52 protein-coding genes and 2 riboswitches (2 of these 54 cut by a window edge) are annotated in these 56301 nt (G+C 75.1%); of the genes, 20 read left to right on the top strand and 32 right to left on the bottom strand.

All coding sequences use genetic code 11. The features are described from left to right. Window positions 1–630, top strand: partial view of a carbohydrate ABC transporter permease gene (locus tag AB0H75_RS31565; protein ID WP_367802655.1) — the 3' portion only. The gene continues 258 nt to the left of window position 1, outside the view; the window shows 630 of its 888 coding nt (coding positions 259–888); its start codon lies off the left edge, out of view; it ends in the stop codon at window positions 628–630. Then, window positions 627–1463, top strand: a complete 837-nt coding sequence (locus tag AB0H75_RS31560) for a carbohydrate ABC transporter permease (RefSeq protein ID WP_367802653.1) — start codon at window positions 627–629, stop codon at window positions 1461–1463. The genes AB0H75_RS31565 and AB0H75_RS31560 overlap by 4 nt, the downstream gene beginning before the upstream one ends. Before the next feature lie 40 nt (window positions 1464–1503). Here AB0H75_RS31560 and AB0H75_RS31555 read toward each other — a convergent pair whose 3' ends face one another. Both AB0H75_RS31555 and AB0H75_RS31550 read right to left on the bottom strand, forming a co-directional pair. Next, on the bottom strand, window positions 1504–2373 hold the full coding sequence (locus AB0H75_RS31555; RefSeq protein WP_367802651.1) for an LLM class F420-dependent oxidoreductase: 870 nt from the start codon (window positions 2371–2373) through the stop codon (window positions 1504–1506). A 64-nt stretch (window positions 2374–2437) separates the two neighbouring features. Further along, window positions 2438–3931 carry an alpha/beta hydrolase family protein gene (locus tag AB0H75_RS31550; RefSeq protein WP_367802649.1) on the bottom strand — a complete coding sequence of 498 codons (1494 nt, stop codon included), beginning with the start codon at window positions 3929–3931 and terminating at the stop codon, window positions 2438–2440. 80 nt (window positions 3932–4011) lie between these two features. On the opposite strand from AB0H75_RS31550, the gene AB0H75_RS31545 reads away from it, so the two are divergent. After that, a complete protein-coding gene (locus tag AB0H75_RS31545; protein WP_367802647.1) occupies window positions 4012–4578 on the top strand; it encodes an ArsR/SmtB family transcription factor in 567 nt (188 codons plus the stop codon). Window positions 4579–4593: 15 nt separating this feature from the next. On the opposite strand, the gene AB0H75_RS31540 is transcribed toward AB0H75_RS31545, so the two are convergent. Further along, window positions 4594–5322: a hypothetical protein gene (locus tag AB0H75_RS31540; RefSeq protein ID WP_367802645.1), complete on the bottom strand. Its 729-nt coding sequence runs from the start codon at window positions 5320–5322 to the stop codon at window positions 4594–4596. Window positions 5323–5452: 130 nt separating this feature from the next. After that, a complete protein-coding gene (locus AB0H75_RS31535) occupies window positions 5453–5857 on the bottom strand; it encodes a DUF4440 domain-containing protein (RefSeq protein WP_367802643.1) in 405 nt (134 codons plus the stop codon). Between the two features lie 101 nt (window positions 5858–5958). Between AB0H75_RS31535 and AB0H75_RS31530 the strand changes: the two genes are divergently transcribed. Beyond that, a complete protein-coding gene (locus tag AB0H75_RS31530; RefSeq protein ID WP_367802641.1) occupies window positions 5959–6582 on the top strand; it encodes a TetR/AcrR family transcriptional regulator in 624 nt (207 codons plus the stop codon). Beyond that, window positions 6567–7319 (top strand): DUF4184 family protein, encoded by a 753-nt coding sequence (locus AB0H75_RS31525; protein WP_367802639.1) that lies wholly within the window; start codon window positions 6567–6569, stop codon window positions 7317–7319. Before AB0H75_RS31530 ends, AB0H75_RS31525 begins: the two co-directional genes overlap by 16 nt. Here the strand turns inward: AB0H75_RS31525 and cobF are convergent. Next, window positions 7302–8048 (bottom strand): precorrin-6A synthase (deacetylating), encoded by a 747-nt coding sequence (gene cobF / locus AB0H75_RS31520; RefSeq protein ID WP_367802637.1) that lies wholly within the window; start codon window positions 8046–8048, stop codon window positions 7302–7304. The two genes, AB0H75_RS31525 and cobF, sit on opposite strands and share 18 nt — an antisense overlap. A gap of 78 nt (window positions 8049–8126) precedes the next feature. On the opposite strand from cobF, the gene AB0H75_RS31515 reads away from it, so the two are divergent. The 4 genes from AB0H75_RS31515 to AB0H75_RS31500 are packed head-to-tail and all read left to right on the top strand — an operon-like array spanning window position 8127 to window position 11267. Continuing rightward, window positions 8127–8513: a pyridoxamine 5'-phosphate oxidase family protein gene (locus tag AB0H75_RS31515; protein WP_367802636.1), complete on the top strand. Its 387-nt coding sequence runs from the start codon at window positions 8127–8129 to the stop codon at window positions 8511–8513. Continuing rightward, window positions 8510–9718: a precorrin-6y C5,15-methyltransferase (decarboxylating) subunit CbiE gene (cbiE, locus tag AB0H75_RS31510; RefSeq protein WP_367802634.1), complete on the top strand. Its 1209-nt coding sequence runs from the start codon at window positions 8510–8512 to the stop codon at window positions 9716–9718. Before AB0H75_RS31515 ends, cbiE begins: the two co-directional genes overlap by 4 nt. After that, window positions 9715–10470 (top strand): precorrin-4 C(11)-methyltransferase, encoded by a 756-nt coding sequence (gene cobM, locus AB0H75_RS31505; protein ID WP_367802632.1) that lies wholly within the window; start codon window positions 9715–9717, stop codon window positions 10468–10470. Before cbiE ends, cobM begins: the two co-directional genes overlap by 4 nt. Next, window positions 10455–11267 (top strand): cobalt-precorrin-6A reductase, encoded by an 813-nt coding sequence (locus AB0H75_RS31500; protein ID WP_367802630.1) that lies wholly within the window; start codon window positions 10455–10457, stop codon window positions 11265–11267. The genes cobM and AB0H75_RS31500 overlap by 16 nt, the downstream gene beginning before the upstream one ends. On the opposite strand, the gene AB0H75_RS31495 is transcribed toward AB0H75_RS31500, so the two are convergent. Genes AB0H75_RS31495 through cobG form a run of 3 tightly spaced genes read right to left on the bottom strand, consistent with a single transcriptional unit; the run spans window position 11258 to window position 14711 of the window. Next, window positions 11258–12736, bottom strand: a complete 1479-nt coding sequence (locus tag AB0H75_RS31495; protein WP_367802628.1) for a precorrin-2 C(20)-methyltransferase — start codon at window positions 12734–12736, stop codon at window positions 11258–11260. The two genes, AB0H75_RS31500 and AB0H75_RS31495, sit on opposite strands and share 10 nt — an antisense overlap. 5 nt (window positions 12737–12741) lie before the next feature. Continuing rightward, window positions 12742–13362: a precorrin-8X methylmutase gene (locus AB0H75_RS31490; RefSeq protein WP_367802626.1), complete on the bottom strand. Its 621-nt coding sequence runs from the start codon at window positions 13360–13362 to the stop codon at window positions 12742–12744. Further along, entirely contained in the window at window positions 13359–14711 is a 1353-nt protein-coding gene (gene cobG, locus AB0H75_RS31485) for a precorrin-3B synthase (protein WP_367802625.1), read from the bottom strand. Before cobG ends, AB0H75_RS31490 begins: the two co-directional genes overlap by 4 nt. Before the next feature lie 38 nt (window positions 14712–14749). Next, a riboswitch (cobalamin riboswitch) is annotated at window positions 14750–14909 on the top strand. A 53-nt stretch (window positions 14910–14962) separates the two neighbouring features. Between cobG and cobN the strand changes: the two genes are divergently transcribed. Then, entirely contained in the window at window positions 14963–18676 is a 3714-nt protein-coding gene (cobN, locus tag AB0H75_RS31480) for a cobaltochelatase subunit CobN (protein WP_367802623.1), read from the top strand. On the opposite strand, the gene AB0H75_RS31475 is transcribed toward cobN, so the two are convergent. The 7 genes from AB0H75_RS31475 to AB0H75_RS31445 form a co-directional block, all read right to left on the bottom strand. Beyond that, window positions 18631–20046, bottom strand: a complete 1416-nt coding sequence (locus AB0H75_RS31475; protein ID WP_367802621.1) for a cobyrinate a,c-diamide synthase — start codon at window positions 20044–20046, stop codon at window positions 18631–18633. The genes cobN and AB0H75_RS31475 overlap by 46 nt on opposite strands. After that, window positions 20040–20642 (bottom strand): cob(I)yrinic acid a,c-diamide adenosyltransferase, encoded by a 603-nt coding sequence (cobO, locus tag AB0H75_RS31470; RefSeq protein WP_367802619.1) that lies wholly within the window; start codon window positions 20640–20642, stop codon window positions 20040–20042. Before cobO ends, AB0H75_RS31475 begins: the two co-directional genes overlap by 7 nt. Before the next feature lie 2 nt (window positions 20643–20644). After that, window positions 20645–22852 (bottom strand): VWA domain-containing protein, encoded by a 2208-nt coding sequence (locus AB0H75_RS31465; protein ID WP_367802617.1) that lies wholly within the window; start codon window positions 22850–22852, stop codon window positions 20645–20647. Window positions 22853–22855: 3 nt separating this feature from the next. Then, window positions 22856–23398, bottom strand: a complete 543-nt coding sequence (locus tag AB0H75_RS31460; RefSeq protein WP_367802615.1) for a histidine phosphatase family protein — start codon at window positions 23396–23398, stop codon at window positions 22856–22858. Window positions 23399–23402: 4 nt separating this feature from the next. Continuing rightward, window positions 23403–24224 (bottom strand): CbtA family protein, encoded by an 822-nt coding sequence (locus AB0H75_RS31455; RefSeq protein WP_367802613.1) that lies wholly within the window; start codon window positions 24222–24224, stop codon window positions 23403–23405. Between the two features lie 8 nt (window positions 24225–24232). Beyond that, a complete protein-coding gene (locus tag AB0H75_RS31450) occupies window positions 24233–24424 on the bottom strand; it encodes a CbtB-domain containing protein (protein ID WP_367802611.1) in 192 nt (63 codons plus the stop codon). Between the two features lie 31 nt (window positions 24425–24455). Beyond that, a riboswitch (cobalamin riboswitch) is annotated at window positions 24456–24585 on the bottom strand. A 116-nt stretch (window positions 24586–24701) separates the two neighbouring features. Beyond that, a complete protein-coding gene (locus AB0H75_RS31445; protein WP_367802609.1) occupies window positions 24702–25304 on the bottom strand; it encodes a superoxide dismutase in 603 nt (200 codons plus the stop codon). Window positions 25305–25506: 202 nt separating this feature from the next. Here AB0H75_RS31445 and AB0H75_RS31440 point away from each other — a divergent pair, with 202 nt between their 5' ends. Together AB0H75_RS31440 and AB0H75_RS31435 are read left to right on the top strand one after the other, a co-directional pair. Next, the gene (locus tag AB0H75_RS31440; RefSeq protein WP_367802607.1) at window positions 25507–25929 is read left to right on the top strand and encodes an ATP-binding protein; all 423 of its coding nucleotides are present in this window, start codon (window positions 25507–25509) and stop codon (window positions 25927–25929) included. Between the two features lie 133 nt (window positions 25930–26062). Beyond that, window positions 26063–26482 (top strand): STAS domain-containing protein, encoded by a 420-nt coding sequence (locus AB0H75_RS31435; RefSeq protein ID WP_367802605.1) that lies wholly within the window; start codon window positions 26063–26065, stop codon window positions 26480–26482. A gap of 65 nt (window positions 26483–26547) precedes the next feature. Here AB0H75_RS31435 and AB0H75_RS31430 read toward each other — a convergent pair whose 3' ends face one another. The 10 genes from AB0H75_RS31430 to AB0H75_RS31385 all read right to left on the bottom strand — a co-directional run bounded on the left by AB0H75_RS31430 (window position 26548) and on the right by AB0H75_RS31385 (window position 40412). Further along, window positions 26548–28050 carry a phosphoesterase gene (locus AB0H75_RS31430; protein ID WP_367802604.1) on the bottom strand — a complete coding sequence of 501 codons (1503 nt, stop codon included), beginning with the start codon at window positions 28048–28050 and terminating at the stop codon, window positions 26548–26550. A gap of 115 nt (window positions 28051–28165) precedes the next feature. After that, window positions 28166–29011, bottom strand: coding sequence for a hypothetical protein (locus tag AB0H75_RS31425; RefSeq protein ID WP_367802603.1), 846 nt, complete (start codon window positions 29009–29011; stop codon window positions 28166–28168). Further along, entirely contained in the window at window positions 28947–29477 is a 531-nt protein-coding gene (locus AB0H75_RS31420) for a hypothetical protein (protein ID WP_367802601.1), read from the bottom strand. The genes AB0H75_RS31425 and AB0H75_RS31420 overlap by 65 nt, the downstream gene beginning before the upstream one ends. Further along, complete coding sequence (locus AB0H75_RS31415; protein ID WP_367802599.1) at window positions 29474–30016, bottom strand: hypothetical protein; 543 nt, start codon at window positions 30014–30016, stop codon at window positions 29474–29476. The genes AB0H75_RS31420 and AB0H75_RS31415 overlap by 4 nt, the downstream gene beginning before the upstream one ends. A gap of 59 nt (window positions 30017–30075) precedes the next feature. Further along, on the bottom strand, window positions 30076–30747 hold the full coding sequence (locus AB0H75_RS31410) for an NADPH-dependent F420 reductase (protein WP_367802597.1): 672 nt from the start codon (window positions 30745–30747) through the stop codon (window positions 30076–30078). 12 nt (window positions 30748–30759) lie between these two features. Then, window positions 30760–31200: an acyl-CoA thioesterase gene (locus tag AB0H75_RS31405; RefSeq protein ID WP_367802595.1), complete on the bottom strand. Its 441-nt coding sequence runs from the start codon at window positions 31198–31200 to the stop codon at window positions 30760–30762. After that, window positions 31197–36629 carry an SDR family NAD(P)-dependent oxidoreductase gene (locus AB0H75_RS31400; RefSeq protein ID WP_367802593.1) on the bottom strand — a complete coding sequence of 1811 codons (5433 nt, stop codon included), beginning with the start codon at window positions 36627–36629 and terminating at the stop codon, window positions 31197–31199. Before AB0H75_RS31400 ends, AB0H75_RS31405 begins: the two co-directional genes overlap by 4 nt. A 5-nt stretch (window positions 36630–36634) precedes the next feature. Beyond that, entirely contained in the window at window positions 36635–37555 is a 921-nt protein-coding gene (locus tag AB0H75_RS31395) for an enediyne biosynthesis protein UnbU (RefSeq protein WP_367802591.1), read from the bottom strand. Beyond that, window positions 37552–39513 carry an FG-GAP repeat domain-containing protein gene (locus tag AB0H75_RS31390; protein WP_367802589.1) on the bottom strand — a complete coding sequence of 654 codons (1962 nt, stop codon included), beginning with the start codon at window positions 39511–39513 and terminating at the stop codon, window positions 37552–37554. The genes AB0H75_RS31395 and AB0H75_RS31390 overlap by 4 nt, the downstream gene beginning before the upstream one ends. Further along, a complete protein-coding gene (locus AB0H75_RS31385; protein ID WP_367802587.1) occupies window positions 39510–40412 on the bottom strand; it encodes a DUF1702 family protein in 903 nt (300 codons plus the stop codon). Before AB0H75_RS31385 ends, AB0H75_RS31390 begins: the two co-directional genes overlap by 4 nt. 490 nt (window positions 40413–40902) lie before the next feature. Here AB0H75_RS31385 and AB0H75_RS31380 point away from each other — a divergent pair, with 490 nt between their 5' ends. Beyond that, window positions 40903–41313: an SRPBCC domain-containing protein gene (locus AB0H75_RS31380; protein ID WP_367802585.1), complete on the top strand. Its 411-nt coding sequence runs from the start codon at window positions 40903–40905 to the stop codon at window positions 41311–41313. A gap of 63 nt (window positions 41314–41376) precedes the next feature. Here AB0H75_RS31380 and AB0H75_RS31375 read toward each other — a convergent pair whose 3' ends face one another. Together AB0H75_RS31375 and AB0H75_RS31370 are read right to left on the bottom strand one after the other, a co-directional pair. Continuing rightward, window positions 41377–42633 (bottom strand): AarF/UbiB family protein, encoded by a 1257-nt coding sequence (locus AB0H75_RS31375; RefSeq protein WP_367802583.1) that lies wholly within the window; start codon window positions 42631–42633, stop codon window positions 41377–41379. Window positions 42634–42779: 146 nt separating this feature from the next. Next, window positions 42780–43403, bottom strand: coding sequence for a hypothetical protein (locus AB0H75_RS31370; RefSeq protein ID WP_367802581.1), 624 nt, complete (start codon window positions 43401–43403; stop codon window positions 42780–42782). A 128-nt stretch (window positions 43404–43531) separates the two neighbouring features. Between AB0H75_RS31370 and AB0H75_RS31365 the strand changes: the two genes are divergently transcribed. The 4 genes from AB0H75_RS31365 to AB0H75_RS31350 all read left to right on the top strand — a co-directional run bounded on the left by AB0H75_RS31365 (window position 43532) and on the right by AB0H75_RS31350 (window position 47074). Continuing rightward, window positions 43532–44746: a cytochrome P450 gene (locus AB0H75_RS31365; RefSeq protein WP_367802579.1), complete on the top strand. Its 1215-nt coding sequence runs from the start codon at window positions 43532–43534 to the stop codon at window positions 44744–44746. Window positions 44747–44783: 37 nt separating this feature from the next. Then, window positions 44784–45164, top strand: coding sequence for a VOC family protein (locus tag AB0H75_RS31360; RefSeq protein WP_367802577.1), 381 nt, complete (start codon window positions 44784–44786; stop codon window positions 45162–45164). Between the two features lie 269 nt (window positions 45165–45433). Then, entirely contained in the window at window positions 45434–46366 is a 933-nt protein-coding gene (locus AB0H75_RS31355) for a hypothetical protein (RefSeq protein ID WP_367802575.1), read from the top strand. A gap of 69 nt (window positions 46367–46435) precedes the next feature. After that, complete coding sequence (locus AB0H75_RS31350) at window positions 46436–47074, top strand: TetR/AcrR family transcriptional regulator (protein WP_367802573.1); 639 nt, start codon at window positions 46436–46438, stop codon at window positions 47072–47074. 95 nt (window positions 47075–47169) lie between these two features. Here the strand turns inward: AB0H75_RS31350 and AB0H75_RS31345 are convergent, their stop codons facing one another. From AB0H75_RS31345 to AB0H75_RS31335, 3 genes are all read right to left on the bottom strand, one after another. Further along, window positions 47170–47865: a winged helix-turn-helix transcriptional regulator gene (locus AB0H75_RS31345; protein ID WP_367802571.1), complete on the bottom strand. Its 696-nt coding sequence runs from the start codon at window positions 47863–47865 to the stop codon at window positions 47170–47172. Between the two features lie 95 nt (window positions 47866–47960). Beyond that, on the bottom strand, window positions 47961–49256 hold the full coding sequence (locus tag AB0H75_RS31340; RefSeq protein ID WP_367802569.1) for an AarF/UbiB family protein: 1296 nt from the start codon (window positions 49254–49256) through the stop codon (window positions 47961–47963). Continuing rightward, window positions 49253–49675, bottom strand: a complete 423-nt coding sequence (locus AB0H75_RS31335) for an SRPBCC domain-containing protein (protein ID WP_367802567.1) — start codon at window positions 49673–49675, stop codon at window positions 49253–49255. The genes AB0H75_RS31340 and AB0H75_RS31335 overlap by 4 nt, the downstream gene beginning before the upstream one ends. A gap of 223 nt (window positions 49676–49898) precedes the next feature. On the opposite strand from AB0H75_RS31335, the gene AB0H75_RS31330 reads away from it, so the two are divergent. Further along, entirely contained in the window at window positions 49899–52388 is a 2490-nt protein-coding gene (locus AB0H75_RS31330) for an AarF/UbiB family protein (protein WP_367802565.1), read from the top strand. 32 nt (window positions 52389–52420) lie between these two features. Here AB0H75_RS31330 and AB0H75_RS31325 read toward each other — a convergent pair whose 3' ends face one another. Together AB0H75_RS31325 and AB0H75_RS31320 are read right to left on the bottom strand one after the other, a co-directional pair. Next, window positions 52421–53266 carry a hypothetical protein gene (locus AB0H75_RS31325; RefSeq protein ID WP_367802563.1) on the bottom strand — a complete coding sequence of 282 codons (846 nt, stop codon included), beginning with the start codon at window positions 53264–53266 and terminating at the stop codon, window positions 52421–52423. Then, a complete protein-coding gene (locus tag AB0H75_RS31320; protein ID WP_367802561.1) occupies window positions 53263–54444 on the bottom strand; it encodes a KR domain-containing protein in 1182 nt (393 codons plus the stop codon). Before AB0H75_RS31320 ends, AB0H75_RS31325 begins: the two co-directional genes overlap by 4 nt. 362 nt (window positions 54445–54806) lie before the next feature. Between AB0H75_RS31320 and AB0H75_RS31315 the strand changes: the two genes are divergently transcribed. Together AB0H75_RS31315 and AB0H75_RS31310 are read left to right on the top strand one after the other, a co-directional pair. Further along, window positions 54807–56078 carry a HEAT repeat domain-containing protein gene (locus AB0H75_RS31315; protein WP_367802559.1) on the top strand — a complete coding sequence of 424 codons (1272 nt, stop codon included), beginning with the start codon at window positions 54807–54809 and terminating at the stop codon, window positions 56076–56078. 44 nt (window positions 56079–56122) lie between these two features. Then, on the top strand, window positions 56123–56301 hold the beginning of the coding sequence (locus AB0H75_RS31310) for a DUF6073 family protein (protein WP_367802557.1). Its footprint extends 466 nt past the window's final position; 179 of the gene's 645 nt are visible here — the first part of the coding sequence; the start codon lies at window positions 56123–56125; its stop codon lies beyond the right edge, outside the window.

Raw genomic sequence — 56301 nt, 5'->3', positions numbered from 1 at the left:
TCCGTCCCGATCCTCATCGTCCTGCCGCTGCTGGTGGCGCTGCTGATGAACGGCCGCTTCGCCGGGCGCAACGTCTACCGGGCCGTCTACTTCGCGCCCTACGTGCTCGGCGTGGCCGTGGTCGGCCTGCTCTGGCGTTTCCTGCTCGACGGCAACATCGGCCTGGTCAACGACTATCTGGGACTGGAGGTGCAATGGACCACGGACGTCCCGCCCGCCTGGATCGCCCTGGTCGGCGTGACGGTGTGGTGGACCCTCGGGCTGAACTCGGTCATCTTCCTGGCCGGGCTCCAGGACATCCCGCGCGAGCTGCACGAGGCGGCGATGGTGGACGGGGCGGGCGCCGGCCGGCGCTTCCTGTCGGTCACGCTGCCGGGCCTGCGGCCGGTGCTGGTGTTCGTGGTCAACGCCACCATCCTGGCCTCGGCCAACATGTTCGGCCAGTCCTATCTGATGACCGCCGGCGCGCCGGCCGACCAGACCAAGACCGCGATCTACCTGATCGCCGAGACCGGCCTGCGCCAGTTCGACATGGGGACGGCCTCGGCCATGAGCTTCATCCTGGCGGTGTTCCTCATGGGCGTCAGCGTCCTGGTGTTCGGCGCCTTCCGCGGCAGGCGTAGCCGATGACCCGGGACGTTCGCGGCCTCAGGCGGGCGCTGCTCCACCTCGTCCTCGCGGTGATCGCCGCGCTGTACCTGAGCCCGCTGCTGTACATGCTGGTCACCTCGTTCAAGACGCGCGAGGCCGCCCAGGCGACCACCCCGCAGTGGGTGCCCGACCCGTTCACCCTGGACGCCTACCGCGAGGTCCTGTCCAGCCCGGACAGCCCGGTCCTCGCCTGGTTCCTCAACAGCGTGCTGGCCGCCACCGGGCACGCCGTGCTGGTGCTGGTCACCGCGGCGCCCGCGGCCTACGCGCTGGCGCGGCTGCGCTTCCGGCTCCGCACGCCGATCTTCTCCGCGGTCGTGGCGACCCTCTTCGTGCCTCCGGTGGTGCTGCTGGTCCCCAACTTCCTCATCGTCAACGAGCTGGCCTGGGTCGACAGCCTGCCGGCCGTCATCGTCCCGGCGGCGGCGGGCGCCTTCGGCGTCTTCTTCCTGCGCCAGTTCTTCCTCACCCTGCCCGGGGAGCTGGAGGAGGCGGCCGAGCTGGACGGCTGCAACCGCTGGCAGATCTTCGTCTCGATCGCGCTGCCGCTGTCGAAGCCGGCGCTGGCGACCCTGTTCCTGCTGTCGTTCCTGGCCAACTGGAACGACTTCCTCTGGCCGATCTACGTGCTGCTGAGCCCGGAGGCGCTCACGCTGCCCGCCGGGCTGGGCACCCTCCAGGGGGCCAACAACATCCGCTACGACCTGCTCATGGCCGGGGCGGTGATCGCCAGCCTCCCGGTGATCCTGCTGTACCTCGTCGCGCAGCGGTGGGTGATCGAGGGCATCTCGCGCTCGGGCATCCGCGGCTGAGGCGGGCGGGCCGGCGTGAAGCGTGGCCTCTGGTCACGCTTCACGCCGTGGACGACGTGACGGCGGCGAGCACGCGCCACTCGTGCCTCGGCAGGGCGTCGGCGTCGGCCGTGAGCACCTGCACGCAGACGTGGTCGGCGCCGGCCGCGCGGTGCTCCTCCAGGCGGCGCCGGATCGCCTCCTCGTCGCCCCACGCGATCACGCCGTCGAACAGGTGGTCGCTCACCGACTCCAGGTCCTCGGCGGAGTAGCCGAGGCGCAGCAGGTTGTTGGCGTAGTTCGGCAGCGCCAGGTAGCGGCGCAGCCAGCCGTCGCCGATGGCGCGCGCCTCGTCCCTGCCCGAGCAGAGGATCACCGTCTGCTCGGGGAGCAGCAGCGGGCCGTCGCCCAGGGCCTCCCGCGCCTGCCGGGTGTGGTCGGGCGTGGTCAGGTAGGGGTGCGCGCCGCGCGCCCGCCTCGCCGCGAGGTCCAGCATCTTCGGGCCGAGCGCGGCCAGGACCCGGCTGTCCGCGGGCACGGGCGGGTCGGCCGCGTCGAGCCGGTCGAGGAAGGCGGCCATCGCCGCCAGCGGCCTGCGGTAGCGGCCCGGCTCCTGCCGGTCGACCGCGACCGCGTGGCTGACGCCGATGCCCATGAGGAAGCGGTGGCCGTGCGCGGGGGAGAGGGCGGCGAAGGAGGCGGCGACGTCGGCGGGCTCGTGCATCCAGAGGTTGAGGATGCCGGTGGCCACGACGATGCGCCGGGTGGCCGCCAGCAGGTTGCCGACGGCGTCGAAGACCGGCCCGCCGGAGTCCGGCATCCACAGCGCGCGATAGCCCAGCTCCTCCAGCTCGGCCGCGGCCTCCGCGGCCTCGCCCGGGTCGCCGTACCGCAGGTGGTGGCTCCACACGCCCACACCGGAAAGATCCATGACGTTCTCCCCCTTCGTCTGGCAGTGACGTGCCCAATCGGGCGCCGGTCATCCTCCTGTCCTGTTAGGGGAGCAGCAGCCCCCAGTACAGCGCCCACGGCGCGAACACCGTGCCGCCCGCGAGCAGCAGCCCGAGCCTGGCTCTCTCGCCCCGGGCGGCGCCCCGCCGCCAGCGGCCCGCCGTGGCCGCCGCGACGACGGTGGCCGCGACCGTCACGACCGCGACGGCCTGGAGCGCGAGCCACGCGACCGGCCGGCCGGCCAGCAGCGGCCCGGGCGCGGCCAGCTTCCCGCCCGTCATGATCACGTAGAACAGGTACGAGAACCCGCCCAGCAGCGCGACCAGCCCGCCCGCGCTGACCAGCCGGGCGGCCCGCACCGGCACCGGCCCGGCCCCGGCGCGCCTGATCCGCCGGACCAGGGCCACCACGGGGTACGTCCCGAACGCGACCAGGAGCAGCACCAGCGCCGCGAGCTGCGCCCCCGCCGACTCCCACCACGCGGTGGGCGGCACGTCCACGGAGTCGTCGGCCTGCGCCGGCGCGGGCCCCGAGGTCTCGGCCACGGGGGCGTGTCCCGAGGTCGCCCGGCCCACCCAGGTGCCGACCAGCTCCGCGTAGCCGGGGGCCAGCTCGGGCAGCCGGGTGACCCCGCCGTCGGGCGTCAGGTGGGCGGCGTGGTCGGCCCCGGCGAAGAACCGGAACGTGTAGCGGCGGTTGCCGCCCTTCTCCAGGGCCGCGGCGAGGATCGGCGGCGTCTCCCTGGGCGGCGTGAGCAGGTCGTGCACGCCCCAGATGCCGAGTACGGGCTGCCGCACCCGGGCGAGGACCGGCAGCGGGTCGTGGTAGGGCTCGGGGAACAGCCCGCCGTCGGCGATCACCCGGTACAGGGTGGGCTCGGCCCGGTCCACCAGCGACCCGCGCACGCCCGCCTTGCGCAGGCCCGCCGCGACCGCCCACGCCTGCTGGCGCAGCGGGTACAGCGCGTTGGCGCCGACGAGCACGACGAAGGAGACGTGCGCGGAGCGGGAGGCGGCCAGCGGCGCCACCCAGCCGCCCTCGCTGAGCCCCCAGACGCCGACCTTGGCGGGATCGACGCCCGGCCGGCGCCGGAGGGTCTCCACGGCGGCCAGCGCGTCGTCGGCGAGCTGCGCGTACGAGCGCTCGAACATCGAGTAGCCCACGGAGCGCTTGTCGTAGACGAGCACGGACAGGCCCTGCCGGGCGAAGGCGACGGCCTCGCCGAGCAGCTTCTCCCTGGGCGTCCCGGTGCCGGCCCCGTGGACCAGCACGACCCCGGCCCGCCCGGCCGCGGCCCCGGCCGGGCTGATCACGCTGCCGTGCAGCAGCAGGTTCCCGCCGCCGCGGAAGCTGACCTCGGCCGAGGTCAGGTCACCGGGCAGGGCGGGGGGAGCGGCGGCGGGAGTGGCGAAGGAAACGGCGACGGGAACGACGGCGGGAACGGGAGGAGCGGTCGCGGGAGCGGCGGCGGCGGCCGGGCCGGCGAGCGGCGCGAGCAGGGCCAGCGCGGCGGCCGTGGCCGCGAGGATTCGCTTCATGTCCGCCGACAGTAGTCTGCAGAGACTTCTCGGCAAAGGTTTGTCTGCAGATATCGTTCTGAAGGACTAGCCTGATCCTCATGAAGGATGAGCGGCAGCCGTTCGTGCTCGACGACCCCGACCGCCTCAAGGCGCTGGCCCACCCGATGCGCCGCCGCATGCTGACCCACCTCAACGTGCACGGCCCGGCGACCTCCACCACCCTCGGCGAGCTGCTCGGCGCGAAGACCGGCACCACCAGCTACCACCTGCGCCAGCTGGAGAAGTACGGCTTCATCGAGGAGATCCCCGAGCGCTCGACGGGCCGCGAGCGCTGGTGGCGCCGCGCCGCGATCCCTCGCGACCTGCGCCTGCCGACCCCCGACCAGGTGGCGCCCGAGGACCGGGCGGTGCTGGAGGAGTTCCACCGGATCGGCTACGAGGAGGACCGCGCGCTGTTCGAGCGCTTCCCCGCCGCCTACCGGGCCGACCCCGCGTGGGCGCGGGGCTCGCGCGGGCTGGCCCGCATGACCAAGGAGGGCCTGGCCGCCTTCTACGAGGAGTACATCGCCCTGCTCCTGCGCCACAGCCACCAGGCCGACGAGGCCCCGCCGGACGCCCGCCCGGTCTACGTCCGCCTCTTCACCCTGCCCGCGGACGACGGCTGAGCGGCCCGGCGGCGCCTACCGGGCGGGGGCCTTCCCCGGCTTCTCCGGTTTCCCCGGCTGGTCGGGCACCTGCTGGGCGGCCGCGTAGGCGCCGTCGCGGACCTCGTTGAGCCAGCTCGCCGGCGGCAGCCCCGGTATGGGGTGCCGCAGCGGGTTGAACCTCATCGGGCGGTCCTCGTCCGGCGCCGCCGGGGCGGTCAGGTGGACCTGGCCGAGCAGCTCCCACGGCCCCGAGGGGGCGGCGGCGAGCAGTTCGAGCACGAGGGGGCCGTCCTCGGCGGCCCGCGCGAGGGCGCCGAACGTGGCGGGCAGCCGGTCGGGCGTGTGCAGCAGCGCGCCCAGCAGCAGCCGCCGCTCGCCCGCCCGGTAGGGGAACAGGGAGGTGTAGAGACCCGTCCACCGGGTCGCGGGCCGCAGCAGGCGGCGCCCGAGCACGGTGCGGCCGGTGGTGGCCAGCAGCAGGTCGGCGCTGGTGCCCTCCTGCTGCCAGCGGAACGCGATGCCGAGGATGTCCGGCAGCGGCCAGGGCACGCCCACGGAGCGGGACAGGCGGGCCACGCCCCGCAGCTCCGCCGGCCGGTCGAGGAACGGGGTGCCCCACGGCCGTGGTGTGCCGTGCAGGCGCAGGCGCGCGTCGAGCACCAGCCCGGACGGGTGCAGCGGCCGCCCCTGCCGCAGGTGTGCCGCCGCGCCGAAGGTGGCGGCCAGCCCCGAGCGTACGAGGGAGGTCCACGGCTGTTCCATACTGCTCCTCGCCGGTCGGGTGGTCGTGCCTCGGCACGGTGGGAGCTACCCAGGGCGGGGACGGAAATCACCCGCCCGGGGCCCGGGCCTCGGCCCGCTCCAGTCCGGCGGGCGCCCGCCGGGAGGCTCGTCAGGAGGGCGGCGTCCTGATCGTGGTGCCCTGGGCGGAGACGAGCCGCCACGTGTCGCCGTCGCCGGCGGCGGCGTAGACGTGGGTGTAGCGGCTCGCGGCGCTGAACGCGGCTCCGTCGGGGCCGGTGAAGTTCATCCCGGTACGCCCGACCACGATGCCCACCGTGCCGATGACCCGGACGATCGCCTCGTCCGGGAACGAGCGGATCCGCGGGAACCGCAGGGAGCCCGAGGTCACCAGGCCGAGCAGGAGCTCCTTGCCGGCCAGGGCGCCGTCCTCGACCCCGACCAGGACGAAGTCGTCGGCCAGCAGTTCCTTCAGGACGGTGGCGTCGCCCGACACCAGGGCGTCGAAGAAGCTCTGGTCGTGCGCCAGCAGGGTGGTCCGATCCGTGTCGTTCATGGCCCCGACCGTAAGCGTTGACACCGGCGGCAAGGTCAAGCCCGCCTCCCGCCCGGCGAGCCGGGTCGCCGCCTCCACGGCAATCGGACTATAGTCCGCATATGTCCGACGACGTTTCCGTGACCCCTCTCGAACTGCTCCGCACGCCGCCCCCCAAGGAACGCGCGGACGCCGCCAGGAACCGCTCGGCCATCCTCGACGCGGCCACCCGCCTCTTCGCCGAGCACGGCATCGACGAGGTGTCGATGGACCAGGTGGCGGCGGCCGCGGGCGTCGGCAAGGGCACCCTGTTCCGCCGCTTCGGCGACAAGGCCGGGCTGGCCGCCGCCCTGCTCGACGAGCGCGAGCGGGCCCTGCAGGAGGCCGTCCTGCACGGGCCGCCGCCCCTCGGCCCCGGCGCGCCGGACGCCGAGCGCCTCACCGCGTTCGCCGGCGCCTACCTGGACTACGTGCTGCGGCACCTGCCCCTGGTCCGCATGTCGGAGACCGCCACCCCCGGCGCCAGGTACCGCATCGGCGCCTACCGCTTCTGGCACCGCCACGTGGCGATCCTGCTGCGTGGTGCGCCCGACCCCGAGCACGCCGCCCACGCCCTGCTCGCCCCGCTCGCCGCCGAGCACCTGACGGCGGTCCTGCCGGAGCTGGGCGAGCGGCGCGTCCGCGCCGGGATCGACCGCCTCTGGCGGCAGGTGATCGCCGATAATGGCGTGTGCCCTTCACCCTGAGCCACGTCGTGGCGATCCTGCCGGCGCGGCGGTGGTTACCGCCGTCCGCGCTGGCCGCCGGAGCCGTGCTGCCCGACGCGCCCTACTACCTGCCGCTGCCGTTCTCGTCGGCGAGCACGCACGCCTGGTGGGGGCCGCTGCTGCTCGGCCTGCCCGCGGGCGTGGTGCTGCTGGCGGCCTTCCACTGGCTGCTCCGGGCGCCGCTGGCCGCGCTGGCACCGGCTGGGCTGCGCGCCCGGCTGCCGGACGCGGCGCGGCCCGCGCCCTGGGCGGTGGGGGCCGCGCTGCTCGCCGGGATGGCCACGCACCTGCTCTGGGACGCCTTCACCCAGGCGGGCGGGTTCGCGGTGACGCACTGGCAGGCCCTGCGGCAGCCGGTGATCGGCCCGCACCGGGTGTTCAACGTGCTGATGTACCTCAGCTCGGCGGGCGGCCTGGCGGTCCTGGCCGGATGGCTCGTGCGCTGGTACCGGCGGGCCCCCGTCCGGCCGGGGCGGACGCCAGGGGTGACGGGCCGGGCGCGCGCCGCGGTGCTGGCCGCCGCCGCGACGGCCGCGGCCGTGGGCGCCGCCGCCGGAGCGGCCTCCGACCGCGCCGCGGTCAGCGACTACGACCTGGTGCGGAGCACGATCCTGGGCGGCGCCGACGGGGCCGCGCTGGCGCTCGCCTGCTACGTGCTCGCCTGGCACGGGTGGGCCGCGCTGGCGGCCCGCCGGGCCTCACGGGAGGCGGCGTAGCAGGTACGTGTCCATGATCCAGCCCTTGCGGGCGCGGGCCTCCTCGCGCAGCTCGCGGATGCGGTCGCCGACCTCCGCGACCGGCCCCGACACCAGGATCTCGTCCGGCGTCCCGAGGTAGGCGCCCCAGTAGATGTGGAAGTCGTCGAGCCCGGCGAAGGAGCAGTGGGCGTCGAGCATGACCACCACGTCGTCGGCCGTGGGGCCGTGCTCGGCCAGCCGGCGGCCGGTGGTGAGGTGCGTGGGGCGGCCCACCTGGGTGAGGCCGACGCGGTGGCGGGCGGTCAGCGCGGCCACGCTGCTGATGCCGGGGATCACCTCGACGTCGAAGGCGACGTTCCCGCGCCGGCGGATCTCGTCCAGGACGGCGAGCGTGCTGTCGTAGACGGCCGGGTCGCCCCACACCAGGAACGCGCCGGTCTCGTCCGCGCCCAGCTCGTCGCGGACGAGCGCCTCGCAGGCGAGCGCGCGGCGCGAGCGCCAGTCCTCGACGGCGGCGGTGTAGGCGGGGGAGGTGCGGTCGCGCTCGGGGTCGCGGGCCTCGGCGATCCGGTACGGCTCCCGGCCGTGCTCGGCGATCAGGTCGAGGCGGAGCTGGACCAGCTCGTGCTTGACCTCGCCCTTGTCCACGATGAAGAACACGTCCGTGGCGGCGATGGCCTTGACCGCCTGGAGGGTGAGATGGTCGGGATCGCCGGCGCCGATGCCGATGACGAGAAGCCGCTTCACCCGCCAAAGTCTGCCAGATAGGCAGATATACGATATCCCTCGCAAAAATCCCCTCGCACCATCGCCAAGAGGAGGACCGTGAACCTGGCCGAGCAGGGCGACGCCTTCGCCGCCTTCTGGCAGGAGCGGCATCTGTGCACGCTCGCCACCGCCCGCCCCGGCGGCCCGCCGCACGTCGTGCCGGTGGGCGCGACGCTGGACCTGGCCGCCGGCCTCGCCAGAGTGATCACCTCGGGCACGTCGCACAAGGCCGGGCTCATCGGCCCGGCGGGCGCGCTGGTCGCCCTCTGCCAGGTGGACGGCCGCCGCTGGTCCACGCTGGAGGGACACGCGGTGCTGCGTACCGGCCCCGAGGAGGTGGCCGAGGCGGAGCGCCGCTACGCCGCCCGGTACAAGCCGCCCCGGGCCAACCCGTCCCGCGTGGTCGTGGAGATCCGGGTGACGCGCGTCCTGGGCAACGTGTGATCACGGTCGTCGGCATCGGCGCGGACGGCTGGGACGGGCTGGCCCCGGCCTCGCGGCGGGCGGTCGAGGCGGCCGGCGTGCTCATGGGCGGCCCCCGGCAGCTCGGCCTCGTCCCCGCCCCGGACGCCGAGCGGGTGGCCTGGCCGTCCCCGCTGCTGCCCGCGCTGCCCGCGCTCATCGACCGCTACGCCGGCCGCGAGGTGTGCGTGCTGGCCAGCGGCGACCCGATGTTCTACGGCATCGGCTCGACGCTGGTGCGGCTGCTCGGCGCCGAGCGCGTCCGGGTGCTGCCGCACGTGTCGTCGCTGTCGCTGGCCTGCGCCCGGCTCGGCTGGCCGGTCGAGCAGGTGGACGTCGTCAGCCTGGTGGGCCGCCCGCCCGCCGCCCTGGCCGCCGCGCTCGCGCCCGGCCGCCGCGTCGTCGTGCTCGGCGCGGGGCCCGGCTCCCCGTCCGAGGTCGCCGGCCTGCTCGTCCGGCACGGGTACGGCCCCAGCCCGATGGCGGTGCTGTCGGACCTGGGCGGCCCGCGGGAGGCCGAGCACCGGGGCACGGCGGGCGGCTGGCCGGCCGCCGAGGCGTCCCCGCTGCACGTGATCGCCGTCGAGTGCGCCCTCGCCCCGGACGCCGAGCCGCTGAGCCGGGTGCCCGGGCTGCCCGACGGCGCGTACGAGCACGACGGGCAGCTCACCAAGCGGGAGGTCCGCGCCGTCAGCCTGTCGCGCCTCGCCCCGGTGCCCGGCGAGCTGCTGTGGGACGTGGGCGCGGGCGCGGGCAGCATCGCCGTCGAGTGGATGCGCGCCCACCCGTCGTGCGCGGCCGTCGCGATCGAGAGCAGGCCCGACCGGGCCGCCGCCGTCCGGCGCAACGCCGAACGCCTCGGCGTGCCGGCGCTGCGCGTGGTGGAGGGCAGGGCCCCGGAGGCGCTGGACGGGCTGCCCGCGCCGGACGCGGTGTTCGTCGGCGGCGGCGCGACCGCGCCCGGCCTGCTGGAACGCTGCTGGTCGGCGCTGCGCCCCGGCGGCCGGCTGGTCGTGAACGCGGTCACGCTGGAGTCCGAGGCCGTCCTCGCCCGCTGGTACGCCAGGCTCGGCGGCGACCTGGTGCGCCTGGGCGTCCAGCGGGCCTCGCCGGTCGGCGGGTTCACCGGCTGGCGGGCGGCGATGCCGGTGACCGTGTGGTCGATCACGAGGAAGGACCGACCGTGACCGTGTACTTCGTCGGGGCCGGCCCCGGCGCCGCCGACCTGATCACGCTGCGCGGCCTGCGGCGGCTGGAGTCGTCGCCGGTCTGCCTGTACGCGGGCTCGCTGGTGCCGCGCGAGCTGCTCGACGCCTGCCCGCCCGGGGCCAGGCTGGTGGACACCGCCGGCCTGACGCTCGACGAGATCGTCGCCGAGCTGGCCGCCGCCCACCGCGCCGGCCTCGACGTGACGCGGCTGCACTCCGGCGACCCGTCCGTCTTCAGCGCCGTGGCCGAGCAGATGCGCAGGCTGGACGCGCTCGGGGTGCCGTACGAGGTGGTGCCAGGGGTCCCGGCGTTCGCGGCGGCGGCGGCCTCGCTCGGCCGGGAGCTGACCGTGCCCGGCGTCGGCCAGACGGTCATCCTCACGCGGACCTCCGCCCGCGCCACGCCCATGCCGGACGGCGAGGACCTGGGCACGCTCGGCGCGAGCCGCGCCACGATGGTGCTGCACCTGGCCGTGCAGCGGATCGAGGCCGTGGTGGCCGAGCTGCTGCCCTCCTACGGCCCGGACTGCCCGGTGGCCGTGGTGGCGCGGGCCAGCCGGGCCGACGAGGTGATCCTGCGCGGGACGCTGGCCGACATCGCCGGGCGGGTCCGCGAGGCCGGGATCCGGCGGACCGCCGTCATCGTCGTCGGGCGGGTGCTGACGGCGACGCAGTTCCCCGACAGCCACCTCTACAGCGCGGCCAGGGACCGGGCGTGCGACGGGTCCTGATCCTGGGCGGCACCGCCGAGGCGCGCGCCCTGGCCGCCGAGCTGGCCGCCGACCCCGGGCTGCGCGTCGTGTCGTCGCTGGCGGGACGGGTCAGCAACCCGCGGCTGCCGGTGGGCGAGGTGCGCGAGGGCGGGTTCGGCGGGGCCGAGGGGCTGGCCGCCTGGCTGGTGCAGGAACGCGTCGACCTGCTCGTGGACGCGACGCACCCGTTCGCCGAGCGGATGACGGCCGCCGCGGCGGCGGCCTCGGCGGCGACCGGGGTGCCGCTGCTGGCGCTGCGGCGCCCGGGCTGGCGGGAGGGCCCGGGTGACTCCTGGCTACGGGTCGGCTCCCTCCACGCCGCGGCCGAACTGCTGTCCACCGGCCGCTGGCGGACCGGCGGGCCGGCGCCTGGCCACGCCGGCGGTCCCGGCCCGGGACGGGACGGCGGGGCGGCCGGCGGGCCGGTGCGGGTCTTCCTCACCACCGGGCGGCGGAGCCTGCCGGTCTTCGCGCCGGTGCCCGGCGTGTGGCTGCTGGCCAGGTCCGTGGACCCGCCCGAGCCGCCCGTCCCCGCCAACGCGCACGTCCTGCTCGACCGCGGGCCGTACACCGTGGAGGGCGAGCGCGCCCTCATCCGCGAGCACCGCCTGGACGTGCTGGTCACCAAGGACAGCGGCGGCCACATGACCACGGCCAAGCTCGTCGCGGCCCGCGAGGCCGGCCTGCCGGTGATCATGGTGGACCGGCCGCCGCTGCCTGCGGGCGTCCTGGCGGTGGACGGCGTGGCGGCGGCGGTGGCCTGGGTTCAGGGGTAGCGGCGCGGGGTGTAGACGGTGCCGCCCTCAGTGACGCGGGTCGTGGAGGAGCCGACGATCAGCAGGCAGCGCATGTCCACCCGGTCCGGGTCCAGCTCGCCGAGCGTGGTGACGGTGACGCTCTCCTCCGGGCCGCCGACGTCGCGGCCGATCACCACGGGAGTGCCCGGCGCGCGGTGCTCCAGCAGCAGGTCCCGGGCGGCGGCGACCTGCCACGTACGGCTGCGCGAGGCCGGGTTGTAGATCGCCAGCACCAGGTCCGCCCGCGCGGCGGCGGTCAGCCGGCCGGCCACCACCTCCCACGGCTTGAGCAGGTCCGACAGCGACAGCACGCAGTAGTCGTGGCCGAGCGGCGCGCCCGCCCTGGCGGCCACCGCCTGGGCGGCGGTCAGCCCGGGGACGACCCGCACCGGCACGTCGGGGAAGTCGGCGGCGGCTTCGAGCACGGCGCTGGCCATCGCGAACACCCCCGGATCGCCGGACGACACCACCGCCACGCGGGCCCCGCCGCGGGCCAGCTCCAGCGCGTGCCTGGCCCGCTCGGCCTCGACCCGGTTGTCGGTGCGGTGGCGGCGCTGGCGCGGGTTGGGGGCCACGCGGTCCACGTACGGGCCGTACCCGACCAGGTCCGTGGCGGCGGCCAGCGCCTCCTGCGCCTCCGGCGTCAGCCACGGCCGCCCGGCCGGGCCCAGCCCGACCACGGCCACCTCGCCCCGCCCCTCCGGCGCCGGGCGCTCCGGGACGAAGGTGCGCTCGGCCGGGCTGGCGAGCAGGGCCAGCGAGAAGTACGGCACCCCGTCCGGGTCCACGTCCTTGAGCGGCGCGACCCGCTCGGCGCCCATGGTGGCGCGCTCGACGTACCAGGCGTCATCGAGCCGTCCTGCCTCGGCCAGCGCGTCGCGGACCTTCTCGAAGGTGCGGCCCAGCTTGAGCACGGCCGCGGAGTCGGTGTCGCGCAGCCGCTCGGCCAGCGCCGGCGCGGGCAGCGTGCCGGGCAGCACCGTCAGCACCTCGTCCCGCTCGACGAGCGGGCGGCCCAGCACGGCGGAGGCGGCGCTGACCGAGGTGACGCCGGGCACCACCTCGGTGGGGTAGCGGTGCGCGAGGCGCTTGTGCAGGTGCATGTAGGAGCCGTAGAACAGCGGGTCGCCCTCGGACAGCACCACCACCGTGCGGCCCGCGTCCAGGTGGGCGGCCAGGCGCTCGGCGCAGTCGGCGTAGAAGTCGTCGAGCGCGCCCTGGTAGCCGCCAGGATGGCCGGTGGTCTCGGTGGTCAGCGGGTAGAGCAGCAGCTCCTCGACCTGGCCCTCGCGCAGGTACGGCAGCGCGATCGAGCGGGCGATGCTGCGGCCGTGCCGGGCGGCGTGGTAGGCGATCACGTCGGCCTCGCCGATCAGCCGGGCGGTCTTGACCGTGACCAGCTCGGGGTCACCGGGGCCGAGGCCGACCCCGTACAGGCGTCCCGTCATCGTCGTCACTCCGTCTCGCTCGCGATGGCGTTGACCGCCGCCGCCGTCATCGCACTGCCGCCGCGACGGCCGTGCACCACCAGGTACTCCAGGTCGCTGTCCGCCAGCGCCTGCTTGGACTCGGCCGCGCCGATGAAGCCCACCGGGACGCCGAGCACGGCCGCCGGGCGGCCCGCGCCCTCGGCGACCAGCTCCAGCAGCCGGAACAGCGCGGTCGGCGCGTTGCCGATCGCCACCACCGCGCCCTCCAGGCGGTCGCGCCACAGCTCCAGCGCGGCGGCGCTGCGGGTGGTGCCGAGGCGTTCGGCCAGCTCCGGCACGCGCGGGTCGCCCAGCGTGCACAGCACCTCGTTGCGGGCGGGCAGCCGGCGCCTGGTCACGCCCGAGGCGACCATCATGGCGTCGCACAACACGGGCGCGCCGCCGCGCAGCGCCTCCCTGGCCCGCACGACCACCCCGGGCGACCAGGCCAGGTCGGCGACGAGATCGGTCATGCCGCAGGCGTGGATCATGCGTACCGCCACCTGGGCCACCTCGGGCGGCAGGCCCGCGAGGTCGGCCTCGGCGCGGATGGTCGCGAACGAGCGCCGGTAGATCTCGGCGCCGTCGCGGATGTAGTCGGTCACTCCTGGCGTTCCTCGTATCCGTTCGTGGTGGCGATCATCTGGACGACCGGGCCGCGCGGCAGGCCGCAGCGCCGTTCGCAGCCCGCCCAGTGGACGGGCGTCGCGGGGGCGCGCTCCAGGCCCGCCACCCAGCGCATGGCGTCCGCCCGCACGTCGGCGAGGGCCTTCGCGCAGCCGGGACGGCCGGTGCAGGCGGTGACGCCGGCCCAGGGGGAGGCCGGGTCGGTGACGAGGCCGGCGGCGGCGAGCGCCTTCTCGGCCCGGTCCGCGTCGGCGGGGGAGAGGTCCAGCAGCACGACGGTCCGCCAGGGCGTCAGCCGCACGGCGTGGCCGGTGTCCGCGAGGGCCAGGGCCTGGGCGGGCGTCAACCGGCCGAGCGGCACGACGGCCTCGACCGCCAGCCGCCCGTCCCGCTGCGCGACCCGCCCCCCGGGCGACCGCCCCGTGCCGCCGCCCGTCCCGCCGCTCGTGCTGCCCCCCGCGCTGCCGCCTGTGCCGCTGCCCGTGCCGCTCCCAGGAGCTGTCGGGTGGGGATCAGGGCCGGGTGAGTGGGGGGCCGGGGGCTGCTGCCGGGTGGGGGCGCCGGTGCGGAGGCGGGCGGCGATCCTGGCCGGGCCGTCGTCCAGCTCGCGGATGCGCCAGGCGCGCGGGCCGGCGGCGGGGCGCTCGTCGAGGAACGCCTCGGCGGCGGCGATCATGAGCGGGACCGCCGCGCCCGGCCCGGCGGCCAGCCCGGTGTCCGTCCCGGCGAGCAGCAGCCGCCCGTCCTGAGGGCCGCTCAGCAGCCCGTCCTGGGACTCGGCCGACAGCCCGTCCTGGGGCCCGCCTCGCAGGCCGTCCCGCAGCCCGCCGTCCTGGGAGCCGGTCGCGACGTACGTGACGTCCGCGCCGAGTCCCGCGACGTCCCCCGTGCCGTCGTCCAGGGCGAACAGGAAGCGCCCCGGCAGGGCGGCCAGCCGTGGCCGGGCGCACAGGGCCCGGTCGAGGGCGTCGGCCATCGCCGACACGTCCGGCAGCCCCTCCGCCCCGCGCCCGCCCAGCGGCGAGGCCACGATGTTGCGGACCCGTTCGTGCGCGGGCGACGGCAGCAGCCCGGCCGCGGCGATCCGCCCCGCGAAGACCTCCGGCGAGCGCAGGCCCCGCACCTGGACGTTCGCCCGCGACGTCAGCTCGATCACCCCCGCCCCCAGCTCGGCCGCGCCGGCGGCGAGCACGTGGAGCTGCGCGGCCGACACCGCGCCGCCGGGCAGGCGCACGCGGGCCAGCGGGCCGTCGGCGGCCTCGTGCACCTGCAGCGCCCCCGGACAGGCATCGGGACGCGTACGTCCGGGAAATTCACCTACGGGCACGAAGGGATCGTAACGCCACTTCTGGGACGGGTCGCTCCTGCCGTAAGCTTCGCCATAGGCGATGGCAAAGGGAGGAAGCCGGTGCGAAACCGGCGCGGTCCCGCCACTGTGACCGGGGAGCGAACCCCACCACGAGGCCACTGCCCGGCGACGGGCGGGAAGGCCGGGGTGAGCGTCGATCCGGGAGCCAGGAGACTCCTGCCGTCGCGTCACCCGCGACCGGGGCGAGGACCCCGAGGGAGGAATGCGCCGTGCCTGGCGACAGCCGTACCGTCCTGCTGCTCTCCACGTCCGACACCGACCTGCTGAGCGCGCGCGCCAGCGGCGCGGCCTACCGGCTGGGCAACCCCGCCCGGCTGACGGCCGACGACGTCCCTGACCTGGTGGCGGGGAGCGACCTCGTCGTGGTGCGCCTGCTCGGCGGGCGCCGGGCCTGGGAGGAAGGGCTCGACGCGCTGCTGGCCGGGCCGCGCCCGGTGGTAGTACTGGGCGGCGAGCAGGCGCCCGACGCCGAGCTGATGGAGCTGTCCACGGTGAGCGGCGGGGTGTGCGCCGAGGCGCACGCGTACCTGGCGCACGGCGGGCCGGCCAACCTGGCGCAGCTGCACGCGTTCCTGTCGGACACGGTCCTGCTGACCGGCCACGGGTTCGAGCCGCCCGCCCCGGCACCGACCTGGGGAAGGCTGGAGCGCGCGGCCCGGTCCACCGGCGGTCCGGTGGTCGGGGTGCTCTACTACCGGGCGCACCACATGGCGGGCAACACCGCGTTCGTCGAGGCGCTGTGCGCCGCCGTCGAGGACGCGGGCGGGCAGGCGCTGCCGGTCTTCTGCTCGTCCCTGCGCGCGGCCGAGCCGGAGCTGCTGGACACGCTGCGCACGGCGGACGTGCTCGTCGTCACCGTGCTGGCGGCCGGCGGCTCGCGCCCCGCGACCGCCGGCGCGGGCGGCGACGACGAGGCATGGGACGTCGGCGCGCTGGCCGAGCTGGACGTGCCGATCCTCCAGGGTCTCTGCCTGACCACCTCCCGCCGGGCGTGGGAGGAGAACGACGACGGCCTGTCGCCGCTGGACGCCGCCTCGCAGGTGGCGATCCCGGAGTTCGACGGGCGCGTCATCACGGTGCCGTTCTCGTTCAAGGAGATCGACCAGGACGGGCTGACCGTCTACGTCGCCGACCCGGAACGGGCCGCCCGGGTGGCGGGCATCGCCGTGCGCCACGGCCTGCTGCGGCACACGCCGCCCGCCGAGCGGCGGCTGGTGGTGATGTTGTCGGCGTACCCGACCAAGCACGCGCGGGTCGGCAACGCCGTCGGGCTGGACACGCCCGCGAGCACCGTCCGGCTGCTGGCCCGGCTCGCCGAGGCCGGCTACGACCTGGGCGACGGCTTCCCCGGCGTGGCCGAGCAGGACGGCGACGCGCTCATCCACGCGCTGATCGCCGCCGGCGGCCAGGACCAGGACTGGCTGACCGAGGAGCACCTGGCGGGCAACCCGATCCGCATCTCCGCCGACGCCTACGAGCAGTGGTACCGCACCCTGCCCGCGGAGCTGCGCGAGCGGGTGGAGCGGCACTGGGGACCGCCGCCGGGCGAGCTGTTCGTCCACGAGAGCGGCGGCGGGAAGGACGGCGGCGGGAAGGACGGCGGCGGGAAGGACGGCGGCGGGAAGGACATCGTGCTGGCCGCGCTGCGGGCCGGGAACCTGGTGGTGATGGTGCAGCCGCCGCGCGGCTTCGGCGAGAACCCCATCGCCATCTACCACGACCCCGACCTGCCGCCCAGCCACCACTACCTGGCCGCCTACCGCTGGCTGTCGGCCGGCTTCGGCGCCCACGCGATGGTGCACGTCGGCAAGCACGGCAACCTGGAGTGGCTGCCCGGCAAGTCGGCGGGCCTGTCGGCCGCGTGCGGCACCGACGCCGCCATCGGCGACCTGCCGCTGATCTACCCGTTCCTCGTCAACGACCCGGGAGAGGGCACGCAGGCCAAGCGGCGCGCGCACGCCGTGCTGGTGGACCACCTCGTGCCGCCGATGGCGCGCGCCGACACCTACGGCGACATCGCCCGGCTGGAGCAGCTCCTGGACGAGCACGCCACGATCGCCGCCATGGACCCGGCCAAGCTGCCCGCGATCAGGGCGCAGATCTGGACGCTGATCCAGGCCGCCCGGCTCGACCACGACCTCGGGCTGACCGACCGGCCGCACGACAGCGAGTTCGACGACCTCATCCTGCACGTGGACGGCTGGCTGTGCGAGGTGAAGGACGCCCAGATCCGCGACGGGCTGCACGTCCTCGGCCAGGCGCCGACCGGGCAGGTACGGGTGGACCTGGTGCTGGCCATGCTGCGCGCCCGCCAGATGTGGTCCGGCCGGGAGACGCTGCCCGGCCTGCGCGAGGCCCTCGGCCTGGCGGAGGACGGCACGGCGGGGCTAGGGGACGTGGACCGCGCGGAGGCGACCGCCCGCGCCCTGGTCGAGGCGATGGAGGAACGCGGCTGGGCCCCGGAGGAAGCCCCCCGCGTCGCCCGCGCGGTGCTGGGCGCCGAGCCGGCGGAGGCGCCCGCCGCCCGCGTGCCGGCGGAGGCGCCCGCCGTCGTCTCCGTTCCGGAGGAGCGGGTGGCGCTCGTGGCGCGGGTGCTCGCCTTCGCCGCCACCGAGATGGTGCCGCGCCTGGCCCGCACCACCGACGAGCTGGACCACGTCCTGCACGCCCTGGACGGCGGCTACGTCCCCGCCGGGCCCAGCGGCTCGCCGCTGCGCGGCCTGGTCAACGTCCTGCCGACCGGCCGCAACTTCTACTCCGTGGACCCCCGCGCGGTGCCCAGCCGCCTGGCCTGGGAGACCGGCCAGGCCATGGCCGAGTCCCTGCTGGAGCGCTACCGCGCCGACACCGGCGAGTGGCCGCGCTCGGTCGGGCTGTCGGTGTGGGGCACCAGCGCCATGCGCACGGCGGGCGACGACGTCGCCGAGGTCCTGGCCCTGCTCGGCGTCCGCCCCGAGTGGGACGAGGCGTCGCGCCGCGTCACCCGGCTGGAGCCGATCCCGCTCGCCGAGCTGGGCCGCCCGCGCATCGACGTGACGGTCCGCATCAGCGGGTTCTTCCGCGACGCGTTCCCGCACGTGGTGAGCATGCTCGACGACGCCGTCCGGCTGGCCGCCTCCCTGGACGAGCCCGAGGCCGACAACTACGTCCGCGCCCACGTGGCCGCGACCGGCGGCGACGAGCGCCGGGCGACGATGCGGATCTTCGGCTCCGCGCCCGGCGCGTACGGGGCCGGGCTGCTGCCGCTCATCGACAGCCGCAACTGGCGCGACGACGCCGACCTGGCCGAGGTGTACGCCGTCTGGGGCGGCTACGCCTACGGCCGCGACCTCGACGGCGTCGCCGCCCGCCCCCAGATGGAGGACGCCTACCGCCGCATCGCCGTCGCCGCCAAGAACATCGACACCCGCGAGCACGACATCGCCGACTCCGACGACTACTTCCAGTACCACGGCGGCATGATCGCCACCGTGCGGGCGCTCACCGGCAGGGCCCCGGCCGCCTACGTCGGCGACAGCACCCGCCCGGACGCCGTCCGCACCCGCACCCTGTCGGAGGAGACCTCGCGCATCTTCCGCGCGCGGGTGGTCAACCCGCGCTGGCTGGCCGCCATGCGCAGGCACGGCTACAAGGGCGCGTTCGAGCTGGCCGCCACCGTCGACTACCTGTTCGGCTACGACGCCACCACCGGGGTGGTCGCCGACTGGATGTACGACAAGCTGACCGAGACCTACGTGCTCGACCCGGAGAACCAGGAGTTCATGGCCCGCGCCAACCCCTGGGCGCTGCACGGCATCGCCGAACGCCTCCTGGAGGCCGCCGAGCGCGGCATGTGGCAGCACCCGGACCCCGAGGTCCTGCGCGGCCTCCAGGAGGTCTACCTCAAGACCGAGGGCGATCTGGAGGACGACACCAGCCGCTGAGCCAGGTGCGGCGCGCCAGCCCAGTGCAGGTGCAGGTAGGAGGCCGTGACCCGGGCGTCGCCGTACCCGTCGGCGCCGCCCGGCCAGCGGAACAGCGGCCCGCCGCCGGTGCGCTCGACGGCGGTGCGGTGGAACTCGTGCCCCCGGTAGCGCTCGCCCGCCCTGGTGAGCGGCGAGGACGCCAGCGCGACCGCCTCCCGGTAGCCGAGCGTCAGCCGGGACGTCATGCGCGCCCGCCCCGGCACCCGCCCGCACATCGGCCGCCCGTCCAGCTCCTCGCACAGGTACAGCAGGCCGGCGCACTCGGCCGCGATCGGCCCGGGGAAGGCGGCGACCTGCTCGCGCAGGGGCTCGTTGGCGGCCAGCTCGGCGGCGTACACCTCGGGGAAGCCGCCGCCGATCACGAGCGCGCCGGTGCCGTCCGGCAGCCGCTCGTCGCGCAGCGGGTCGAGGACGGCGACCTCGGCGCCCGCCGCCCGCAGCAGCTCGACGTGCTCGGCGTAGCCGAAGGTGAACGCCACCCCGCCGGCCACCGCCACCACCGGCCGCCCGCCCGCGCCACCGGCCGGCGGCCCCCAGGCGGGCCCGGTTGGCGGCTCCCAGGCGGGCCCGGTTGGCGGCTCCCAGGCGGGCTCGGGCGGCTCCCAGGCGGGCCCGGCCAGCGGGGGAGCCGAGCGCGCCAGCCGCAGCAGCGCGTCCAGGTCGCACGAGCGGGCCACCAGCGCGGCCAGCCGGTCCACCGACGCCAGGGCCTCGGCCTTCCGCTCGGCGGCGGGCACCAGCCCCAGGTGCCGGGACGGCGTGGACACGGCGTCGTCGCGGCGGACCGCGCCCAGCACCGGCACCCCGGCGTCGGCCAGCGCGGAGCGGCACAGCTCCTCGTGCCGGTCGGAGCCCACCCGGTTGAGCACCACCCCGCCCACCCGCACGGCCGGGTCGAAGGTGGCGAACCCGTGCGCCACCGCCGCCACCGACCTGCTCTGCCCGCCCGCGTCCACGACGAGCACCACGGGCGCGTCCAGCAGCGTCGCGACGTGGGCGGTCGAGGCGAAACCGGTGTCCCCCCTGCCGTCGAACAGGCCCATCACGCCCTCGACCACCGCCACGTCGCACCCGGCCGCGCCGTGCAGGAACAGCGGGGCAACCAGCTCCTCGCCGACGAGCCACGGGTCCAGGTTGCGGCCGGGCTGCCCGGTGGCCAGCGCGTGGTAGCCCGGGTCGATGTAGTCGGGCCCCACCTTGTGCGGCGACACCCTGAGCCCGCGCCCGCGCAGCGCCGCCATCAGGCCCGTGGCGACCGTCGTCTTGCCGCTGCCCGACGCGGGGGCGGCGATGACGAGCCGGGGGACGGCGAGCCGGGCGGCTACCACTCGATGCCCTTCTGTCCCTTCTGCCCGGTGTCCATGGGATGGCGGACCTTACCCATCTCCGTCACCAGGTCGGCGGCCGCGACCAGCCGCTCGGGCGCGTCCCGCCCGGTGATCACGACGTGCTGGTTGCCCGGCCGCGCCGTCAGCGCCGCGAGCACGTCGTCCAGGTCCAGCCACCCCCACTTCAGCGGGTAGGTGAACTCGTCCAGCACGTAGAACCGGTACGTCCCGGCCGCCAGGTCGCGCTTGATCTGCGCCCAGCCCTCGCGGGCGTCGGCCGCGTGGTCCTCCTCGGTGCCGGGCCGCCGGATCCACGACCAGCCCTCGCCCATCTTGTGCCAGGCCACCGTGCCGCCCTCGCCGCTGTCGCCGAGCACCCTGAGCGCCCGCTCCTCGCCGATGCGCCACTTGGCCGACTTCACGAACTGGAACACCCCGATCGGCCAGCCCTGGTTCCAGGCCCGCAGCGCCATCCCGAACGCGGCCGTGGACTTGCCCTTGCCGGGCCCGGTGTGGACGATCAGCAGCGGCCGGGTCCGCCGCTGGCGCGTGGTGAGGCCGTCGTCGGGCACCACGGCCGGTTTGCCCTGAGGCATGATCAGACCGCCTTCCTGTGGTCACGGACGGCCGCTCCGAGGTCGGCCAGGGAGTCGAGGGGGAGCAGGCGGGCACGCAGCCGGTACGCCAGCCGGACGGCCAGGCCGAGCCGGACCGGCCCGCTCTCGCAGTCCACGACCACCGACGCGGTGCCCGCCAGCAGCGCGGCGGCCCGGTTCACGTCGCCGCCCGCCGTGGCCCGCCCGTCGGTCACCAGCACCAGCAGCGGACGCCTGGCCGGATCGCGCAGCCGCTCCACGCGCAGCACCTCCGCCGCGCGGACCAGCCCCGCCGCCAGCGGCGTGCGCCCGCCGGTGGGCAGGGCGCGCAGCCGGGCCGCGCCCGCCTCCACCGACGACGTGGGCGGCAGCGCCACATGGGCGTCCGCGCCCCGGAAGGTGATCAGGCCGATCTTGTCGCGCCGCTGGTAGGCGTCGAGCAGCAGGCTCAGCACGGCGGTCTTGACGGCGGTCATCCGCCTGCGGGCCGCCATCGAGCCGCTGGCGTCCACCACGAACAGCACCAGGTTGCCCTCCCGGCCCTCGCGCACCGTCTCGCGCAGGTCGTCGCCGCGCAGCACCAGCCCGGGGCCGCGGCGGCCGCGTTCGCGCTGGTGCGGGGCCGCGGCCAGCAGCGTCGCCGGCACGTTCAGATCGCGCGCGGGGCCGTCCGGGCGGCGCGCGCCGGCGCCGCGGCCGCGGCGGGCCCGCGAGCGCGACCGCCTGCCCGACGCGCCCTCGCCGACGCCCGGCACCTCCAGCAACGGCACCCGGTACGGCGCCGCCACCCCCGCCACCCGCGAACCGGCCGCTCCCGCGCCTTCCGCCTCCCGCGAGCCGGCTCCGTCGCCTGCTCCCGCGCCTTGCGCCCCCTGCGAGCCGGCTCCCGCGCCCTCCGCCCACCGCGAAGCGGCGCCGGCCGCCCTGCCGTCCTCCGGCTGCCCGCCGTCGGCGGGCGTCCCGGCGAACGGGGCGGCGCCGGAGGCCGTCGTGCCCGGCCACGGTCCGCCTTCGTACGGGCGGTCCCGCCCGGGGGACTCCGCGCCCGGGGGCGGCGTCCCCGCAGGTCCGCCCGAGCCGGGGCCGCCTGGGCCGGAGTCGGAACCGCCGGAGCCGCCGGGGTTGGAGCCGTCGGGATTGAGGCCATCGGGACCGGGGCCACCGGGGCCGGGGCCGTCGGGGTCCGGGTCGTCGTCCTGGGACGTGCGTTCCAGCAGGTCCTCAAGCAGCCGCTCGTCCAGCCCCGGCGCGTCGAACGGGTCGCGCCGCCTGCGGTGCGGCAGCGACAGCCGGGCCGCGGCACGCACGTCCTCGGTGGTCACCGCGTCGCCGCCCCGCCAGGCGGCGTGGGCGATCGCCGCGTTCGCCGTCACCAGGTCCGCGCGCAGGCCGTCCACCTCGAACGCCGCGCACACCGTCGCGATCTGCCGCAGCCGCGCGTCCGGCAGCCGTACCTGCGGGACCTGGGCCCGGGCGGCGGCGATGCGGGCCGCCAGCGCGGATTCCTCCGCCGCCCACCGGCTCGCGAACGCCGCCGCGTCCGCTTCGAAGGCCAGCCGCCGCCGCACCACCTCGGCCCGCTGCGCCGGGTCCCGGGACGCCCGGACCTCGACCGTCAGGCCGAACCGGTCCAGGAGCTGCGGGCGCAGCTCGCCCTCCTCCGGGTTCATGGTGCCCACCAGCAGGAAGCGGGCGGCGTGACGTACCGACACCGACTCGCGCTCGACGTAGCACGTGCCCAGCGCGGCCGCGTCGAGCAGCAGGTCCACCAGGTGGTCGTGGAGCAGGTTCACCTCGTCCACGTACAGCACGCCGCGGTGGGCGGCGGCCAGCAGGCCCGGCTCGAACGCCTTCACGCCCTCCGTCAGCGCCCGCTCCACGTCGAGCGAGCCGGCCAGCCGGTCCTCCGACGCGCCCACGGGCAGCTCCACCAGGGCCGCAGGGCGGTCCACCGCCGCGGCGCCGGGCTCGTGCGGCCCGTCCGGGCACCGCGGGTCGGGCGCGGCGGGGTCGCAGGCGAACCGGCAGCCGGACACCACGGACACCGCAGGCAGCTGGGCCGCCAGCGCCCGCACGATCGTGGACTTCGCCGTGCCCTTCTCGCCGCGCACGAGCACCCCGCCCACCCGGGGCGAGACCGCGTTCAGCACCAGCGCCAGCTTCAGGTCGTCGAGGCCGACGACGGCGCTGAACGGATAGGTGACGCTCAAAACTCAGACCTTCCGGTTGACATGGGCCACCCGCCAGCCGTCCCGCGTGACGGCCAGCTCGGTGGTGGACAGGGGAGCCAGGTCGAAACGGGCGGCGCCCCCGGGGTCCAGCCCCAGGGCGTGGCCGAGCGCCGCTCTGATGGTCCCGGCGTCGCAGACGGCGACCTGGTCCGGCGCGTCCCGTAGGGAGTCGAGCCAGCCCGCCACCCTGGCGGCGTGGGCCGCGCGGGACTCGCCGCCGTGCGGGGCGGCGTGCGGGTCGGCCAGCCAGCTCGCCAGGGCCTCCGGCTCCTCCCGCGCGACCCGCTCGTACGGCAGCCCGCGCCACCGGCCGCAGTCCGCCTCCCGCAGGGCGGGAGCCTCGCGCGGCTCCAGCCCCAGGGCGACGGCGGTCCGCCGGGCGGCCCTGACGGGCGCCACCCACGCCGGGGACGCGGCCGGGCCCAGCGCGGCCGCCCTGGCCAGGCTCGCCGCGTCGGCGTCCTCGTCGCCGGGGAAGCACGCGGCCCGCATGCCCGGCGTCGTGGCGTGCCGGACGAACAGCACCCGCTCAGCCCGGCACGGCGACCCGCGCCGGAGCCGCCGCGCGCCGCGCCGCCCGGTCGCTCACCCAGCCGAACAGCACGCCGAACGCCGCCCAGAAGACGAGCTGCGTGCCGAGCGAGGCGAGCCTGAACTGCCACAGCAGCGTGGCGGGGAAGCCGTCGGGCACCTCGTTCACCGCCGGCAGCAGCCACCACGCGGCGGCCACCGGCACGAGGAAGGCGGCCACCGCCGCCGTCCAGCGCGCCCAGGCGTCCCCGGTGGTGACCCGGCGGGCCGTGCCCACGGCGATCGCCGTCGCCGCCAGCCCGACGAGGATCATCACCACGTAGAGCAGGGTGCGGCCGTTGATGGTCTCCGGGTCGCCCACCGCCGGTGGGTTGGCCGGATATTTCACGAAAGGCACGAGGATGACCGCGGCGAACGCCGTCCCGGCGGCGGCCAGCGCCAGCCGCCCGTCGGACCGCGGGCCGACCCGCCCGCGCAGGCCCGCGAACACCAGCGCGAACACCCCGCCCACGGCGAGGCCGTAGAGCCCGGTGGCCAGGAAAAGCCCGGCCTTCTGCACCGGCCTGCCGATCGCGGCCTCCTCACCGTGGTCGTGCCCGGCCTGCCCGGCCTGCCCGGTGTGGTCGTGTGCCGGTTGCCCGGCGTGGTCGTGCGCGGGCCGGCCGGCGGCCTGCTCGGGCGCCGCGGCCCGGGCGGCCGCCTCCTCCAGGGCGATCGCGTCGTCCACGCGAGGCTCCCCGAAGGCGAAGGCGAAGGCGCCCGCGACCAGCCCGGCCAGCAGGCCCAGGAGCAGGCCCCTGGCCAGGAGAGTGCGTACCACCCCGCCCCCTAGTGGCAGGGCACGCCGAGCAGGTGCCGCCCGTCGTGCATCAGCTCGTGCAGGAACGCGCCCGTCTGGGAGATGGCGCCGTTGTCCATCAGGACCAGGTACGCCACGAGCAACAGCACAGGCACGGCCAGCAGCAGCCAGGGGCGCAGGCGCGGAAAGGGAATGGACGACGGGCTGGACAACCCGCTCATAGAGCCTCCTCAGGGTGACGCGTCCCATGTCGCGAGGTCACGGTCGCCAAGCGACCTGGCTCCCGGGATCAACGTCCCGGATACAGTGGCGCGTCCGCACCGGCATCTCACCGGATTTCCCTTGGACAACCGTGAAATCTACCGGAATGTATCCGTTCCTCCCGTTCCCGTCAATGCACCCCTCCGCCGGGCGGGACGGGAGCGGGGAGGTGGCGGCGCCCGCCTGGCCCCGCGGACCAAGCTGCGGCCGGGCGGGCGCCGCCGGCGTGGGGGTGCGTCAGACGCCGCGGGCGGCGTCGTAACGGGCGATCACATCGGTCCAGTCGATCAGGCCCCACAGTTTCTCCACGTAGTCCGGGCGGACGTTGCGGTACTGCAGGTAGTAGGCGTGCTCCCAGGCGTCGAAGACGAGCAGCGGGGTGGTGTTCATACCGACGTTGCCGTGGTGGTCGTAGACCTGCTCGACGACCAGGCGGCGGCCCAGCGGCTCCCACGCCAGCACGCCCCAGCCGGAGCCCTGCACGGTGCTGGTGGCGGTGGTGAGCTGCTTCCTGAAAGCCTCGAAGGAGCCGAAGTGCTCGTCGATGGCCGCGCCCAGGTCGCCGTCGGGGCGGTCGCCGCCGTCGGGGGACAGGTTCTGCCAGAAGATCGTGTGCAGCACGTGGCCCGACAGGTTGAACGCGAACGTCTTCTCCAGCCCGACCAGCCCGCCGAACTCGCCCTTGTCCCGCGCCTCGGCCAGCCGCTCCAGGGTGTCGTTGGCGCCCTTGACGTAGGCGGCGTGGTGCTTGGCGTGGTGCAGCTCCAGGATCTCGCCGGTGATGGCGGGTTCGAGCGCGGCGTAGTCGTACGGCATGTCAGGAAGGGTGTACTGGCCCATGATGTCCGTCCTCCGAACTCATAATTGCATATGACTTGCAACAACAATAGACCTGCAATTAGCGGAAGAGGCGCGCATCGGCCGTATGGGCCGGGCGGAGGGTGTTCGGGGCTTTCGTCATGGAGGGTGACCGCCGTTCGGCGCCGCCGGCAGGGACTTTCGGCTCTGCCGGGGCGGGGCCTGCGGGGGTCAGGGTGAGGTCATGGAAGACGACCCCCCGCCCGCGGTGCTGCTGGCCATGACGTTCACGCTCGACGAGGTGCCCGCGGTGCGGCACCGTGTCGCGCGTACGGCGGCGAGCGCGGGGCTGTCGCGGCGGCGGGTGGACGACCTGGTGATGGCCGTCAACGAGGGCCTGGCCAACGCGGCCGGCCACGGCGGCGGGCTGGCGCAGGTGCGCCTGTGGCGGGCCGACGGCTACCTGCGCTGCCGCATCACCGACCAGGGGACGGGCATCCCCGACGCCGTGCTGGCCCACCGGAGCCCGCTCGGCCCGCCCGCCGGCGCCGGCTGGGGGTTGTGGATGATGCGCCGGCTGAGCGACGGCATGGCCATCAGGACGGGCCCCGAGGGCACGAGCGTCCGGCTGGACTTCGCCGTCCACGGGAGGCCGCCCGCCGGCTAGAGGGGCCGGGCCGCCGGGGCGGGCTTACTTTTACCTGAAGATCCTATGACGAACCCTCTTTCGTGTAACGCGCTTCCGGCGTACCGTGTAGCGTAACGGAGCAGCGTCCGGCCGATGTCCTCGGGGGGCACCCATGTTCGGCAGCGCCACCAGCGCATCTCACGGCACCGCCGAGGCCGCCATGACCCTTGCCAGGCTGGAGACCCGGCCCATGACCGGCGGCGTGCTCGTCACCGTCGCCGGCGAGATCGACTCCACCAACGCCGCCGGCGTCCACTCCTACATCGAGCACGACCGGCGGCCGCACGAGCCGCTGGTGCTCGACCTGAGCCGGCTGACGTTCATGGACAGCAGCGGCCTGCGCGTGCTGGTGCACCTGCACGAAGCCCTGAGCCGGGAGAACACCTCGCTGCACCTGGCCGAGGTGCACCACGTGCCCGCCCGGCTGCTCCGGATCACCGGCGTGTGGGGCGTGATCGCCGCCCATCCCACCGTGGAGCAGGCGGTCTCCGCCGCCCTCGGCACGGCGGAGGGCGAGAAGTCCGCCTTCTGAGCGGGGCGGGCGAGGAATCCGCCTTCTGAGCGGGGCGGGGCGAGCCGCCGGGCGGCCGGCGGCCGTCAGCGAACGCGGATGAAGACCGGGTTGGAGTAGAACCACAGGTCCTGCCAGGGGTTCTCCTTCCCGTCGGCCAGCGGCTCCATCTCGTCGGTGCTGGTGCCGCGTACCCGCAGGTAGCTGTCCTGGCCCACATCGCGCAAGGTGTGGCGGACGACCAGGTCCTTGCCCTGCTGACGCCAGTCGCCGGGGCCGAAGCGGGCCACGACCTTGGTGGTGGGGTTGGTGTCGGCGTCCAGGTTCGCGCTCACGCCGGTGACCTGGCCGACGATCAGGTCCACGCGCCGCACCTCGGGACGGTCGCCGTTGCCGTTCCGGCCGTCCAGCGGGCGGAACCGGATCTCCACCTCGACGTCCGTGCGGTTGCGGCCGCTGACCACGAGCGTCTCGCTCACCGTGGCGCGGCGGCCCTGGCTGCTCGCCGTGACGTCCAGGGCGGTGACCAGGTCGCCGGTGGTGACGAAGATGCGGCCGCCCCGCAGGGCGTCCATGATGTCGCCGTAGTCCTGGCGGGCCATCACGTAGGTCTTGCTGTACTCGCCGGGCCAGAAGTCCGAGCCGCCGCGGGTCCAGTGGACGTGCGAGTCGGAGGTGGCGGTGATCCACCAGTGCCGGCCCTCGCCGAGCAGCGAGTCCCACAGGCCGCCGACGCGGGCGGTCATCTGGTCGAAGCCGCCGTAGGTGGGGTGGTTGCCGTAGCCGCCGCGGGCGCCGCCGTTCAGCGGGCCGGCCTGGTGGCCGGGGGCGCCCTCGAAGCCGACGTACACGTCGGGGGCGGCGTTGTTGCCGTTGCGGAACTCGCGCGGGGTGTCCTGGCCCCACACGCCCAGCCCGGTCGCCGAGCGGGACGCGTGGTGGGCGATCACCAGCGGCTTGCGCCGCATGTCGCGGGCGGCCTTGAGGAACTCCACCATCTTGGCCTCGGTGTCGCGGCCGGGGTCGGCCGGGAAGGCGTCGTGCTTGGCGAAGCGGCTCTCCAGCTCGAACAGCTGCTGTGCCTCCCCGTCGTGGTGGGGGATCATCAGCGTGTGGTGGTCCAGCGCGGGCGCGTCGAACTCCATGCCCCAGAACTGCAGCACCTCGGGGACGAGCGCCCGCGAGCGCAGCAGGTCGGGGTAGGCCTGCTCCAGGTTGACCTTCGAGTGGGTGGGGCCGCCGTGGTCGGTGCACATGGCCCAGGTCAGGCCGAAGTGCTTGGCCATGATCGCGTTGGTGACGATCGGGTAGACCGCGTCGGCGCCCTTGTGGAAGGTCGGCGGGCTGGTCTTGGTGTCGAACTCGCCGCTGTACTCGGAGTGGACGTGGTGGTCGCCCGCCCGCCACCTGCGGCCGTCGCCGCCCCCGCTGCCGAACCTGCGCTCGTCGTCGGCCAGGGCCGGGGTGCCGCCCACCAGGGGAGCCGCCGCGGCCAGGGTGGCGCCGACGCCGGCGTACTTGACCAGCCGCCGGCGGGACAGCCGGGCCTGCTCGGCCTGTTCGGCCTGCTCGGCCTTGTTCTTGCTCACGTGAAGCCTCTCGTGCGTGGATCAGGGTGCCGCCACGCAAGCCTGGGAGAGAGCGCTGAACGGCACGTGAACGCCACCCGGGAGCAGCGCGAACAGTGCGCTGCCCGCCGGCCCGCTAGGACGGCAGCCGCATGATCCGCAGGAAGGCGGGCAGCAGCCACGGCCGGCGTCCCCGGACGACGACCTTGCCACCGAGCGCCGCTCGCGCCCGGCCGACCCGCCCGAACAACATCAGGTTGAGCGTCACCGGGTCGAAGGAGAGCCGGACGTCGGCCGGCCCGCCGGGCGGCTCCACCACCACGCGGCCGCCGTCGATCGCCAGCGTCCTGGTGGCCGTGTACGGGGAGCTGAACTCGACCGCGACCCGCCGCCGCGGCCAGGGGCCGTGCCCGTCGAGCAGCCGGCCGTAGCCGTAGTGCGTGACGCCGACGAGGAACAGCTCGAAGAACGGGGCGGCCTCCCGCGGGGGCACCCGCCAGCGCGCGCCCGCCGCCCTGGCCACGTCCCGGCCGTGGATCTGCAGCTCGTTGAGCAGGTGGGCGAGGATCCCCGCCACCGGCACCCGGGAGTCCCCCAGCCACGGGATCGCGGCGGCCGGGTCCGCGTCCTCGGTGGCCGCGAGCAGCCCGCCGAGGTCGGCGCGGATCCGCCCGGCGAGCACCCCGGGGTCCCGCTCGGCGAACCGGCACAGGACGGTCCGGTTGAAGTCCGCGACCGTGTCGATGACGGTCCTGCGTACCAGGGCGTCGAGGTCGTGGACCGGCGGCTCGGCGGCGCCGAACATGGAGGCGCACGCCTGGGCGAGGGTGGCCACGTGCGCCGCCGTGTCGGCCACCGACCAGTGCCTGGTCGCCGGGGCGGCCGGGTCGGCGGCGCGGATCAGCCCGGCGAACCGGTCACCCGTCGCCGCCAGCGCGGCCCGCGTCGCCCGCCAGTTGCCGTCCGTGATCGCTACGATCACCGCCGTCCCTCCTTCCCGCGCTGGTCAGCCTCCGCCGGACGGCCGTGACGAGCGGGGCCGCGGCGAAGGCGAGGAGGGCGAGCACGGCCAGGAACAGCGACATGGTGAAGATCCACTCGTTCGATCCGTCCGGCCCGTAGACCCGGTTGGGCAGGCCCACGTCCATCGCCTCGCTCCGCCGGCCCGCGCGCTGGCTCGTGCGGTCGCCGCCGGCGAGGGCGACCTCCGTACGGTGGACGAGCCCGTCGTGGGAGCGGAACTCGCCGATCCACGCGCAGCTCTCGTGGCCGGGGTGCCGCACGCACTCCAGGCGCTGGGCGGTGAACGTCCCGGGGCGGCCGTCGCCGCGGGCCAGCCGCACCGCCGGGCCCACCGCGGGTGTGACCCAGGACAACAGCAGCGCGGCGGCCAGCAGCAGCACGGCGGTCAGCAGCGGGGACGCGCGCCGGCCGCGCCGGCCGCTCATGCCGTCGCGGGCGCGCAGTCGCAGCGCATGGCGGCGCGCTCGGCCGGTCGCGGCCTGCGGTGCAGCACCATCGCGACCACCATCGGCACGAAGACCACGGCGTTGTAGAACAGGTGCAGCTCCACGCGGGGGATCAGGAGCTGGACGATGCTGGTCGGCACCGGCCGCCCGGCCAGATGCACCCCGGTCATCGCCTGGAGCAGCAGGAGCAGGTGCTCGATGTGGTGCCAGAACTGGATGGCGAGGGCGACGGTCCACCAGGTCCTGGCGCGGCCGGTGAAGCCCGGCCGCAGCAGGATCAGCCCGATCAGCATGACCAGGGCGTAGCCGTAGTGCATCCACTCCGAGGTGACCAGCCAGGGGAAGGGCAGGCCGAGCACGCCGCGGGCCTGGGCGACGGGCCAGCCGAGCGCGTAGATCTGGATCGCCTGGGCGACGTGCTCCGCCCAGTGACCGAGGACGATCACGAGAAACAGGCCGAGAGCCGCTTTGTGGTGCTGCTCGTTGAGCCGCGACCGGGTGAGGGCGGGGGCTGACATGGCGGGCTCCTGACATCAGGGGATGGGAGGGAGGAGGGGCCGGTCACAGGACCGGCCGGTCACGGGACCGCGGGGACGAGCTTCACGCCGATCGAGCCGGTGCCGAGGCAGAGCAGCAGCTCGGTGAGGCCCTCGACGCACCGGCTGTTGGCCAGGGGCCCGGCGTCGGCGGTGTCGAACCCGAGGATCTTGCAGAGCCTGGTGACGAGCAGCTTGGCGTCGGGGTCGTCGCCCGCGATGGGCACGGTCACCAGCCCGGGCGAGCGCATGTAGGCGGCGACCCACCGCGCCGACAGGCAGTTGAACGCCTTCACCACGGCGCAGCCCGGCAGCGCCGCCGCGATCCGCTCGGCCGCCGACCCGTGCGCCGGCCCCTGGGCCGACCCGTGCGCCGGCCCGTGCGCCGGCCCGTGCGCCGGTCCCTGCTCCGGGACGAGCGGCCCGCCGAAGCAGGGGTTGGAGACGTCCACGATGACCGACCGGGTGTGCCGGAGCTGGGGCGCCAGCTCGCGGCAGGTGGCGTCGATCGGGGTGGACAGGATGGTCAGATCGGACTCGGCGGCGACCCGGGCCACCGGCGCGACCCGCGCGGACGACAGGGCCGCGGCGAGCGCGGCCGCTCGCGCGGGCGTCCGGTTGGCCAGCAGCAGCGGCATCCGGTGCAGGTCGATGAGCCGGGCCAGGGCGGTGCCCATCCGGCCGCACCCGATGATCCCGATCCGCAGCTCCACGGGTCGCTCCTCCTACACTGCCGAGACGGGGGCGTAGCGGTCGAGCGCGCGCCTGAGCTGCTCGGGGATCTCGGCGGGCAGGAGGCCGCCGCCGGGGTCGCGGCGCATGCACGCGATCGTCTGCCGGCCGCGGGCCACCAGGCGGGCCGGGCCGGCGCCCAGCCGGTAGTAGCCGAAGTCCATGCTCACCCGGTTGTCCTCGATGCCGGCCAGCGACATGCGGATCGACACCTCGTCGAGCGCGTACAGCTCGGCGAAGAACTCGCACGAGCAGTCGGCCGTCACCAGGACCAGCTCGCCGGCGAGCGCCCGGACGACCTCCGGCGCCTGCTCGGCGAGGAACCGCTCCCGGCAGCGGCCCTGCCACTCGACGTAGTGCGTGAAGTACACGTTCCCCACCACGTTGGTGTCGGCGAAGGTCACGACGTGGCGGTGTTCGTAGAAGGGGGTCATCGCGTCTCCCGGGTGAGCACGGCGACGGCCATGGGGCGCGGCGGGCCGTCGGAGGTGTTCAGGGTGAGCAGGCCGGACAGGACGGTCAGACCGGACGGGCCGGTCAGCTTGATCCAGCCGTGCTCGTAGGCGGCCTCGACCTGGAGCGGCATCGCCGGCCCCGCTCCGGGCAGGCACCTGTGCGCGGCCCTCAGCCGGGAGATCAGCGCCGTGCGCGGCTCGCCGGTCAGGCGCGCGAGCTGCTCGGCCTGGCGGTTCCAGCCGGGCTCCGGCGGGATCGGCGACTCGTCCAGCTCCAGCCACTCGTCAGCGACGGCGGACGCCCCCGGGCACAGGTCCCCGACCATCCGCTCCAGGTAGGTGCCGGTGAGCAGCGGCGGTATGGCGTCCATGCGCAGCGGTCCGGTGTCGAGCAGCCGCAGCCCGGTCCAGCTGAACAGCGGCCGGCCGGACGCCGAGCGCGCCAGGACGTCATAGGTGTAGTCGGCGCCGTGGTGCGCCCGCTCCACCGCCTCGACGACCACCTCGGCCGTCCCGGCCGCGCCGCCGTGCACCTGGAACCGGTCGCAGCCCACCGGCAGGAGCCGCCGGTGCGGCACGCACGCCTGCAGGACGTGGATCGCCGCGTCGTGCAGCGCGGCGTCCCCCAGCGCTGGCGGGCCGAGGCCGGGATCGGGGCCGGTGGCCGACAGCACGGCCCGGCAGCCGGTGGGGAAGAGCGACTCGTAGCCGGTCAGCCGCTGGAAGGCCGGGCCGTGGAAGAACAGCGGCCCGTACAGGTCGGCCGGGGTGTGCTTGGGCGGGTCGCCGGGCGGGACGGAGACGTCCGGCGGGTCGGCCGGCGCCGCGGTGACCCGGCCGGAGAAGTGCGCGGCGGAGAAGTCGGTCTCCGCGCTGCGCAGGGTGACCTCCACGTCGCCGCCGGGGTGGCGCAGGGCGTGGACGCGTACCGTCCGCGTCCCGTCGGCCGGCACGATGACCGGGCGCTCGAACCGCGCGTCCGCGACCGCCCGGGGCGCGACGCCCAGGAGCTGGGCCGCCTGCGCCATGGCCTCCAGCGCGCAGACCGCCGGCAGCAGCCGCACGCCGTCCAGCCGGTGGTCGGCGAGGAAGGCGGCGGCCGGGTCCAGCTCGCACTCGGCCACCAGCTCGACCTCGGGGACGAACGCGCGCAGGCGGGGCAGCAGCGGGTGCCGGGGCCGGACCTCCGCCGCGCGGTCGAGCTGGGGCAGCCGGCCGCTGACGAGGATGGTCTCGCCGGCCGGGCGGGCCGCGATCGCCTCCAGCAGCAGCCGCGCGCCCTGCTCGGCGGGCAGCGTGCCGACGCCGGCGCCGGCCAGGCGATCGACCACGCCGAGCCGCGCCGCCATGCCCGCCCCGGACCAGGCGGTCCAGGCGAGCGTCGCGGTGACGCAGCCGGCGGGCAGCTCGGCGGCCAGGTCGCGGACCATCGCCTGCATCCGGCCGTTGGCCAGCGCGTAGTGGGTCTCGCCCGGCAGCCCGAACCGGCCGATCACCGAGCCGTACGCCAGCAGCAGGCGCAGCCGGCCGGTGTCCACGGCGGCGAGCACGTTGGCCAGGCCCGCGCACTTGACGCGGGCGTGCTCGGCGAAGTCCTCGTCGGTGAGCTCGGCGAAGCGGGCGGGCCGGTTGACGCCGCCGGCGTGCACGACGCCGGTGATCGGCCCCAGCTCGGCCAGCTCGGACAGCTCGGCCACCGCCCGCCGGACGGCGCCGGCGTCGGTCACGTCCGCGCTGCGGTAGCGCGCCACCACGCCGGCGGCGCGCAGCCGCTCCAGGCCCTCGGCCAGCTCGGGATCGGTGGCCGGGTCGGAGCGGCCGAGCAGCGCCAGCCGCACCCCGTACGCGCCGGCGAGGGTGAGCCCGGCCTCCAGCCCGATCCCCTTGCCGCCTCCGGTGATGAGCACCACCTGGTCCCGGTCGAGCGGCGCGGCGCCGTCCGCCGGCGGCACGGGCAGGTGCCGCACCTCGTACGTCCGGCCGTCGCGGTCCACCCCGAGCCAGCGGGCGTCCAGCTCCGGGTGCTCCTGGCGCAGCGCGCCGACGAACCCGGAGGCGCAGTCGGCCTCGTCGGTGACGACCAGGGGCCGCCCTTCGGCGACGGCGCGCCGGGCCGTCGCGACGAGGCGGTCCAGGTCGGCGTCCGCGGGCGCGGCGGGGACGCGTACGGACAGGGCGCCCTCCAGCTCGGGCGGCGGGACCGGCCGCCGCTGCTCGGCGAACAGCCGGAACCAGTCCGGCAGGTCCGGCGTGCGCTCCCGGGCCTGCGGGAACGCCGCGACGGCGGCGATCAGGTCGCCGACCGTCGCGTCGGCGATCGGGGGCAGCTCGGCGGGCAGCGCCCTGCCGCACGCCGCCGCCGACTCGACGGCGAGCTGGATGATCTGCAGGGAGTTCATGTGCAGGTCGGCCAGCAGGTGGTCGTCGTCGCCGATCGCCTCGGGCTCCAGCTCCAGGGCGGCCGCGACCAGGCCGCGGACGGCCCCGGCCAGGTCACCGCCGGAGAGGTCACCGCCGGCCCGGTCGCCGCCGGGGAGGTCGCCGCCGGGGAGGCCGTCCCCGGGCCCGGACGGCTCCGCGCCGCCCGGGGCGGCCGCCGCCGGGGGAGCCGCCCCGGAGGGGACCGTCTCGCACGGGTTGGCCAGGAACACCGGCTCCCGCTCCAGCTCGAAGGGCCGGTGGAAGCGGTGGCTGAACAGGCCGAGCAACGAGTCCGTCGCGCCCGCCGCGAACAGGGCGGCGGCGCTCTCCAGGAGCCCCCGCGCGTCCGGCGCGCCGGCGTCGACGGAGACCGCGGGCGGCGAGCCGCCGAGGTGGGCGGCGGCCAGGGCGGCGAGGGACCGGCCGGGGCCGACCTCGACGAGCAGGTCGCACTCGGCGGCCAGCAGGTCCAGCGCCTCGCGGAACCGGACGGGGCCGGTGATCTGCGCGGCCAGGTGGCGCCGCAGGTCGGTGTCCGCGCCCAGCTCCGCCCCGGTCACGGTGGAGAAGACCCGCCCGGCGGGCGCGGCGAACGCGGCCCTGCCCAGGCGGGCCGCGAACGGCGCCACGGCCTCCCGCACCGCGGGGGAGTGGAAGGCGTGGCTGACCCGCAGCCGCCTGGCCGGGACGCCGGCCGCGCCGGCCCGGCCCAGCACGGACTCCAGGGCGCCCGACGGGCCGGCGACGACCGTGGAGGCGCCGTTGTCCGCGGCCACGACCAGGTCGAGCCCGTCGATCAGGGCCGTGGCCCGCGCCACGGGGACGGCCAGGGAGACCATGCCGGTGCCCGCCGCGCCCGTCTCGCTCATGATCCGGCCGCGCTCGGTCACCAGGTCGAGCGCGCTCTCCTCGTCGATGGCCCCGGCCCAGGCGAGCGCGGCCAGCTCGCCGACGCTGTGGCCCACGGCCGCGACGGCCGTCACGCCGAGGCTGTCCAGCCACCGCAGGGCGGCCATCGAGGCCCGGAAGACGGCCGGCTGGACGACGGCGGTGTCCACGCTCTCGGCCCCGGCGGCGGTGTCCGCACTCTCGGCCCCGGCGGTGGCGCCCGCGCTTTCGGCCCTGCCGGCGGTGTCCGTGCTCTCGGTCCCGGCGGCGCCCGCGCTCTCCCGCCCGGCAGGGGTGCCCGCGCGTTCCGGCCCGGCGGGGAAGTACGCCCGGGCCTCGTCGAACAGCCGGCCCAGCGCGCCGGCCCCGCCGCGCGCCGGACCGCCCTGCCCGGTGAACAGCAGCCCGACCCGCCCGGCCCGGCCGGTGCCGCTGTGGATCCCGGACTCGGCGGCGTCGCGGCCGGCGAGGGCGACGGCCTGCCGGGCCCGGCGGGCGAGCTGGGCTGGGTCGCGGGCGGTGAAGGCCACCCGGCACGGCCCGGGCGGCTCGGCGCTCAGCGCGGCGGCCAGGTCGGTCATCTCGGCGAAGGACAGCGTGTCCGCCAGCCGGGCGACGCGCCGGAGCTTCCCGGCGAGCGCCTCGGCGTCGGCCGCCATCACCGCGAACACCTCCGCCTCCAGCGGCGCCCGCGCCATCCGCTCCTGCGCCGCCGACAGCCGGGCGCGGCGGGGCGCCGTCATCCCCTCCAGCACCAGGTGGGTGTTGATCCCGCCGAAGCCCATCGCGCTGACCGCGGCCCGCACGGGCGCGGCCGGCCACGGCAGCGGCCGCCCGGCGGTCACCAGGCCGTCGCCGAGCAGCTCGTGCGGGGTGTGCGAGCCGGTGGCCGGCGGGATGACCCGGTGGTGGACGGCCAGCGCCGCCTTGATCAGCCCGGCCACGCCGGCCGCCGCCTTGGTGTGCCCGATGTTGGCCTTGATGGAGCCCACGTACGCGGGCCGCCGGTGCGGCCCCCGGGCGGCCCGCATCGCCTGCAGCTCGGCGTGGTCGCCCACCGCCGTCCCGGTGCCGTGCCCCTCGAAGTAGCCGACCGTCTCCGCGCCGAACCCGGCCCGCTCGTACGCCCGCCGCAGCGCCAGCAGCTGCCCGCCGGCCTCGGGGCGGCTGATCCCGCCGCGGCCGTCCGAGGAGACCCCCCATCCGCGGATCACCGCGTAGGGCCGCCGGCCCGCGGCCAGGGCGTCGTCGAGGCGCATCAACGCGACCATGCCGCACCCCTCGCCCGGCCAGAACCCGGTGGGAGAGGCGTCGTAGACGCGCATGTCGTCGCGGGCCAGCGCGCCGGTCCTGGCGAACCCGACCAGCTCGAACGGGTCGAGGCTGAGGTCCACGCCCCCGGCCAGGGCCAGGTCGAGGTCGCCGGCGGCCAGCGCCGCGCAGGCGTGGATGACCGCGAGCAGCGACGAGGCGCACGCGCCGTCCACGGTGAAGCCCCCGCCGTGCAGGTCGAAGTGGTTGCAGATCCGCCCGGCGATGGTGTTGGACAGCGCCCCGGCCAGCGTCTCGTCGGTGGGCTCGGGGAACGGCTCCTTGAACAGCGTCTCGGACCGCTGGAGGACCTGCTCGCGGACGTCCCCCGGCAGGTCCTCGCCGGCCAGGGCCCGCTCCAGGACGCGGCGCACGTACGGCCACCGCAGCCGCATCGCGGTGGCCCTGGTGAACTCGCCGGTCAGCGTGTTGCCCATGACCACGCCCACCCGGTCGCGGTCCAGCCCGCGGGCGCCGGTGAAGCCCGCCGCCGCCAGGGTGTCGGCGGCCACGTCCAGGGCCAGCCAGTGCGCCGGGTCGGTGACGCGGTAGGTGGCTCCGGGAATGCGGTGCCTGGCCCGGTCGAACGACCAGCCCTCCAGGAGCGCGGCGTGGCGGACGTAGGTGGAGTCGGGGCCGTCGGCGCCGTAGTCGCCGAGGTTCAGCCGGGACGGGGGGATCGGGCGGAACGCCCTCCTGCGGGCCATGACCAGCTCCCACAGCCGCTCCGGCCCGGCGGCGTCGGGATAGCGGCAGCCCATGCCCACGATGGCGACGCCCTCTGCCATGGCGATCACCTGGAGGTGGGGACGGCCACCGAGGTGGCGGGGGCCGGGGTGTCGCTCTCGCGCGGCGCGGGCGCGCGGGCCGACAGCACCGCCAGCAGCAGCCCCCGCGCGGCGCACACGGCGACCAGGGCGAAGAACAGGCCGTACACGATGTGCAGGTGCACCAGCAGGCTGTACACCGCCGCGGTGGCGACGCCGAAGACGACCTGGTTGCGCGGCCGGACCGGCGTCGTGCCGGGGTCGGTGATCATGTAGTTGGTGAACAGGATGAACGCGACGCCGGTCATGACCACCAGGGCGCTCGTCGTCGCCGTGCCGTCGATCCAGGTGCGGACCAGCGCCTGGACGAAGAACCCGCCCACCCATCCGAGGATGAGCGGCAGCTTCTTCGTCAGCCCGGCGTTGAGCATGGTCCCGGCGACCAGGATGAAGGCGGGGATGATCCAGTCGATCGGCCCGGAGACCCACTCGGTGAAGTGGTAGGGCGGCGCGATGCCGACCCAGGGGAAGACCAGCAGCGTGATCGCGATCCCGGCGTTGGACGGGTTGAGGACGTGCCGGCTCCTTCCGGCGACCCGCACGCGGACGGCGTACTTGGTGCCGATCGCGACCGAGACGGCGAACAGCACCGGCCAGAGGCGGTCGTTGGCGTACAGGAGCATGGCGCAGGCCAGGCCGGTGATGTGCGCGGGCAGGAGGAAGTCGAACATGCCCTCGGTCCGGTACTTGGGCGCCCGTCCCTCGGCGCGCGCCTCGGCCGTCTCCAGCACCAGGTCGAGCAGGTAGGCGAAGGCCACGGCGGCGACCGGCGTGACGTAGGCCTGCTCGAACCCGAGCCAGAGGTGCCCGAGCACGTTGAACGCGGTGATGGACAGGGCGAATCTGCGGAGCGCGGCCGTTCTCGGGTTGCGCGGGGCCGAGGTCATGGTGTCTCCTCCGGGAGGGATGTGAGCGAGCCGTCGTCGCCGAGCCGCAGGCGGTGCCATCCGGGCGGGAGGGCGGTGCCGGCGGTGCGGACGCGGCCGCAGGTGTCCCGCCAGGTCACCTCGGCCGGCACGGACGCGGCGCCCGGCCGCAGCGCGAACAGCAGCTCGGGCGAGGCCACTCCGGCGTGCCCGTTGGCGGGGTAGACCTGGCCGGTTCGCAGGCCCTGGTAACCGGCCCCGAGCCGGACGGTCGCGCCGACGGCGGAGGACAGGGCACCGCCACTGCCGCTGCCGCGGTTACCGTTACCGGTGCCGGTGGTGGTGGTGCCGGTGCCCGTGGCGCAGCCGCCCGCCGGGCGCAGGAGCTGCAGGCCCAGGAACGGGGAGCGGCGCGCGCCGGTGTTGCGGTAGAAGTGGCTCTGCCGCCACTGGTTGGCGACGGCGAAGTCCAGCCGGCCGTCGTGGTCGACGTCGGCCGTGGCGATGCCGCGGGAGGCTCCCGGGTCCGCGACGCCGATGGCGCGGCTGATGTCGGTGTAGCGCCCGTCGGCGACGCGGGTGAAGAAGGGGTTGGTGTTATCCCCGGATATATCGGCATCCGGGCCGAACTTTGGCCACATTCCCGGATTGGCGAGGAGGTCGTCGTTGGTCATCGCCAGCTCCTGCAGGTCGGCCCAGCGGTTGACCTCGCCGCGCAGGAAGCCGGTGGCCTGGACGATCTCCGCGTTGCCGTCGCCGTCGAAGTCGCCGGCCTTGATGTCCCAGCCCCACCCGCTGCGGGACAGGCCGAGGCGCTCGCTCTCGTCGTCGTAGTAGGCGGTGCCGTGCCCGTCGAAGACGTGTTGCCGGGTGCTGATCCAGGCGAAGTTGCTCTCCAGGAGGCCGTACTCCTGGGTGATGTTGCTGACCAGGATGTCGGGCACGCCGTCGCCGTTCAGGTCGGTGAAGGCGGCTCCCATGCCCTTGAAGGAGTCCTTGCCCAGGACCTTGGACTTGGGGGTGGTGAGGTGCCGGGGCCCCTGCGTGACCTCGAAGGCCACCTTGCCGGGGCGGGACCGGTTGTGCAGCAGGCGGTCCGGCGCGAAGTCGTTGGCGACGTACAGCTCGGGCAGGCCGTCGCCGTCGAGGTCCTGGGCGGCGATCGCCAGCGTCCAGCCGTCCGCGACCTCCGGGCTGAAGGCGCCGGCGGCCTCGGCGAACGCGCCGCCGCCCCTGGCCAGCAGGACGCGGTTGGCGCCGCCGTTGACGGCGTTCGACATGGAGGCCTGCATCCGCAGCTCGGGCCGCGCCTGCGCCTTCGGGTCCAGCACCCGCGCGCCGTCGGGGAAGTAGTTGCCGACCACGACGTCGGTGCGGCCGTCGCCGTCCACGTCGGCCAGCGACAGGGCGTTGGTGTTCCACACCTGGTAGGGCCGCACCAGCTCCCGCGCGGTGAAGGCGAGCGGGCCGCCGCCTCCATCACGCAGGAACAACACGGGGGAGCGGCCCCAGTAGTAGACCAGGACGTCGGTCGTGCCGTTGTCGTCGTAGTCGGCGGGCACGCAGCCCATCGGCGCCATCGTCGCGTCGTACGGCAGGCCCGCGGGGACGAGCCGGACCGGCGGGTAGCGCTCCTGCGTGCCAGGGGCGGGCTGGAGGGTGACCGTGTCGGTGCGCGGATCGACCAGGCACACGTCGTCGGCGCGGGAGTTGCCGTCCAGGTCGGCGAGCGCGACCGCGGCGCCGACCGAGGAGATCCAGTGCCGGATGCCCTGGTAGGCGGGGGCGACCTCGCGGATGCGGCGGCCGCTCTGCGGGGTGCCGTCCGGGGCGTCGAGCGGCTGCCGGGCGAAGGCGAACGAGGCGGCGGCCCGCCGGGTCTCGGCGGCGGAGATGGGCGGCAGCGCGGCGGCCCAGCCGGTGGCGACCATCGTCAGCACGGCGCCGAGCTTGACCGCGCGGGTCGGCCACTTGCTCATCGGAGCACACCTCCCGCGTGCCGCGCGTAGAGCTCCCTGATCCCGGCCCGCCAGCGTTCGTAGTCGTGCGGCGAGTCCGGCCGGGGCACCCTGGCCAGGGCCCGGTCGGTCCACTCGGCGGCCTGCTCGGCGCCCACCCCGGTCAGCGCCTCGACGGCGCGGGCCGAGCCGGGCGGCACGTGCCCGCTGAGCACGTGCGCCTTGGCCGCGAAGGCGGCTCCCTGGGCCAGGTGCGCGCGGTGGTCCGCGCCGGCGGCGAGCAGGTCGTCGAGCTGCCCGGACACGCCGGTGTAGGCCGCGGCCAGGCCGATGCCCGCCCAGAGGTCGCTGCGGCGGTGCTCGGGGTAGCCGGCGATGATCCGGGCGATCGGCCCGGGAGCGGCGCCGGCGTGGAACCAGAGGGCGCGGCCCGTGCCCTGGTCCCTGATCGGCCGGACGGCGCCGCGCGCGCCGCGCTCGACCCAATGGTCGCGGAAGACCCGGAGGGGTTTGAAGTACGCCTGGTGGAACCCCCAGCCGTCCCAGGCCAGCCAGCGGAGCATGGGGTCGCCGAGTCCCGGCCACCGGGTGCGGCGCAGCCGCGCCAGCGCCCAGCCGGCGCCGACGTGGATCAGGTGGACGTAACGGCCGCCGGTGCCCTCCGACAGGGCCCGCAACCGGCGATTTCCGCTCATGGTCACGGTGTCCAGCAACGTGCAGCTCATGGCGGCGCCCTCGAATGCGAAGCCGTGCAGGCGGCGCGGTAAGTCACTGACGTCGGGGACGCCGCCGAGCGCGCGGTTATAACCTTCTCCGAATGCGGCGACTATCTCCGATAGATCGTTATTCGCCGGGCTGGAGTCCGGTACGAAACCGGTCAGGCTTTTTTCGGGCAGGCGAAATAGCCGGGTGAGCTCCATGGCTGATCCCCGTCGTGAGCAGGATGACCTTCAGGGAGACACTAAGCATTTTTCAAGCGGAGGGTCAAGGCTTACCGGATTGACGAAAGTGCGGTCAACCGAGAAAGCCGGTATTACATACGGGCGGCATGTGAATACTTGACTATCGCTGTCATACGCGCCTGGTCGGCAGGGGTCGTTTATGTGGAGCCGGTCGGCCCGGATAAGAGTCCGGCGAGTGGCGGTAAACGGATGTCCGCAATGGCGGAGCCGTCCGGGCCGGCCGCCCGGGGCGCCGGAATATCATTCCGTCTTTTTCGGATGACCATTCGTTGAAAACCTGTCCGACAAAAAGCCGGGAATTGTCCCCCGGCGTGACGGGGCGGGGCGGCCGGGGCCGGCGCCGCGGCGATCATGGCTTTCCGTGGCGCCGCGCGGCAGGGCTACCGTTCCCGCCCGGCGGGGATGTCCTAGGATTTGGTCGGTCGCTCTCCGACGAACAAGGAGCCCCGTGCACGACGTCCGCCCTCCGTCCATCTCGGTCGACCAGTTCATCCCCGCGCCCCCGGCCAAGGTGTGGAGGTCCCTGACCGAGCCCGAGCTGCTCGCCCGCTGGTGGGCTCCCGGTGACATCCGCCCGGTCGTCGGTCACCGCTTCCACCTGCAGATGCCCGGCTGGGGCTCGGTGCCGTGCGAGGTGCTCGAAGCCGAGCCGTACGAACGGCTCGTCTACACCTTCAACACCACCTGGACGCTCACCTGGCGCCTGGTCGCCGAGGGCAGGGGCACCCGGCTGCTCCTGGAGCACTCGGGCTTCGACCTGGAGGACCAGCACGACCGCAACGCGTTCGAGCGCATGGGCCGGGGCTGGCGGAGCACCGTCCTGCCGCGGCTGGCGGACGTCGCCGCCGAGCTGACCTGAACGGCATCCGCCGGGCCGCCGCCCGAGCGGCGTTCACGAGCCGGGCCGCCGCCCGGGCGGTTTTCAGGAGCCGGGCCCGGCCGCGCCGCGCCGCATGAGGCCGCGCAGCACGAACGGCAGCGCCTCCATCTGGAAGTCCACGTCCGGGCAGGCCGCGCGCAGCGTGCCCTCCATCACGATCAGCGACAGGATCGGGAAGACGAAGTGCGGGTCGGCGTAGTAGCCGTGCTCGCGCTGGATGGCGAACAGCCGCACGGCGAAGCCCAGCAGGTCGAACTCCCCGATCCGCGCGCCGGTGCAGGAGCGCACCAGCTCCTCCATGTCGGCGCGGAACCCCTCGGCGCCGCGGCCGCCGCCGCCCAGCACCGTGGAGAGCACGATCTCGGCGCAGGCCGCCCCCTCCCCTCTGGTCATCCGGTAGAAGAAGGCCGCGAAGGCACGCCGCTCGGTGTCGGTGAGCTGCCGGAAGAAACCCGCGTCGACGATCACGACCGTGCCGTCCGGCATCGGGTGCAGGTTCCCCGGATGCAGGTCGCAATGGACGAAACCGTCCACGAACAGCATGTGGTAGATCGCGCGCAGGGCGTTCACCACGGCCTCGCGCCGGCCCGGGCCCCCGCCGGACCGCTCCAGGCCCGGCATGTACTCCATCACCAGCACGTCCTGGCGGCAGAACTCCTCCAGCACGCCCGGCACCCGGACGGCTCCCTGCCCGCGCAGGTCGTCCCGGAGCCTGCGCAGCGCCCTCGCCTCGCCGAGGAGGTCGAGCTGCGCCAGCAGGGCCGCGCCGAGCTGGGCGACCATGTCGGCGAGCGGCGCGCCGCGCAGCCCCGGCAGCCGCTGGAGCAGGCGGGCCGCGTGGCGCGACAGCGCCAGGTCCCTGGCGACCACCCCCGCGATCCGCGGCCTGCGGATCTTGATGGCGACGCGGCGGCCGTCGCGCAGCGTGGCCCGGTAGACGCAGGCCACCGCGCCCGCCGCGACCGGCGTGACCGGCCCCGAGATGCGCTCGGCGAGGGCGGCGGGGACGGACCGCGCGGCCTCCGGGAGTGGGAGGAGGGGCAGGCGGTCCCGGAGCCGGGCCAGCGCCGCGCAGGCGGCCGGCGGGACGAGGTCCACCCTGGTGCTCAGCAACTGCCCGATCTTGATGAACGCCGGCCCGAGCCGTTCACAGGCCCAGGCCATCCGGTCCCCGACCCGCGCCGGCAACGCGACCCCGCCCCGCGCCCCGCGCACGTCGGCGACCGCCCGCACCAGCGCCACCCCCACGACCACCCCGATCCACACCCCCCGCCCGACCAGCACCAACCCCCCACCCACCCCCACGCTCCGCCGGCGGGCCCGCGACCGCTCCTCGCCCGGTCGCGGCCTCATCCCTCGCCGGTGGGCCCACCCCAGCCCCTTGCCCGTCCCCGTCCTCATCCCCCACCAGCGGGCACGTGACCGCTCCTCGCCTGGTCGCGGGCTCATCCCTCGCCGGTGGGCATGTCGATGTAGTGCGTGAGGTGGCTGCCGCAGACGCTCTGGGAGGCCAGGGCGAGGGCGGGGGTCGCGTCCCCGGGGTCGTGCTGGGCGATCCCGCCGGGCAGGTCGGCCAGGTCGTAGAAGACGGTGGCACCCCGCGACAGGAACGTGGTGCCGATCGGCGGGAACACGGTGATCCCCTTGGCCTCCATGACCAGCGGGTCGGTGTTGACGTAGAGGCGCCCGCGCAGGGCCAGGATCAGGTACTGGTCGAAGGTGACGTCGGCGGGCAGCAGCCGCTCGGGCCCGCCCGGGGCGATCCCGGTCAGCCGGCCCAGGTTGGGCCTGCTCGGGTTCTGCTGGATGAGCAGGCCCGTCACGTTGGAGTGGAAGTGCGTCATGAGCCGGGTCACCTCGACGGTGGGCCGCCCGTCGGCGGTCGCGGTGACCGTGTCGGAGCTGCGGACGGCGCTCATGCCCTGCACGTCCTCGCAGTCCAGCGTCTCCCCGTCGGCGAAGTAGAGCTTCAGCTCCCCCCGGATGGCGAGCCCCACGTGATGCGTACTGCCCGGGATGATCAGCGGGTCGGCTCGATCCGCCGGGGCGGGCCTGGCGTGGACGGACATCTGTCGTCACCTCGCTTTCACCGGTACTTCAATAAACCATAGTCATGATCAGGCATCAATAGGACTATCTGGACGCTCATCGGCCCATTTGGTATAGCTGTTTAAAGCGAGGGAGAAGGGCGGTCAGCATGACGGTCCCCATCGGCACCGGGTTCGACCCCGTGGACGCCGCGGTCCTGCGCGATCCGTACCCGTCCTACGCCTGGCTGCTGCGTCACGACCCGGTCCACCGGGGCACGAACGGCGTCTGGTACGTCACCCGCTACGACGACGTCCGCACCGTGCTCGGGGAGGCCCGCTTCGAGCGGGCCGGCATCCGCGACTTCTGGGCCGAGCTGGTCGGCCCGGGCCCGCTCAGCGAGGTGCTCCGCCACGCGATCTTCTTCCAGGACGACCCCGACCACGCCCGGCTGCGCGCCCTGATCGGCCCGGCCTTCACCCCGCGCCTGATCCGCCTGCTGCGTGCCCGGATCGAGCGGACCGCGGACGACCTCCTGCGGCCGCTGCGCCCCCGGGGCGCGATGGACGTCGTCAACGACTTCGCCTACCCCCTCGCCCTGGCCACCATCTCCGAGCTGATCGGCATGCCCGCCCGCGACCGTGACGCGCTGCGCGCCTGGTCCGTCGACATCGCCCCCACGCTCGACCTGCTGGCGAGCCCGGAAGAGATCGCCAGGGGGCAGGCGGCCATGGGGCAGTTCGTCGCCCACCTCACCGAGCTGATCCGCGACCGGCGCGAGAACCCCGGCGACGACCTCGTCAGCGCCCTGCTCGCGGCCACCGGAGACCCGCGGCCGATCGGCACCGACGCCCTGATCGGCACCGCGGTCGCCCTCGTCTTCGCCGGGCACGACACCGTGACCAACCAGATCGGCAACGGCGTGCTCGCCTTCCTCCGCCACCCCCGGCAGCTCGCCCTGCTGCGCGCCGAGCCGGACCGGCTGCCGGCCGCCGTCGAGGAATGCCTGCGCTACGACTCCTCGGTCCAGTCCAACAGCCGGCAGCTCGCCGCCGACCTGGAGCTGTCCGGCACGCGGCTGCCCGCGGGCGACATCGTCGTCGCCCTGATCGGCGCGGCGAACCGGGACCCGGCGCGGTTCGCCGAGCCCGACCGGTTCGACATCGGCCGCGTGCAGCGGCCGGCCATGTCCTTCGGCGCCGGCATGCGCTTCTGCCTGGGCGCCCTGCTGGCCCGCATGGAGCTCAAGGCGGCACTCGGGCGGCTCACCGGCCTGCCGGGGCTGCGGCCGGCGATCCCGGAGGACGAGCTCGTGTACCGGCGCAGCAGCATGTTCCGCGGCGTCGTCAGCCTGCCCGTCACGTTCGCGGCCGGCGTCCCCTAGCCAGCCGGTGGAGCCCTGACCAGTGGAGGAGGGGACCGTGTCCTCGTCGCACGGGGTCGCCTGGTTCGAGATCCACGTCAACGACGTCGCGCGGATGCGCGCGTTCTACACGGAGGTGTTCGGCTGGACCTATGAGGAGATCCCCGGGTTCCCGCTGGGCGAGTACTGGATGATCATCACTGGCGACGGGCCGCCGGCCATCGGCGGGATCGCCCAGTCGGCGCACCGGCTGCCGCCCGTCGCCGAGTCCACCGTCGTCTACCTGCTGGTGGACGACATCGACGCCACCCTCGCCGCCGCCGCCGACGCCGGCGGCAAGGTGGACCGGCCGAAGATGGACATCGGCGGGGACCACGGCCACTGCGCGATCTTCCGCGACCCGGAGGGCAACCACGTGGGCCTGTGGTCCGATCACTGAGCCCGCCCGGCCGCTGAGCCCACCCGCGCAGTCCTCGCCCCACCGCTTTTGCCCCACCGCTTTTGCCCCACCGCTCTCGCCCCACCGCTTTTGCCCCACCGCTCTTGCCTCACCCTGCTCCGTTCTTGCGTCATCCGGATCCCGTGCGCCCGCCCGCGCCCGGGTCCGGTGCTCACCGCGCGGCGCGACCGCGGATCCACGCCCTCGCCGCGCCGCGCGCTCACGAACCGGCTCCCGCCGGTCCCGTCCGTGGCGAAGAGGAGACTCGCATGACGCTCACCCGACAGCGGTCCGCCGAGCGGACCGGGATCAGCCGCCCCTGGCCGGCCGTCCTGGTCAGCGCGCTGATCGGCTTCCTGCTCACGGTCGTCTGGTCGGCCGAGTTCGTCGACTCGGTCATCGGCGAGAACGTGGCCGGCGCCCTGCTGGGCCGGGAGGCCGAGGGCGCGGTCCTCGACGGCGTCCTGCCCGGCATCGCCTTCGCCTTCGCCAGCGGGCTGGGCGGCACCTTCACCGCCTGCAACATCGCCGTCCTCGGCGCGCTCTGCCCGATCGTCGGGGCGCCGCGCCCGCTCAGCGCCCGGCTGGTGACGGTGCTCAAGCCGCTCGGCTGGCTGACCGTGGGCATGCTCACCGTCTCCGGCCTCTACGGCGCCGTCGTCGGGCTGGTCGGGACCGCCATGCCGCAGTTCTCCACCGCCGTCCCCGCCCCCGGGGAGCTGTCGGCCAGGAGCGTGCAGTCCATGGTGGCCTTCGGGCTGATCGGGCTGGCCTTCATCTGGCTCGGGCTCGCCGCGCTCGGCATCGTGCCCGACCCGCTCGCCGCGCTCTCCCGGCGCTTCCCCAACGCGCCGATGGTGGTGATGGGGGCGCTCATCGGCGGCTTCCTCATCGGCCGGCCGTACGGGCTGTTCCGTCAGCTCTTCCGGGACGCCGCCGAGAGCGGCAACCCCCTGTACGGGGCGCTGGCCTTCATGCTGCAATCCGTGGGGAACATCGTGATCCTGTCGGTGCTCTTCGTGCTCCTGGCCGTGGTCATGGGCACCCGGGTGCAGCTCTGGCTCGCCGCCCACCCCGGCCGGCTGGCGCTGATCACCGGCGGCGCCTTCATCGTCGTCGGGGTCTTCACCTTCCTCTACTGGGACGTACGGGTGCTCGCCCGCCGGGAGATCATCCCCTGGTACCCGATGATCCCCTGGTGACAGGGCCGGGGTCGCTGCTGTTGGATGGGGCGACCAGCCGGCCGCGCAACGGAGAACGACGGGAGGACCATGACTCGCCGGACCCAGACGGAGCGCTCGGACGCGACGATGACCCGGCTGGTGAGCGCCGCGCACGACCTGTTCGGCGCCAACGGCTACGCCACCACCTCCATCGACGAGATCTCCGCGGCTGCGGGCGTCACCAAGGGAGCCGTCTACCACCACTACGGCAGCAAGATCGAGCTGTTCCGCGCCGTCTTCGTCCGCGAGCAGCGGAAGATCGCCGCGAGGCTGGAGCAGGTCGCCTCGCGGGAGAGCGACCCGTGGGACGCGCTGCACCGCGGCATGCGCACGTTCCTGGAGCACTGCCTGGACCCGGCCTTCCGGCAGATCGTGCTGCTCGACGCGCCGGCGCTGATGGGATGGGAGGCCGTCAGGGAGCTGGAGCACGGGCACACCCTGCGGGTCCTGCTGGCGGGCCTGCGCCTGGCCGGCGGGGGAGAGCCGGACGCGATCGTGGCCGCCCGCGCGCAGCTCGTCTTCGCGCTGATCTGCGAGGGCGGCATGCTGCTCGCCCGCTCGGCGAACCCGGCCGCCGACCTGCCCATGCTGGCCGCTGACATCGACGCCTACCTGAGGACGCTCAGGTCGCGCCAGCTCGCGGCGGCCGCCGAGGGCCCGCCGCGCGCCCTCAACGATCACCGATGACCGCCGGCGCGGCCACCGCCCTCACGACGGGACGGTGACCGCGCCCGGTCACGGGACGCGGGCGCTCCCGCCGGAGGCGGGCTGCGCGGCGCGGGCTACGAGGCGCGGGCGCTCTCCGCGGGGAGCAGCCCCAGCAGGCGCGAGCAGCGGGTCAGCGCCTCCGGGTCGCCCTCCAGGCTCAGCCGCCGGGTGGCCACCGCCTCGAACGGCGAGATCCGGCCGGAGCCGATGTCCACGAACGTCTTGGCGTCGGTCGAGACGCGCAGCGCCGCGTGCTCGGCGCCCGCCTGGTTGACCGCGATCCGCCGGTCCTTGACCACGATGTGGAAGAGCTGGTCGTCGACGAGGAACTCGTAGGACTCGTCGACCTCGGGGATCTGGTCCCTCCTGATCAGCGCCTCCACGGCCAGCACCCCCCACTGGGGCCGGATCTCGTCCTCGGCGCTGAAGGGGTGGGGGACGCTCAGCCCCCAGCGGGCCAGGCCGAGGATCGGCTCGCGCAGCCCCTCCCCGAACGCGGTCAGCTCGTAGATGTGCCCCTTGCCGTTGGAGCGGGGGTGCTGCCGGACCACGCCCTGGCGGGTGAGCCACCGCAGCCGCTCGGCGAGGAGGTTGGTGCCGATGCCTGGAAGATTGTGCAGCAGTTCGTTGTAGCGCTGCGGGCCGACCAGCAGCTCCCTGACGATCAGCAGCGTCCACCGCTCGCCGATCACATCGAGGCACGCGGCCAGGCCGCAGTACTGGCCGTAGCGTCTGCGCTCACCGGCACGGGCCCCCGACTCGTTCGCCATACTAACAAAGTATATAGCGGCCAGCCGGCATCGCCCGAGGTTTTCCGGCACGCGGGCAGCGCGGAAGGAAGGTGTGGCCGACGGGCGCGGAAGCCTCAGCGGACGCGCGCGGCGCGGGCCCGGGCGACGATGGACCGCAGCACCACCGGACCCGCCAGAGACTGGAAGTTGATTCCCGGATCGAGCTGCTTGACCTGCCCTTCTATGGCCAGGAGCGCCATGAGAGGAAAGATGAACTCGGCCCGCGAGAACGCCCGGTGCCGCCGCTGGACGGCGAAGAAGCGGGCCGCGAACCCGGTCAGCGAGAAGCTCCCCGCCGTCAGCCCCGTGATGGAGCCGATCAGGTCCTCCATGTCGCGGCGGAAACCCTTCTCGTTCTCCGGCGACACGGGCTCGGCGGCGGCGGCCAGCGCGTGGGTGGCGCAGACCTCGGCGTTCCCGCTGGACATGCCGAGGAAGAACTCGGAGAAGTGCGTGCGCATCTCCTCGTCCAGCTCGTAGGCGAAACCGGCGTCCACGATGGCCAGCCGCCCGTCGGGCAGCTCCCACCAGTTCCCCGGATGGAGGTCGCAGTGGACGACGCCGGTGATGAACAACATCTCGTACAGCGTCAGGACCAGCCGCTTGGCGGTGCGCCGCGGATCGGCGAAGCTCCGGCCGCCGGCCTGGCCGGGGATCCACGTCATCGTCAGCACGTCCGGCCCGCTGTGGCCGTCCAGGACCCGGGGGAAGACGACCGGCAGGGTCAGTTCGAGGTCCTCCAGCCGGCGCAGGACCTCGGCCTCGGCCACCAGGTCGGTCTGCCGGCGGACCGACGCGCACATCTCGTGCACGACCCGTTCCAGCGTCGGCCCTGAGCGGCGCAGCAGGACGCCGGCGACCCGGGCCATCGCGGTGATGAGACCGAGGTCGGTCCGCAGCTGCTCGGCGGCCGTGGGATGGATCGTCTTCACCGCCGCGTCCACGCCGCCGACCGGGCGCCGCACCACCGCGGCGACCGAGCCGATCTCCGCCTCGCCGGGCCCGCCGCCCTGCCCGCCGCCCTGCCCGCCGCCCTGCCCGCCGCCCTGTCCTCCGCGCTGCCCGCCGCGTCCTCCGCCGGCCCGGCCGCGGGCCAGGCCCGACTCCAGCTCCTCGCAGAGCGCGGCGGGGAAGAGGTCCTTGCGGCTGGACAACATCTGCCCGACCTTGATGAAGGCCGGCCCGAGCCGCCACAGGGCCGCGCTCACGGCCGCCCCGGCCGCCCGGACGGCCCGTTCCCGCCGCCCCGGGCCGGTGTGCCGGACCAGGGCCCACACCAGCGCCGCCGCCACCCGGCACGCGGCGGCGGCGACCTCCACGAGCCGCGCCACCGCCCGGACGAGCCGGCGCGGCCGACCGCCGGACCTCACTCCGCGCTCCCCGCTCGCCGGTCCGGGGCGGGACCCGGGGCGGGGCCCGGGGGAGGGCCCGGGGGAGGGCCCGGGGGAGGGGCCGTGGCGGCCAGGTGGCGGCGCAGGCCGTCCAGGTAGTCCGCCCAGCCGCGGGCGTACCCGTCGGCGAGCTCGGGCGGCGGGTTCAGGTGCCGCAGCGTCAGGACGGCTCCCGCCCGCTCCCCGGCGACCTGGATCTCGACGGTGCTGTCCGGGTAGCCCTCGTCCTCCAGCAGGAACCGGTAGCCGCCCGCGTCCTCCCGCCGCCGGCAGTCGAGCACCGTCGCGTGCTTGACGTACGAATCCCCGGACTCCTCCGTGAAACGCAGCCGATAACGCCCGTCGGGGCCGCGGCGGCACTCCGTGAACCAGGCGGAGATGGACTCGGGCACGGTCACCGCCGTCCATAGCCCGGAGAAACGGCACGGAAAACTCCGGCGGATGGAAAGGGCGGCGGAATCGGCTGCCGAATCTCTGTCCGCGGGCATGCGGTCACGTTAACACGGCGATATCGGCGGTGGAACCGGCGGTCCCGGTAAATGATTCCGCAATTCAGAAGAAGACGTCCGGGACGGGCTCGGTTATAGTTCACGCATTTGTTGCCGGGAAAAGGGGTCTCGAATGCGCGGGAAGAATACGCCGACCGTCCCGGCGGCCCGGCGCGAGACCGGGGGCGAGCCCGAGCTGCCGCGGCCGATGGCCGTCGTGGCCACCGCGATGGCCGCGACGATGCTGGAGTTCGGCGCGCGGACGGGGCTGAACGCCGCGCTGGCGGCCGGCCCGGCCCGGCCCGCCGACCTGGCCCGCGCCACCGGCGGCGACCCGCGGCTGGCGGAGGAGTGGCTGCGCGCCCTGGTGGCCGCCGGCCTGGCCACCCCCGCCCCCGCCCCCGGCCCCGACGAGGACGCCCCAGCCCCAGCCCCCGCCCCCGCCCCCGCCCCCGACAAGGACGATGACGGCGACGGGGACGGCGACGGGCCGGGGTACGTGTGGTCGCCCGAGGTCCGGCCGTTCATCGGCGGCATGATGGACGCCGAGCCGGGCGTGGCGCTGTTCGGCGCGCTGTCGCGGTGCGTGCCCGCGGTCGCCGAGGCGTACCGCGCCGGGGGAGCCCTTGAGGACGGGCGTTACGCGGCGGAGCTGGCCGAGGCGATGCAGCGGATGAGCGCCCAGTGGACCGGGGTGATCCTGCCGGACATCTGGCTGCCCGCGATCCCCGGCCTCGCCGAGACGCTGAGCGGCGGCGGGCGGGTCGCCGAGATCGGCTGCGCCGCCGGCGCGACGCTGGAGACGCTGGCGGCGGCGTTCCCCCGGATCACGGCCGAGGGGTTCGACCTCGACGAGCGGCAGGTCGGGGCGGGCAACGCCCGGCTGGCCGAGCGCGGGCTGGCCGACCGGGTGTCGCTCAGCGCCCGCGACGCCAGGACGGGCCTCGACGGCGCGTACGACCTGATCCTCGCCCTCAGCGTGCTCCACGACGCGAGCGACCTGCCGGGGCTGCTGCGTGCCGCGGCGGACGCGCTGCGCCCCGGCGGCGTGCTGCTGGTGGTGGAGTCGCCGCCGCTGACCGGCCCGGCGGCGGCGATGCTGCTGGCGACCAGCGTCCTGTACTGCGTCCCGACCACCGCCGCGCGGGGCGGCGACCGGCCGCTCGGCACCCTGGGGCTGACCCCCGGGGCGCTGGTGGCGGCGGCCGCGGAGGCGGGGCTGGCACCGGTCACGGCGCTGCCCGCCGTGCACCCGATGGTGGCGGCCCACGCGTTCGGCAGGGCGGACGGGCGGGAGCCCGGCGCGGGCGGGCCGGAGCGGGCGGCCGAGGCCGCGCCGGGTCGCCTCCCGCGCGTCCGCCGCCTCCGCGTGGCGGCCCGGGCCGTGTGGCTGGCCGCGCGGGTGGGCCTCGCCGCGCTGCACGTCGTCTCGATGTGGCTGCTCGACCGGCTGCGCGCGGGCCGGGTACGGGCGCAGGCGCGCGGGACCCGGCGGATCGTCCGGCACGTGGAGCGGATGGGCCCCACATACGTCAAGTTCGGCCAGATGCTGGCCAGCCGGGCCGACCTGTTCCCCGCGCACGTCACCGCGGAGCTGGCCGCCCTGCACGACGACGTCACCCCGATGGGCGCCGGGGAGCTGGCCCGCCAGCTCGCCCTCGCGACGCGGCAGGAGCCGCGCCTGGGACGGCTCAACGTGATGGACCGCTGCATCGGCAGCGGCAGCATCGCCTGCGTCTACGAGGCCATCGACCCGGACGGCCGGCTGCTGGCCGTGAAGCTCCAGCGTGAGGGCGTGGCCGCGGCGATGTCCACCGACCTCGCGCTGATGACCGCGCTCACCCGGATGGCCGAGCGGCTGCCCGTCATGGGCGGCGCGCCGATGGCGGACCTCGTCGGCTACATGTCGCGGGCCCTCTACGGGCAGATCGACTTCTTCCGCGAGGCCGCCCACCTCGGCCGGCTGGCCGCCAACCTCGCCCGCTACGACGAGATCGTCGTGCCGCGGGTGCACGAGGAGTACACCTGCGCCGCGGCGCTGGTCACCGACCTGATCCCGGGGCTCACCAGCGACGTGCCGGCCGGCGGGGAGGCCGGGGGGCCCGGGGCGCACGACCGGATCGCGGCGCGGGTGCTGGAGGCCGTCGGCTCGATGATCTTCAGGGACGGGTTCGTCCACTGCGACCTGCATCCGGGCAACATCTACATTCGGCCCGGCGGGACGGTGGTGATCCTGGACGCCGGGTACTGCGTGGAGATGCCGGGGACGGTCCGGCAGGGCCTGCGGGACTTCTTCATCAACCTGGCGCTGCGCAACGGGCCGCGCTGCGGGGAGATCATGTACGACTCGGCGTTCCCCGGCGGGCCGCCCGCCCGGCACACCCCGGCCGACCGGCGCGCGTTCGCCGCCGAGATCGCCGGGCTCGTCCGGACGGCGACGGAGCCGGGCGGCCGGTTCGACCTGACCGACTTCGGGCCGCGCGTCTTCGAGACGCAGAACAGGTTCGGGGTCCACCCGCCGGCCGACTTCGCGTTCCCGCTGATGTCCCTGATGATCGTCGAGGGGACGCTGCGGCGCTGGTGGCCCGACCTGCAGATCCCGGCCGCCGCCGGGGTGCGCTGAACCTCCCGGGCCCCCGGCCTGCCGCCGGGCCCTCAGACGTGGGCCGCGCGCTGGAGCGTGTGCTGCCAGGTGGCCAGGAACCGGTCCCGCAGCACCTCGCGCGTCTCGGCGTCCAGGTCCAGCGCCGACCAGCCGGTGTGCCGCACCCGCAGTTCGAGCGCGGCCGGCGTGGCCGTGACGGCGACCTCGGCCTCGGTGGGCGGGCACCCGCGCACGGCCTCGATCCCGAGGGCGATCAGGTCGTCGAAGTGGACCCGCCAGCGGATGATGGGGAACGGCCTGGGCCCCTCGGAGTCGATCACGTAGAACCAGCGCGGCGGCCAGGCGGGGCCGGACAGCGGCAGCCAGTCGCGCAGCACCGCCCGGTGCAGCGGGCGCCAGCCCGGCCGGTCCAGCGTGCAGCACACGCTGATGTCGCCGACGGGCGGCGCGTCACCCGGCGCGTACCCCCCGCCCGCACCCGCCCCGGGCGCGACCGCCGGCGCGGCCGGGAGCGCCGCCACCAGCCGGGCGAGCCGGTGCTGCCACAGCCGCCTGGCCTGGTAGAGGGTCGCCGGGTCGGTCGACTCCAGCGTCTCGGTGACGCGCAGCCGCACCGGCCCGGCGCCGAGGACGTCGAAGCGCACGCGGGTGACGGGGCTCACCCCGAGGTAGGCGGAGGTGAACTCCAGGACGTGCTCCGGGACCATCGCCTCGATCCAGACGTGGTACACCGAGGACGCGCCCGTCGAGACCGCCACCTCCTGCGCGACGTGGGTGATGTCGCCCTCCATCCGCCCCCACCACGCGCGGGCGCGCCCGGCGCGCACCAGCATCTCCCACGCGGTCGCCGCGTCGCACGGCAGCTCCACCGCGTGCTCGACGGTGAAACCCCTCACCCCTGCCTCCTCGCCGTCCGGGTGGTCCAGTCCCGCCAGCCGGAGCCCCAGGTGTAGACGGTGTCGCCGGCGACCTGGGCGCGGATCACGCGGTCGGCCGCGCCGACCGGCTGGTGGCGGGCGGCGCCGTCCGGGCGGCACAGCCGGACCAGCCGCCGTACGGAGGCGTCGTCCACGGCCAGGGTGCAGCCGCCGACGCCGGAGATCGCCGCCACCGGCCGGGCGGGCTCGGGCTGCGGCCCGCCGAGCACGATCTCCGGGGGCATCGGGCGCGGGTCGAGCAGGAGCTGCGCGGCGATCCGCGTCCCCCAGTCCGGCGGCACGATGGCGAACCCGGCCCGGCCCGCCATCGCGGCGCTGGCCGCGCCCATCCCGACCGCCGACCACAGGGACCACTCGGCGGTGACGAAGCCGATCCCGGGACGCTCGCGGCGCAGCCGGGCCGCCTCCCGGCGCAGCAGCTCGTTGGCCAGCGCGTACGCGCCGAACAGCCGGTGCGCGCGGCGGGACTCGGTCGAGCCGAACGCCACCACCGAGCGCAGCCCGCCCGGCGCCAGCGCCTCCACCAGGCGCCGCAGCGCCGCCGCCTTGCCGGCGGCCAGCCGTTCGAGGTCGCCGTCGGCCAGCTCGTCCAGCGGCGTCAGCTCCAGCTCGCCCGCGGCGTGCACGAGGTGCGCGACGGGGAACGGGGCGGCGGGCACGGCCGCGGTGACGTCCGCCCGGTCCACGGCCACCCGGGTGCGGGTGAGCGTGGCGGCGAGGAGCCGGCGCTCGGCCGCCGTCAGGTCGCCGGCCGAGCGCCTGTCCAGCAGCCAGAGCGGATGCCCGGCGGCGGCCAGCCGCGCGGCGAGCACCAGCCCGATCCCGCCCAGCCCCCCGCTGATCGCCACCCCGCCGGGGGGATCGGACGGGGGAGCGGGGGCGGGCAGGCGGTGCTGGATCCAGCGCGGCGGGCTCGGCTGGAAGCATCCCTGCCCGGTCCGTACGAGCTCGCGGCAGCGCAGCCCCGCCCACTCGCCCGCGGCCGCCTGCAACAGGCTGCCGCCTCCGGCGCCCCGGTGGACGAGCGTGAGCGGGACGCCGCCGGAGGCGGCGCGCCGGAGCCCGCCGAGCAGGAGCGCGGCGTCCCCGGCACGCCAGCGCTCGCCCAGCTCGACCACGATCCCGTCGCCGTCCAAATGAATTCGTGATTCGCCGGTTGATTGGTCACCGGATTCACGGCCGTGCATTTCCAATGGCTCGTGATCGCGTGGCGGACAGGGCCGGGGAACGAATGTCAAATCCGTGCTCGGTGCGCTCAGATTGCCCATCGCGACCCTTCCGGGAACGTCTTCGACCGGCGGAATCGGCTTTCCCTGGTCAGGCCGACAGTATCTGATCACCTGGGCCTTCGCCAGGCTCCGGCGCGGCCGGCGGCCGGGTGGGCAAGGTAGGAGAAGTTTTGTCGTCCGGCCCCTCCTAACGTGACTGATGTAGCCACAACTTCGCCCTTCGGAGGCAACAGATGGCAATTGATCTATGTAATAAGTCCCCGGAATCGGTGGGCAATCCCGGTCCTCAGTCATCGCTTCCGGTCGAGGCGCCGCCGCTGGAGTCGCTCCGCGACGAGCAGCGGGACGCGCTCAACTTCGCGTACCGCACCACGCTGAGCATGGACCCGCGCTTCGTGGCCGGCGACCCGGCCGCCTGGTGCAGCGATTTCGGCTACGCCCTGAACCGCGCCGCGGTCCGCGTCGACAACCGCACCGACGAGGAGCTGCAGCACGACGCGCTGCACCACCCCGACCCCGTGATGCGCGAGCAGGCCGTCTTCGAGTACGCCGACCGCGACCTGCCCGACGCCTTCGAGCTGCTGGCCGAGGTCATCAAGCACGACAAGAACCGCGAGGTCCGCTGGGACAGCCTCTGGGCGATGGAGAAGCTGGGCGGCCCGCACGCGATGGCGGCGCTGCGCCGCTTCGCGACGGACGCCGACCCGGAGATCGCCGAGTGGTCGAAGCTGTTCGCCAGCGAGCTCACCACCGGTGACCCGGCCTTCGACGGCCGCGCCGGCGTCTTCACCGAGGGCAGGACCTTCGACGAGACGATCTACCTGCTCATCCACTGCGACCTCTACGTCCGGCTGGACGACACCAACCGCCACTGGGGCAAGATCTCCCTCGGCCCGCTCGGCCTGGCCCGCATCTACGGCCAGGCGCACGCCTGCCCGAACGTCGCCACCCGCGAGCGGCAGCTCCTGATGGCCAAGACCATCAGCGGCCTGCACACCGACGGCTCCCCGCACATGGACAACTACCTCTTCCGCGGCTTCACCGAGCGGAGCAGGCGCGACCGCGGCAACTTCTTCTTCGAGTCGCAGGTCCCGCGCACGTTCTTCAAGTCCGGCCGGGCCGACGACGCCTCCTCGGGCACCCACGACACGCGCATCGGCTTCGCCCGCTACGGCACCTGGCACCTGGACCCGACGCTGAAGGTCCGCGGCGAGGACGCCATCCGCTACGTGCGCGGCCGCTTCCAGGGCTGGGGCTACACCAACGTCGCCGGGGTCGCGGGCAAGCCTCTCCAGGAGATCCTGCGGCCGGGCAACGGCGTCCTGTCGACGATGCACGACCCCGAGGTCAGGGACCTGACCAACGTGTTCATCCTCGGCACCTTCAAGGGGAAGCTCAACGACTGGGACGGCGACGGCCGCATCGACCTCAACTCCCGGGACGTCTACAGCACCGTCGACGGCGAGGTCGACAGCAACCAGGACGGCATCGCCGACGAGCCCGGCCGCACCTGCTGCGACTACCGCGCCGTGAGCATCTGAGCCGCCGTCACAGGTTCGTCAGCCACTCCCCGAAAGGAAGATCCATGATCACCAATCCCGAGAAGATCACCGTCTACGGCCGGCCGGTGCCGACCGAGGGGGTCCCCAACCTGTACGAGGGCACGCAGGTCGTCAGGTGGGCCACGCCCGAGGCCGGCATCGACAACCTCGGCATCCACTCCTGGGACACCTTCGCCATCCCCGGCGTCGGCGAGTTCGACGT

Source organism: Nonomuraea sp. NPDC050783 (genome assembly GCF_040802095.1).
Lineage (GTDB): Bacteria > Actinomycetota > Actinomycetes > Streptosporangiales > Streptosporangiaceae > Nonomuraea.
Note: the sequence above shows the minus strand (reverse complement) of the source record. Positions and strands in the feature narration are given on the sequence as shown.

What these genes read in the sequence shown, in the direction of transcription:
- AB0H75_RS31545 (WP_367802647.1), top strand. Translation starts at nt 4,012, where the DNA reads ATGAAGGATGAGCGGCAGCCGTTCGTGCTCGACGACCCCGACCGCCTC.
- AB0H75_RS31415 (WP_367802599.1), bottom strand. Translation starts at nt 30,016, where the DNA reads ATGTCAGCCCCCGCCCTCACCCGGTCGCGGCTCAACGAGCAGCACCAC.
- AB0H75_RS31540 (WP_367802645.1), bottom strand. Translation starts at nt 5,322, where the DNA reads ATGGAACAGCCGTGGACCTCCCTCGTACGCTCGGGGCTGGCCGCCACC.
- AB0H75_RS31385 (WP_367802587.1), bottom strand. Translation starts at nt 40,412, where the DNA reads ATGGAGCTCACCCGGCTATTTCGCCTGCCCGAAAAAAGCCTGACCGGT.
- AB0H75_RS31555 (WP_367802651.1), bottom strand. Translation starts at nt 2,373, where the DNA reads ATGGATCTTTCCGGTGTGGGCGTGTGGAGCCACCACCTGCGGTACGGC.
- AB0H75_RS31390 (WP_367802589.1), bottom strand. Translation starts at nt 39,513, where the DNA reads ATGAGCAAGTGGCCGACCCGCGCGGTCAAGCTCGGCGCCGTGCTGACG.
- AB0H75_RS31535 (WP_367802643.1), bottom strand. Translation starts at nt 5,857, where the DNA reads ATGAACGACACGGATCGGACCACCCTGCTGGCGCACGACCAGAGCTTC.
- cobO (WP_367802619.1), bottom strand. Translation starts at nt 20,642, where the DNA reads ATGCCTCAGGGCAAACCGGCCGTGGTGCCCGACGACGGCCTCACCACG.
- AB0H75_RS31445 (WP_367802609.1), bottom strand. Translation starts at nt 25,304, where the DNA reads ATGGGCCAGTACACCCTTCCTGACATGCCGTACGACTACGCCGCGCTC.
- AB0H75_RS31450 (WP_367802611.1), bottom strand. Translation starts at nt 24,424, where the DNA reads ATGAGCGGGTTGTCCAGCCCGTCGTCCATTCCCTTTCCGCGCCTGCGC.
- AB0H75_RS31550 (WP_367802649.1), bottom strand. Translation starts at nt 3,931, where the DNA reads ATGAAGCGAATCCTCGCGGCCACGGCCGCCGCGCTGGCCCTGCTCGCG.
- AB0H75_RS31355 (WP_367802575.1), top strand. Translation starts at nt 45,434, where the DNA reads ATGACGCTCACCCGACAGCGGTCCGCCGAGCGGACCGGGATCAGCCGC.
- AB0H75_RS31420 (WP_367802601.1), bottom strand. Translation starts at nt 29,477, where the DNA reads ATGAGCGGCCGGCGCGGCCGGCGCGCGTCCCCGCTGCTGACCGCCGTG.
- AB0H75_RS31435 (WP_367802605.1), top strand. Translation starts at nt 26,063, where the DNA reads ATGTTCGGCAGCGCCACCAGCGCATCTCACGGCACCGCCGAGGCCGCC.
- AB0H75_RS31405 (WP_367802595.1), bottom strand. Translation starts at nt 31,200, where the DNA reads ATGACCCCCTTCTACGAACACCGCCACGTCGTGACCTTCGCCGACACC.
- AB0H75_RS31345 (WP_367802571.1), bottom strand. Translation starts at nt 47,865, where the DNA reads ATGGCGAACGAGTCGGGGGCCCGTGCCGGTGAGCGCAGACGCTACGGC.
- AB0H75_RS31560 (WP_367802653.1), top strand. Translation starts at nt 627, where the DNA reads ATGACCCGGGACGTTCGCGGCCTCAGGCGGGCGCTGCTCCACCTCGTC.
- AB0H75_RS31395 (WP_367802591.1), bottom strand. Translation starts at nt 37,555, where the DNA reads ATGACCTCGGCCCCGCGCAACCCGAGAACGGCCGCGCTCCGCAGATTC.
- AB0H75_RS31350 (WP_367802573.1), top strand. Translation starts at nt 46,436, where the DNA reads ATGACTCGCCGGACCCAGACGGAGCGCTCGGACGCGACGATGACCCGG.
- AB0H75_RS31440 (WP_367802607.1), top strand. Translation starts at nt 25,507, where the DNA reads ATGGAAGACGACCCCCCGCCCGCGGTGCTGCTGGCCATGACGTTCACG.
- AB0H75_RS31530 (WP_367802641.1), top strand. Translation starts at nt 5,959, where the DNA reads ATGTCCGACGACGTTTCCGTGACCCCTCTCGAACTGCTCCGCACGCCG.
- AB0H75_RS31495 (WP_367802628.1), bottom strand. Translation starts at nt 12,736, where the DNA reads ATGACGGGACGCCTGTACGGGGTCGGCCTCGGCCCCGGTGACCCCGAG.
- AB0H75_RS31365 (WP_367802579.1), top strand. Translation starts at nt 43,532, where the DNA reads ATGACGGTCCCCATCGGCACCGGGTTCGACCCCGTGGACGCCGCGGTC.
- AB0H75_RS31400 (WP_367802593.1), bottom strand. Translation starts at nt 36,629, where the DNA reads ATGGCAGAGGGCGTCGCCATCGTGGGCATGGGCTGCCGCTATCCCGAC.
- AB0H75_RS31330 (WP_367802565.1), top strand. Translation starts at nt 49,899, where the DNA reads ATGCGCGGGAAGAATACGCCGACCGTCCCGGCGGCCCGGCGCGAGACC.
- AB0H75_RS31370 (WP_367802581.1), bottom strand. Translation starts at nt 43,403, where the DNA reads ATGTCCGTCCACGCCAGGCCCGCCCCGGCGGATCGAGCCGACCCGCTG.